This is a genomic window from Stenotrophomonas sp. GD03819, assembly GCF_029841665.1.
Taxonomy (GTDB): Bacteria; Pseudomonadota; Gammaproteobacteria; order Xanthomonadales; family Xanthomonadaceae; genus Stenotrophomonas; species Stenotrophomonas geniculata.
The window spans coordinates 1-56,372 of sequence record NZ_JAOCEW010000011.1 but is presented as its reverse complement, the minus strand read 5'-3'; the positions used below and the strand labels follow the sequence as shown (position 1 = coordinate 56,372).

At 67.6% G+C, this 56,372-nt stretch carries 53 protein-coding genes (1 of these 53 running past the window's edge); 20 read left to right on the top strand and 33 right to left on the bottom strand.

The annotated features are described in order from the left end of the window. Both yedA and rarD read left to right on the top strand, forming a co-directional pair. Positions 1–425 carry the 3' end of a drug/metabolite exporter YedA gene (gene yedA, locus N5D45_RS08530; protein WP_228355035.1) on the top strand. The gene continues 481 nt to the left of window position 1, outside the view, so 425 of the gene's 906 nt are visible here — the last part of the coding sequence; its start codon lies off the left edge, out of view; it ends in the stop codon at positions 423–425. Further along, positions 422–1,315, top strand: a complete 894-nt coding sequence (gene rarD, locus N5D45_RS08525; protein ID WP_019338652.1) for an EamA family transporter RarD — start codon at positions 422–424, stop codon at positions 1,313–1,315. The genes yedA and rarD overlap by 4 nt, the downstream gene beginning before the upstream one ends. 118 nt (positions 1,316–1,433) lie before the next feature. Here the strand turns inward: rarD and N5D45_RS08520 are convergent, their stop codons facing one another. From N5D45_RS08520 to N5D45_RS08500, 5 genes are all read right to left on the bottom strand, one after another. Next, complete coding sequence (locus tag N5D45_RS08520) at positions 1,434–4,292, bottom strand: TonB-dependent receptor (RefSeq protein ID WP_010486961.1); 2,859 nt, start codon at positions 4,290–4,292, stop codon at positions 1,434–1,436. Between the two features lie 359 nt (positions 4,293–4,651). Further along, entirely contained in the window at positions 4,652–5,968 is a 1,317-nt protein-coding gene (locus tag N5D45_RS08515; protein WP_057503843.1) for an ABC transporter permease, read from the bottom strand. A 12-nt stretch (positions 5,969–5,980) separates the two neighbouring features. Continuing rightward, on the bottom strand, positions 5,981–7,138 hold the full coding sequence (locus tag N5D45_RS08510) for an ABC transporter permease (RefSeq protein ID WP_010486959.1): 1,158 nt from the start codon (positions 7,136–7,138) through the stop codon (positions 5,981–5,983). A 14-nt stretch (positions 7,139–7,152) separates the two neighbouring features. Next, positions 7,153–7,842, bottom strand: a complete 690-nt coding sequence (locus tag N5D45_RS08505) for an ABC transporter ATP-binding protein (RefSeq protein ID WP_010486958.1) — start codon at positions 7,840–7,842, stop codon at positions 7,153–7,155. Between the two features lie 102 nt (positions 7,843–7,944). Further along, a complete protein-coding gene (locus tag N5D45_RS08500; protein ID WP_019338656.1) occupies positions 7,945–9,198 on the bottom strand; it encodes an efflux RND transporter periplasmic adaptor subunit in 1,254 nt (417 codons plus the stop codon). Between the two features lie 202 nt (positions 9,199–9,400). Here N5D45_RS08500 and N5D45_RS08495 point away from each other — a divergent pair, with 202 nt between their 5' ends. Genes N5D45_RS08495 through N5D45_RS08480 form a run of 4 tightly spaced genes read left to right on the top strand, consistent with a single transcriptional unit; the run spans position 9,401 to position 12,896 of the window. Continuing rightward, positions 9,401–10,297: an ABC transporter ATP-binding protein gene (locus N5D45_RS08495; RefSeq protein ID WP_057503845.1), complete on the top strand. Its 897-nt coding sequence runs from the start codon at positions 9,401–9,403 to the stop codon at positions 10,295–10,297. Beyond that, positions 10,294–11,076: an ABC transporter permease gene (locus tag N5D45_RS08490; protein ID WP_228355036.1), complete on the top strand. Its 783-nt coding sequence runs from the start codon at positions 10,294–10,296 to the stop codon at positions 11,074–11,076. Before N5D45_RS08495 ends, N5D45_RS08490 begins: the two co-directional genes overlap by 4 nt. A 6-nt stretch (positions 11,077–11,082) precedes the next feature. Beyond that, positions 11,083–12,297: a sensor histidine kinase gene (locus tag N5D45_RS08485; protein ID WP_228355037.1), complete on the top strand. Its 1,215-nt coding sequence runs from the start codon at positions 11,083–11,085 to the stop codon at positions 12,295–12,297. Next, on the top strand, positions 12,294–12,896 hold the full coding sequence (locus N5D45_RS08480) for a response regulator transcription factor (protein ID WP_049480028.1): 603 nt from the start codon (positions 12,294–12,296) through the stop codon (positions 12,894–12,896). Before N5D45_RS08485 ends, N5D45_RS08480 begins: the two co-directional genes overlap by 4 nt. Before the next feature lie 545 nt (positions 12,897–13,441). On the opposite strand, the gene N5D45_RS08475 is transcribed toward N5D45_RS08480, so the two are convergent. The 10 genes from N5D45_RS08475 to N5D45_RS08430 form a co-directional block, all read right to left on the bottom strand. Further along, entirely contained in the window at positions 13,442–13,978 is a 537-nt protein-coding gene (locus N5D45_RS08475; RefSeq protein ID WP_228355038.1) for a cytochrome b, read from the bottom strand. Beyond that, positions 13,975–15,078 (bottom strand): catalase family peroxidase, encoded by a 1,104-nt coding sequence (locus tag N5D45_RS08470; RefSeq protein ID WP_279938736.1) that lies wholly within the window; start codon positions 15,076–15,078, stop codon positions 13,975–13,977. Before N5D45_RS08470 ends, N5D45_RS08475 begins: the two co-directional genes overlap by 4 nt. Positions 15,079–15,212: 134 nt before the next feature. Beyond that, on the bottom strand, positions 15,213–16,580 hold the full coding sequence (locus tag N5D45_RS08465) for a M17 family metallopeptidase (protein WP_053442392.1): 1,368 nt from the start codon (positions 16,578–16,580) through the stop codon (positions 15,213–15,215). 3 nt (positions 16,581–16,583) lie between these two features. Continuing rightward, complete coding sequence (locus tag N5D45_RS08460; RefSeq protein ID WP_228355039.1) at positions 16,584–17,303, bottom strand: HAD-IA family hydrolase; 720 nt, start codon at positions 17,301–17,303, stop codon at positions 16,584–16,586. A 73-nt stretch (positions 17,304–17,376) separates the two neighbouring features. Next, positions 17,377–17,844 (bottom strand): hypothetical protein, encoded by a 468-nt coding sequence (locus N5D45_RS08455; RefSeq protein ID WP_057503850.1) that lies wholly within the window; start codon positions 17,842–17,844, stop codon positions 17,377–17,379. A gap of 93 nt (positions 17,845–17,937) precedes the next feature. Continuing rightward, positions 17,938–19,047 carry an AI-2E family transporter gene (locus tag N5D45_RS08450; RefSeq protein ID WP_010486939.1) on the bottom strand — a complete coding sequence of 370 codons (1,110 nt, stop codon included), beginning with the start codon at positions 19,045–19,047 and terminating at the stop codon, positions 17,938–17,940. A 67-nt stretch (positions 19,048–19,114) separates the two neighbouring features. Continuing rightward, positions 19,115–19,582 carry a hypothetical protein gene (locus tag N5D45_RS08445; RefSeq protein WP_019337636.1) on the bottom strand — a complete coding sequence of 156 codons (468 nt, stop codon included), beginning with the start codon at positions 19,580–19,582 and terminating at the stop codon, positions 19,115–19,117. Beyond that, on the bottom strand, positions 19,579–20,049 hold the full coding sequence (locus tag N5D45_RS08440) for a phage holin family protein (RefSeq protein WP_010486934.1): 471 nt from the start codon (positions 20,047–20,049) through the stop codon (positions 19,579–19,581). The genes N5D45_RS08445 and N5D45_RS08440 overlap by 4 nt, the downstream gene beginning before the upstream one ends. An 8-nt stretch (positions 20,050–20,057) precedes the next feature. Next, positions 20,058–20,423: a hypothetical protein gene (locus tag N5D45_RS08435; RefSeq protein WP_010486932.1), complete on the bottom strand. Its 366-nt coding sequence runs from the start codon at positions 20,421–20,423 to the stop codon at positions 20,058–20,060. A gap of 101 nt (positions 20,424–20,524) precedes the next feature. Next, positions 20,525–21,958 (bottom strand): Do family serine endopeptidase, encoded by a 1,434-nt coding sequence (locus N5D45_RS08430; RefSeq protein WP_049455509.1) that lies wholly within the window; start codon positions 21,956–21,958, stop codon positions 20,525–20,527. 490 nt (positions 21,959–22,448) lie between these two features. On the opposite strand from N5D45_RS08430, the gene N5D45_RS08425 reads away from it, so the two are divergent. Next, positions 22,449–23,342, top strand: a complete 894-nt coding sequence (locus tag N5D45_RS08425) for a hypothetical protein (protein WP_049435203.1) — start codon at positions 22,449–22,451, stop codon at positions 23,340–23,342. Between the two features lie 107 nt (positions 23,343–23,449). Further along, entirely contained in the window at positions 23,450–24,142 is a 693-nt protein-coding gene (locus N5D45_RS08420; RefSeq protein ID WP_010486925.1) for a hypothetical protein, read from the top strand. Between the two features lie 15 nt (positions 24,143–24,157). Here N5D45_RS08420 and N5D45_RS08415 read toward each other — a convergent pair whose 3' ends face one another. After that, positions 24,158–24,517, bottom strand: a complete 360-nt coding sequence (locus N5D45_RS08415) for a DUF1428 domain-containing protein (RefSeq protein WP_279938735.1) — start codon at positions 24,515–24,517, stop codon at positions 24,158–24,160. 282 nt (positions 24,518–24,799) lie between these two features. On the opposite strand from N5D45_RS08415, the gene N5D45_RS08410 reads away from it, so the two are divergent. Beyond that, positions 24,800–25,372 (top strand): Ax21 family protein, encoded by a 573-nt coding sequence (locus N5D45_RS08410; RefSeq protein ID WP_010486919.1) that lies wholly within the window; start codon positions 24,800–24,802, stop codon positions 25,370–25,372. Between the two features lie 190 nt (positions 25,373–25,562). Then, the gene (locus N5D45_RS08405) at positions 25,563–26,240 is read left to right on the top strand and encodes a response regulator transcription factor (RefSeq protein WP_049403468.1); all 678 of its coding nucleotides are present in this window, start codon (positions 25,563–25,565) and stop codon (positions 26,238–26,240) included. A 6-nt stretch (positions 26,241–26,246) separates the two neighbouring features. Here the strand turns inward: N5D45_RS08405 and N5D45_RS08400 are convergent, their stop codons facing one another. Continuing rightward, positions 26,247–26,636, bottom strand: coding sequence for a DUF6165 family protein (locus tag N5D45_RS08400; RefSeq protein ID WP_010486915.1), 390 nt, complete (start codon positions 26,634–26,636; stop codon positions 26,247–26,249). 178 nt (positions 26,637–26,814) lie between these two features. On the opposite strand from N5D45_RS08400, the gene N5D45_RS08395 reads away from it, so the two are divergent. Beyond that, positions 26,815–27,513, top strand: coding sequence for a TorF family putative porin (locus N5D45_RS08395; RefSeq protein WP_053443780.1), 699 nt, complete (start codon positions 26,815–26,817; stop codon positions 27,511–27,513). Here the strand turns inward: N5D45_RS08395 and N5D45_RS08390 are convergent. Beyond that, complete coding sequence (locus N5D45_RS08390) at positions 27,510–28,658, bottom strand: MFS transporter (RefSeq protein ID WP_345782124.1); 1,149 nt, start codon at positions 28,656–28,658, stop codon at positions 27,510–27,512. The genes N5D45_RS08395 and N5D45_RS08390 overlap by 4 nt on opposite strands. Before the next feature lie 144 nt (positions 28,659–28,802). Between N5D45_RS08390 and N5D45_RS08385 the strand changes: the two genes are divergently transcribed. Then, positions 28,803–29,690 (top strand): LysR family transcriptional regulator, encoded by an 888-nt coding sequence (locus N5D45_RS08385; RefSeq protein WP_279938734.1) that lies wholly within the window; start codon positions 28,803–28,805, stop codon positions 29,688–29,690. On the opposite strand, the gene N5D45_RS08380 is transcribed toward N5D45_RS08385, so the two are convergent. Further along, positions 29,659–30,126 (bottom strand): DUF1456 family protein, encoded by a 468-nt coding sequence (locus N5D45_RS08380; RefSeq protein WP_279938733.1) that lies wholly within the window; start codon positions 30,124–30,126, stop codon positions 29,659–29,661. The two genes, N5D45_RS08385 and N5D45_RS08380, sit on opposite strands and share 32 nt — an antisense overlap. A 116-nt stretch (positions 30,127–30,242) precedes the next feature. Between N5D45_RS08380 and N5D45_RS08375 the strand changes: the two genes are divergently transcribed. After that, positions 30,243–30,995, top strand: coding sequence for an SDR family NAD(P)-dependent oxidoreductase (locus N5D45_RS08375; RefSeq protein WP_019337645.1), 753 nt, complete (start codon positions 30,243–30,245; stop codon positions 30,993–30,995). An 89-nt stretch (positions 30,996–31,084) separates the two neighbouring features. Here N5D45_RS08375 and N5D45_RS08370 read toward each other — a convergent pair whose 3' ends face one another. The 4 genes from N5D45_RS08370 to N5D45_RS08355 all read right to left on the bottom strand — a co-directional run bounded on the left by N5D45_RS08370 (position 31,085) and on the right by N5D45_RS08355 (position 35,213). After that, positions 31,085–31,987 carry an SPOR domain-containing protein gene (locus N5D45_RS08370; RefSeq protein ID WP_057503854.1) on the bottom strand — a complete coding sequence of 301 codons (903 nt, stop codon included), beginning with the start codon at positions 31,985–31,987 and terminating at the stop codon, positions 31,085–31,087. Positions 31,988–32,008: 21 nt separating this feature from the next. Then, positions 32,009–33,697: an arginine--tRNA ligase gene (argS, locus tag N5D45_RS08365; RefSeq protein WP_164193139.1), complete on the bottom strand. Its 1,689-nt coding sequence runs from the start codon at positions 33,695–33,697 to the stop codon at positions 32,009–32,011. Positions 33,698–33,811: 114 nt separating this feature from the next. Further along, positions 33,812–34,516 (bottom strand): DNA repair protein RadC, encoded by a 705-nt coding sequence (gene radC, locus N5D45_RS08360; protein WP_029550913.1) that lies wholly within the window; start codon positions 34,514–34,516, stop codon positions 33,812–33,814. Positions 34,517–34,586: 70 nt separating this feature from the next. After that, positions 34,587–35,213, bottom strand: coding sequence for a response regulator transcription factor (locus tag N5D45_RS08355; RefSeq protein ID WP_164193136.1), 627 nt, complete (start codon positions 35,211–35,213; stop codon positions 34,587–34,589). A gap of 228 nt (positions 35,214–35,441) precedes the next feature. Between N5D45_RS08355 and coaBC the strand changes: the two genes are divergently transcribed. Genes coaBC through N5D45_RS08340 form a run of 3 tightly spaced genes read left to right on the top strand, consistent with a single transcriptional unit; the run spans position 35,442 to position 39,532 of the window. After that, the gene (coaBC, locus tag N5D45_RS08350) at positions 35,442–36,704 is read left to right on the top strand and encodes a bifunctional phosphopantothenoylcysteine decarboxylase/phosphopantothenate--cysteine ligase CoaBC (RefSeq protein WP_010486895.1); all 1,263 of its coding nucleotides are present in this window, start codon (positions 35,442–35,444) and stop codon (positions 36,702–36,704) included. After that, a complete protein-coding gene (dut, locus tag N5D45_RS08345; RefSeq protein WP_005411999.1) occupies positions 36,701–37,174 on the top strand; it encodes a dUTP diphosphatase in 474 nt (157 codons plus the stop codon). The genes coaBC and dut overlap by 4 nt, the downstream gene beginning before the upstream one ends. A 12-nt stretch (positions 37,175–37,186) precedes the next feature. Beyond that, complete coding sequence (locus tag N5D45_RS08340) at positions 37,187–39,532, top strand: phosphomannomutase/phosphoglucomutase (protein ID WP_164193133.1); 2,346 nt, start codon at positions 37,187–37,189, stop codon at positions 39,530–39,532. 291 nt (positions 39,533–39,823) lie between these two features. On the opposite strand, the gene N5D45_RS08335 is transcribed toward N5D45_RS08340, so the two are convergent. The 8 genes from N5D45_RS08335 to pyrE all read right to left on the bottom strand — a co-directional run bounded on the left by N5D45_RS08335 (position 39,824) and on the right by pyrE (position 49,321). Next, positions 39,824–40,537, bottom strand: a complete 714-nt coding sequence (locus N5D45_RS08335; protein WP_019338804.1) for a response regulator transcription factor — start codon at positions 40,535–40,537, stop codon at positions 39,824–39,826. Further along, positions 40,518–43,178, bottom strand: a complete 2,661-nt coding sequence (locus N5D45_RS08330) for a sensor histidine kinase KdpD (protein ID WP_010486887.1) — start codon at positions 43,176–43,178, stop codon at positions 40,518–40,520. The genes N5D45_RS08335 and N5D45_RS08330 overlap by 20 nt, the downstream gene beginning before the upstream one ends. A 51-nt stretch (positions 43,179–43,229) precedes the next feature. Further along, a complete protein-coding gene (gene kdpC / locus N5D45_RS08325) occupies positions 43,230–43,880 on the bottom strand; it encodes a potassium-transporting ATPase subunit KdpC (RefSeq protein ID WP_143994446.1) in 651 nt (216 codons plus the stop codon). After that, positions 43,877–45,934: a potassium-transporting ATPase subunit KdpB gene (kdpB, locus tag N5D45_RS08320; protein ID WP_057503979.1), complete on the bottom strand. Its 2,058-nt coding sequence runs from the start codon at positions 45,932–45,934 to the stop codon at positions 43,877–43,879. The genes kdpC and kdpB overlap by 4 nt, the downstream gene beginning before the upstream one ends. Positions 45,935–45,944: 10 nt before the next feature. Next, positions 45,945–47,654: a potassium-transporting ATPase subunit KdpA gene (kdpA, locus tag N5D45_RS08315; protein ID WP_010486881.1), complete on the bottom strand. Its 1,710-nt coding sequence runs from the start codon at positions 47,652–47,654 to the stop codon at positions 45,945–45,947. Positions 47,655–47,666: 12 nt separating this feature from the next. Beyond that, positions 47,667–47,759, bottom strand: a complete 93-nt coding sequence (locus N5D45_RS08310) for a potassium-transporting ATPase subunit F (protein WP_005407770.1) — start codon at positions 47,757–47,759, stop codon at positions 47,667–47,669. A gap of 221 nt (positions 47,760–47,980) precedes the next feature. Further along, a complete protein-coding gene (locus N5D45_RS08305; protein ID WP_279938732.1) occupies positions 47,981–48,643 on the bottom strand; it encodes a hypothetical protein in 663 nt (220 codons plus the stop codon). Between the two features lie 18 nt (positions 48,644–48,661). Next, complete coding sequence (gene pyrE, locus N5D45_RS08300; protein WP_010486876.1) at positions 48,662–49,321, bottom strand: orotate phosphoribosyltransferase; 660 nt, start codon at positions 49,319–49,321, stop codon at positions 48,662–48,664. Between the two features lie 162 nt (positions 49,322–49,483). Between pyrE and N5D45_RS08295 the strand changes: the two genes are divergently transcribed. The 3 genes from N5D45_RS08295 to N5D45_RS08285 all read left to right on the top strand — a co-directional run bounded on the left by N5D45_RS08295 (position 49,484) and on the right by N5D45_RS08285 (position 51,962). After that, entirely contained in the window at positions 49,484–50,284 is an 801-nt protein-coding gene (locus N5D45_RS08295) for an exodeoxyribonuclease III (protein WP_005420469.1), read from the top strand. Then, positions 50,281–51,654 carry a muropeptide MFS transporter gene (locus N5D45_RS08290; RefSeq protein WP_049455489.1) on the top strand — a complete coding sequence of 458 codons (1,374 nt, stop codon included), beginning with the start codon at positions 50,281–50,283 and terminating at the stop codon, positions 51,652–51,654. The genes N5D45_RS08295 and N5D45_RS08290 overlap by 4 nt, the downstream gene beginning before the upstream one ends. Positions 51,655–51,731: 77 nt before the next feature. After that, positions 51,732–51,962 (top strand): hypothetical protein, encoded by a 231-nt coding sequence (locus N5D45_RS08285; RefSeq protein ID WP_005407775.1) that lies wholly within the window; start codon positions 51,732–51,734, stop codon positions 51,960–51,962. A 79-nt stretch (positions 51,963–52,041) separates the two neighbouring features. Here the strand turns inward: N5D45_RS08285 and N5D45_RS08280 are convergent, their stop codons facing one another. Next, positions 52,042–53,169 (bottom strand): anhydro-N-acetylmuramic acid kinase, encoded by a 1,128-nt coding sequence (locus tag N5D45_RS08280; protein WP_279938731.1) that lies wholly within the window; start codon positions 53,167–53,169, stop codon positions 52,042–52,044. Positions 53,170–53,234: 65 nt separating this feature from the next. Next, on the bottom strand, positions 53,235–54,707 hold the full coding sequence (locus N5D45_RS08275; RefSeq protein WP_010486866.1) for a peptidoglycan DD-metalloendopeptidase family protein: 1,473 nt from the start codon (positions 54,705–54,707) through the stop codon (positions 53,235–53,237). A gap of 167 nt (positions 54,708–54,874) precedes the next feature. Here N5D45_RS08275 and tyrS point away from each other — a divergent pair, with 167 nt between their 5' ends. Further along, positions 54,875–56,086, top strand: a complete 1,212-nt coding sequence (gene tyrS / locus N5D45_RS08270) for a tyrosine--tRNA ligase (RefSeq protein WP_049480350.1) — start codon at positions 54,875–54,877, stop codon at positions 56,084–56,086. Positions 56,087–56,372 lie beyond the last annotated feature (286 nt).

Genomic DNA, 56,372 nt, shown 5'->3' with positions numbered 1-56,372 from the left:
GGCTGGTGCTGCTGCTGATCGCACCGATTGGCTGGGCGTTCGGTTCGGTGTGGTCACGTGGCCTGGACCTGCCGGGCCCGTTCATGACCGCTGCCGGTCAGATGATCTGCGGCGGCGTGCTTCTGGTGCTGATCGGCCTGGCCGTGGGCGAACGCCCGACCACGCTGCCCGACACCGGCGGCCTGCTGGCGATGGCCTACCTGTGCGTGTTCGGCTCCATCGTCGCCTTCACCGCCTATGTGTGGCTGCTGCGCAACGTGCGCCCGGCGCTGGCGGGCAGCTATGCGTACGTCAATCCGGTGATTGCCGTGCTGCTGGGCGCTGCATTGAATGGTGAACGCTTTGGATGGCGGGACTTCCTCGCCATGGCGGTGATTCTTCTGGGTGTGGTGGTGCTGACAATGGCAAGGACACGAAAGAAATGAGCATGGACGAGAAAGAACAACGCCGGGGCCTGCTGGTCACTGCGTCCACCTTCGTGATCTGGGGGTTGGTGCCGGTGTACTGGCACCTGCTCAACGAGGTCCCCTCGTTCCAGATCATCGCCCACCGCATCATCTGGAGCACCGTGCTGGTGCTGGGCTGGCTGCTGCTCAGTTCGCGCCTGGGCTGGTGGCAGAAGATCGCCGCACAGCCGCGCGCGCTGCCGATCCTGCTGGTGTCGAGCCTGACCATCGCGTTCAACTGGGGCCTGTACATCTGGGCGGTCAACGCCGGCCATGTGATCGAAACCAGCCTGGGTTACTTCATCAACCCGCTGGTGAACGTGCTGCTGGGCGTGCTGGTGCTGAAGGAGCGCCTGCGCCGCCTGCAGTGGGTGGCGGTGGCGATGGCGGCGGTGGGTGTGGCCTGGCTGACCATCGATGCGGGCACGCCGCCGTGGATCGCGTTGGGCCTGGCCTGTTCGTTCGGCCTGTATGGGCTGCTGCGCAAGCTGGTTTCGGTCGATCCGGTGGCCGGGCTGGGCGTGGAGAGCATGTACCTGTTCCTGCCGGCGCTGGCGTTCGCGATCTGGGCCGAGAACGGCCATGGCGGCGCGTTCTTCCATGGCTGGGGCTGGCGCAACGACCTGCTGCTGATCTTCGGCGGTGCGGTGACGGCCGTGCCGTTGATTGGCTTCGCTTACGGCGTCAAGCGCATCCCGCTGTCGCTGGTCGGCATCCTGCAGTACATCGCGCCGAGCCTGCAGTTGCTGCTGGGCGTGTTTTTCTTCCACGAAGCGTTCGATACCGCCAAGGCGATCGGGTTCGCGGCGATCTGGGCCGGCCTGGTGCTGTTCGTCGGCGACAACATCCGCACGATGCGCAAGCGGTAGCGGCGCCGGGATCCGGCCCCGTCTTCCGCAAAAAAGAACGGCGCCCCGAGGGGCGCCGTTCTGCTTCCATCCACCGCCAGGAGAGAGAGATGGCGGTGGCGGGAACGCGGTTGCAGGCTTAGAAGCGCTGCTGGTACTTCATGTACATGAAACGACCGATATCGAAGCCACCGTAGTAGGTGAAGCTGCTGTTCGGCTGGCTGTACATGATCGGACCCTGGTGGTCGAAGACGTTGTTCACGCCCAGCGACACGGTGCCGTCCCACGGCAGGCTGTAACGCACCTGCAGGTCGTGGAAGGTGTTGGAGCCCACCTTGCGGCTCGGCTGCGCATCGGTGTACGGCGAGACGAAGCCGGCCATGTTGCAGTCCGGGCCACCGGCCAGGTCATACGAGCAGGCTTCCTTCATGCCCGAGTAATAGCGGGCGGTCCAGCCGATGCCCAGATCGCCGTACTGCCAATCCAGGTTGAAGGTCGAACGCACGCGGAAGTTGCCCTGCCAGCCGGTCTTCTGCTCCACCGGCGTGGTAGCGGCGCTGTCGTTGCGCTGCTCCAGGTAGTCGGTGTAGGTGGTGTTCCAGTTGATGGCGAACTTGCCGTACGCGGTTTCCGGCAGGCGGTAACGCACGCCGATGTCATAGCCGGCGGTTTCGCGATAGCCAGCGTTGACCAGCGAACGATCCAGCGCCGAGACCTGGCCACGGGTGGCCGCAGCGGTGGAACGGGTGAAGCGACCGCAGGCCGAATCCACGCCCTGCACGTAGCACTGGTTGAGGATGTCGGTGGCCGACTCGCCGACGATGGCGTTGTTGATGCGGATCTTCCACCAGTCCAGGCTGACGTCCAGGCCCTGCACGAATTCCGGGCTGTAGACCAGGCCGACGGTCCAGGTCTTGGCGGTTTCCGGCTTCAGTTCCGGGTTGGAACCCGAGTTGAAATCGGAGGTGGCCTGCTGGCCCGGGCGGTTGGCAAGGTTGCCGTCCGCACCGGTCTGCTGACGGAAGTTGGCGGGCACATTCAGCGCCTTGCAGCGTGCTGCCACCGTCGGGCTGCTGGCGGCGATGCCGAACTTCGTATCGCACGGATCGGTGAACGAATCGCGGCTGGACACGGCGCCGCCGTAGAGATCGTCCACGGTGGGTGCACGGAAGCCGGTACCGTAGGTCGCGCGCACCAGCAGGCTGTCGATCGGCTTCCACTTCAGGCCGAACTTGCTGTTGGTGGTCGAACCGAAGGTGTTGTAGTCGGTGTAGCGGCCGGCCAGGTCCAGCGACAGTTCACGCGCGAATGGCATGTCGGCCAGCAGCGGCACCTGCATTTCCAGGTAGACCTCGTTGAGCGAGTAATCGCCACGGGTCGGCTGGCCGGTGGTGCCGGCGATCTGGCCCTTCTGCACCATCAGGTCCGGGGTGTAGCTGGCCTCTTCGCTGCGGTGCTCGAAGCCCATCGCACCCATGATGTCACCGGCCGGCAGAGTGAACAGCGAGCCGGAGATGTTGGCGCTGGCCACCTTGGTGGTGCTCTTCATCTTGTCCACGAAGCGGGTGAACAGGTAGTCCTGCACGTCCTGGTTGCCCAGCGAGCCCGGGCCCGCATAGCCCATCGGCGCGGCCGGGTTCCACGGCACGCAGCCGGCGATCACCGCACCCGGAGTGCCGCAGCGTGCCACGGTGCCATCCATGAAAGACGGGCCGACCGCCAGGTCGACGTGCGGCTGGTACATGCTGCCGGTACCGATGCGCTCGCCTTCATTACGGTTGTACATGTAGCTGACGTTCCAGTCCCAGTAACGCGAACCGGTTTCGAAGCTGCCTTCCAGGCCGATGCTGGCGCGCTTGGTGTCCAGGTTGTTCTCGGTGCCGCGCGGCAGTTCTTCAGTGCGGTGCGAGAACAGGACGTCCTGGCCCCACTTGTTGAAGGTGCTGTCCTTGGACAGGGCAGCACGGGTGCCATTGCGGGCCTGTGCGGCCGATACCGAGTACGGGTAGCCGGCCAGGTGCTTGGTCGACTCGCGCTTGCTGTACAGCGCGTCGGCCACGATGCGCAGGTTGTCGGTGATCGAGAAACCACCGTTGGCGAACACCGAGGTGCGCTCCAGACCGCTCAGCAGGCTCATGTTGGTCTTGGCGTTGGCACCATCAGCCGGGTCCGGGGTGTGGAAGTTGCCAGCCTGGCTCGGATTACCGCCCGGGCCCACGGTCAGCGGCTTGCCGCCGACGGTGACGGTACCCCACTGGGTGGTCGGGCTCAGCGCGTCGACGTCATCGGCGTGGCGCGGGCCACCCGGGTAACGGCTGAACTCGCGCTCGCTGCCGAGGATCTCGTCTTCCTTGGTGCGCTCGGCGCCGACGCTGAACCAGCCGCGGTCGAAGGTCTTGCCGAAGGTAGCGCTGTAGGAGCGCTTCTGGCCGTCGCCTTCACCGTACTGGCCGACGTAGACACTGGCTTCGCCGCCGTCGAAGTTCTTGCGGGTGATGATGTTGACCACACCGGCGATGGCGTCCGAGCCGTACAGCGCGGATGCGCCGTCGGTCAGCACTTCCACGCGCTCGACGATGGCGGACGGAATCGAAGCCAGGTCGGAGTAGCCACCGGCGCTGACGCCCATGCGGCGGCCGTCGATCAGCACCAGGCTGCGTTCCGGGCCGAGGTTGCGCAGGCTGACGTACGTGCCGCCGAAGTCGCGCGAAGAACTCAGCGACGACGAGCGGCTCAGGCTCGGAGCACCGGCGGCGGTGACGTCCTGCAGGATGTCGGCGACGTTGATGTAGCCCTTCTTCTCGATCTCGGCGCGGCTGAGCGCGACGACCGGCTGTGCGGTCTCGACGCTGGCCTGGCGGATGCGCGAGCCGGTGATCTCGATGCGGTCGAGGTTGGTCGGGGTATCGCCGGCGCTCTGTGCGAAGGCGGGGGTGGTGCAGCTGGCGGCCAGCGCGATGACGATCGCGTTGCGCAGCGGAGTGGTTTTCAGGGACATCCGTGACATCTCGTGTTTCAGGAAAACAAGCGTCCGTTCTGTGGGCGCGTGGGGTGCTGCAAACCAACGTGGGGGCCGGGATTCTAGAGTGTTTCCATTCGTAACTGTTTGTCGCCATGCCGCTGAATGTGCGCGAAGATGAATCGCAACCAACAATCCACAGATGCGACGTGCGCAGCGTCACGCACGTTGCATGCGCGATGGGCAGAGGCATCGATAGCGGCGGATTTCCGCCGATCTGTAGCAGTGCGTGTGCGCAGGCACCCATCCGCGCCATGCATGGATGATGTGCAAACAAAAAGGGACGGAGCCTTGGCTCCGTCCCTCTGCAGGATGCGCAATCTATCGTTTATAGATGCTCAGGTTTCTCGCAACGCCGTGGTGATCGGCAACCGGGCCGCGCGCAGCGCCGGGAACAGGCCGCCGACCAGGCCGATGCCCAGCGCCCATTTCAAACCCGTCCACAGCAGTTCCGGCGACACATGGAACTTGAACACCACCGCGCTGAAGTTGCTGCCGATGGTGGACACGCTGTAGCCATTGAACAGCAGCCATGCCACCGCACAGCCGAGCAGGCCACCCAGCAGCGCCAGCAGCATCGTCTCCAGCATCACCGCGGTCACCACCGGCAGGCCACGGAAGCCGATCGCGCGCATGGTGGCGATCTCGCGCGCACGCGTGGCCACGGCCGCATACATGGTGTTGAGCGCGCCGAACACCGCACCGACCGCCATGATCGTGCCGATTACCTTGCCGAGGATGTCGATCAGCTTGGTCAGCCCACCGCCCTGCTTGCTGTAGTAGACACGGGTGGTTTCCACGTCCAGCTTCAGGCGTGGATCAGCGGCGACGGCGGCCTTGAACTGCTCGAAGCCGGCCTTGCCATCGGTGCGCACGCTGATCGACTGCCACGCACTGCGCTGGTAGGTGGTGGCCAGCGTATCGGCGTCGGTCCACAGTTCCGAATCATGTGCATCGCCGGTGGCGAAGACGCCCACCACGGTCCAGGTCTGGTTGCCCAGGGTCAGCGTCCTGCCCACATCCAGATCGCGGAACTGGCCCTTGGCGCCCTGGCCGACCACGATCTCGCGCAGGCCAGTGGCGAACGTGCGGCCTTCGACGATCTTGACCTTGTCGTGCACCGCCCACGCCTGCGGGCCGACGCCGCGGAACTGCGCGTTGACGTCGGTGCCATCGGACTTTGACACCAGGTTGACCACCTGCGACAGCTCTGGTGACAGCAGCGGCCGACCTTCGGCATCGCGGGTGATGCCGGGCAGGGTGGACAGCGTGGGAACCTGCTCGCGGGTGATGACCGAGTTGGTCTCGGCCTGCGAGCCACCGCGCAGCACAATGGCGGTGGTGTCATCGCCGGTGTTGTTGAGCGTGGCCTGGAAGCCTTCGCCCATCGCCAGCATCGCCACCAGCACGCCGACCACGCCGGCGATGCCGACCACGATCACCGAGGACGCGCCCCAGCGCTGCGGCAGGCTGGCCACGCCGATGCGGGTGGCGGCCAACGCCAGCCGTCCACCGCGGGTCAGCAGCAGCCACAGGGCCACCAGCACGGCCACGGCCAGCACGCCCATCCACGGCAGGCTGATCCACAGCACCAGGCCGATGACCAGCAGCAGTACGGTCAACGCGTTGCCGGCCCACTTTTTGAACTTGTTCATCTGCAGGTCTCCTCAGCGGCCGGCCAGTGCGTCGACGATCTTCAGGCGCTTGGCACGCAGCGCCGGCAGCAGGCCGACGATGATGCCGATCACAACGATCAGGCCCAGCCCCATCAGCCAGGTGGGCGTGGGTACGTGTGGCGGCAGCAGGCCCATGCTCTTCGGGCCGATCGCCGGCAGGATCAGCGCGGCCAGGCCCATGCCGATCAGGCCGCCCAGGCCGATCAGCAGCACCGACTCCACCATCACCAGGGTCAGCACGGTGCTGTCCTTGAAGCCCAGCGTCTTCAGCGTGGCCAGTTCCGGCACGCGCTCGCGCACCGCCTGTGCCATGGTGTTGCCGGTCAACAGCAGCAGGGTGAAGAACACCGCGCCCATGATCGAAGTGACGATCATGCCGATGTCGGCGAACTGCTTGACGAAGGCTTGCTGGAACGCCGATTCGGTCTGGGTCTTGGTCTCGTGGTCGGAGTTGGCCGAGATCGCATCGATCGCCTGCGCTACCCGCGAGGAGTGGTCAGGGTTGTCCAGCGTCACCGTGTACCAGCTCACCTGGTTCTTGATGTAGTCGTTGGATTCGTCGAAGTACTTCCAGTTCATCATCAGCTGGCGTTCTTCATTGGCGGCCAGCGCGCGGTCCTTGGAGCGGTAGATGCCCTTCAGCTCCAGCGGCCAGTCGTTGCTGCCGCCACGCGGGAAGATCGTGGCCTGCAGCGGGATGGTGTCGCCGATCTTCCAGCCGAACTGCTTGGCCAGGGTTTCGCCGACGATGGCGCCGGTGCGGGTCTGCTTCCAGTCTTCCAGCTGCGCCGGATCGATCTGCAGCTCGCGGTAGACATCGAAGTAGTTGGGCGACACCGAGAAGTTCGGGAAGAAGTTCTTCGGGTCCTGGTAGATGCCACCGAACCACATGCCATAGGCCACGTCGCGCACGCCGGCCACCTGGCGGATCTGGGTTTCCAGGCGGATCGGCAGTGACTGGGTGATCGACAGCCGCGAGGCCACCACCAGGCGGTTGGCGCCTTCCACGCTGCCGCCGGACGAGAACGCCACGCGCACCGAGTCGAGCATGCCGAACAGCAGGAACGCGGCCACCACCGAGAGCAGGGTCAGCAGGGTGCGCGTGCGGCTGCGGAACAGCTGCGCCCACACCAACGAAAAGTATTTCATCGCCGTGGCCTCCGTCAGTGGGCCAGCGGGGCGTCGGCCAGCTCGCCCTTGTCCAGGTGCACCGTGTGCGTGGCGTACTCGGCCGCCTTCGGGTCATGGGTGACCATGATGATGGTCTTGCCATGCTCGCGGTTGAGCTGCTGCAGCAGGCCGAGGATCTCCTCGGCGGACTGGCGGTCGAGGTCGCCGGTCGGTTCGTCGCAGATCAGGAAGGTCGGGTCGGAGACGATCGCCCGCGCGATCGCCACGCGCTGCTGCTGGCCGCCGGACAGTTCATTCGGGCGATGGCTGCGGCGATCGGCCAGGCCCACCAGGGTCAGCGCGATCTCCGCATTGCGGCGGCGCTGCGCCGCATTGAGGTGGGTCAGCAGCAGTGGCAGTTCCACGTTCTTCTGCGCGGTCAGCATCGGCATCAGGTTGTAGAACTGGAACACGAAGCCAACGTGGTGGCTGCGCCAGGTCGACAGCTGGCTACCGCTCATCTGGTCGATGCGCTCGCCTTCGATGCTGATTTCGCCGCCACTGGGGTTGTCCAGCCCACCGATCAGGTTGAGCAGGGTGGTCTTGCCCGAACCGGACGGGCCCATCAGCGCGACGAAGTCGCCGCTGGCGATGTCGAGGTCGATGCCGTGCAGCACCTGCACTTTCTCGGGGCCACGCTGGTAGGTCTTGGTGATGTTGCGCAGTGAAACCAGGGTCGACATGGGTTGTTCTCCACGGAAGGCGGGAAACGGGGAAGCGCACCTGCGGTGGCTGCGGGCGTGCGTCGAGCGGTGTTGCCGGCGGCGCCCATGGGCGCCAGGCCGTTACTGCGCTTGTTTCTGTTGCACCTTGGCGCCATCGCGCAGGGTGTCCGGCGGGTTCACCACCACCGATTCACCTGCACTCACACCCTTGAGGATCTGGCGGTCCTTGCCCATCGCCTGGCCGGCCTCGACCTTGCGCTGCTGTACCCGGTTTTCGTCACCCAGCACGAAGGCCACCGATGCGCCCTCGCGCTGCACCACGGCGCCGCCCGGCACGCGCACACCCTGCGGCTTGGCGGCGGCCTGCGGCTGGGCCTGTTCCAGGAAGCTGACCCGCACGCCCATCTCCGGCACGATGCGTGGGTCCTTCACTTTCAGCGCCACGCGCACCTTCACCGTGGCCTTGCCGCGGTCGGCGGTGGGGATGATGGCGATCACCTCGCCCGGAATCTTCCACTCCGGATAGGCGTTGAGCGTGGCTTCCACCGGCATCTTCGGCTGCACGCGGCCGATGAAGGCCTCGCCCACCTCGACTTCGATCTCCAGCGAGTCCATGTCGACGATGGTGCCGATGCCGGTACGGGTGAAGCCACCGCCTGCCGACAGCGGCGAAACGATTTCGCCGGGCTGCGCGGCCTTGGCGGTGACCACCCCGGAGAACGGCGCGCGCACGATGTTGTTGTCCACGCCCAGATCGGCGATGGCCAGCTGGTCGTTGGCGACCTTGACGTTGCGCTGGGCGGTCTCCAGCTGCGCACGCAGGCTGTCGCGCTGTGCCACGGCCTGGTCGTACTGTGAGCGCGATACCAGCTGCTGGCCGACGAGTGCCTGCAGGCGGCTGGCTTCGGCGGTGGCCTGCTTCTGCTGCGCCTCCAGCCCGGCCACCTGGCTGCGTGCGGCCTGAAGCTGCGAGGCATACAGGCTGCGCTGGGCGTCGGCATCAATCGGGTCCAGCGTGGCCATGATCTGGCCCTGTTCCACGCGCATGCCCTCCTCGATCATCACCTCGCGCACCTTGCCGGTGATCTTGGCCGAGACCGTGGCCATGCGGCGGGCGACCACGTAGCCGCTGGCGTCGAGCACCGAACTGCTGGCATTGCCCTGCTGGATGGCCACGGCGGGCGCGGTTTCCACCTCCACGGCCGGCGCACGGCCGAACAGGAAGGCGACGGCGGCGGCGATCAGCAGCACGGCCACGATGATCGCGATCCACAACCAACGGCGACCACCGCCGTTGCTGCCACCACCGGAGGCCGGCGGGGGCGATTTGCGGTCGATACGGAGTTCCTTCAACAGCTCGGCAGAAGCGTTCATTCGTTCCATCACAGGCGTTCGGGCGGGTGTGGCCGGAAGGGCAGACGGCGGCGGTTCCGGCGGTGGAGCGTGCGGCACAGCATGAAGGCAGGTACGGCGATGACGGCAGTGACAGCTGTCACCCGATGACACTGACGGCGGCAACTGCGAAATGTGACCACGCCGGTACAGGATGGCAACGTCCCCGCTACCGGTACCGCCCATGGATCCGATCGCCCCGTCGCTGGCCCGCCTGCAGCAGGTGCAGGTGCGCTACCGCGACCATACCGCCCTGCATGGCATCGACCTGCAGGTCCGCGCTGGCCAGGTGCTGGCATTGCTGGGCCGCAACGGTGCCGGCAAGAGTACCGCGATCAGCGTGCTGTTGGGCCTGCGTCACGCCGATGCCGGCCAGGTCGAGCTGCTCGGCGGCGACCCGCAGCAGCGGGCCAGTCGATTGGGCCTGGGCGTGATGCTGCAGAGCACGAACCTGCCGCCGATGCTGCAGGTGGACGAGCTGGTGGCCCAGGCCAGTGCCTGTTACCCCGACCCGATGCCGTTGCCGGAGGTACTGCAGCGCGCCGGACTGCAGGCGCTGGCGCGCCGCCGCTACGGCCAGCTGTCCGGCGGCCAGCAGCGCGCGGTGCAGTTCGCCATCGCGCTGTGCGGCCGCCCGCGGGTGCTGTTCCTGGACGAGCCCACCACCGGGCTGGACATCCAGGCGCGGCAGGCGATGTGGCAGGCGGTGCGGCAGTTGGTGGCCGAAGGCTGCGGCGTGCTGCTTACGACACACTATCTGGAAGAGGCCGAGGCGCTGGCGCAGCGCGTCGTGGTGCTGGAAGGCGGCCGGGTACTGGCCGACGCACCCTTGGCCGAGCTGCGCCTGGCCGACCGGCCGCGCCGCATCCGCTGCCGCAGCGCGCTGGCTGTCGAGGACGTGCAGCACTGGGCGGGCGTGCAGCAGGTGCAGCGCGACGGCGAGCATCTGCAGCTGCTGGCGAGCCCGGCCGAGCCGGTGGTGGCACGCCTGTTGGCGGCCGACGCGCAGTTGCGTGAGCTGGAAGTACAGGGCGCGGCGCTGGCCGACGCCTTCCTCGACCTGACCCGGGAGGCCGCATGAACACGATGACCCGTACCGGCACCGCACCGGCGCCGTCGTCTGCCTGGCGCCAGGCCCTGCGTCCCTACTGCGCTGAGCTGGTGGCCGAACTGCGCCGCGCCTGGCGTACACCCGCCTTCGCCGTACCTTCGCTGCTGTTCCCGGTGTTGTTCTACCTGCTGTTTGGCGTGCTGTTGGGCCGTGGCCACGCTCCGCTGTACCTGCTGGCCACCTACTGCGTGTTCGGCGCGATGGCCCCGGCCCTGTTCGGCTTCGGCGTGCAGCTGGCGTTGGACCGAGAAGGCGGGCTGCTCACGCTCAAGCGGGCGCTGCCGATGCCGCCGGCGGCGCCGCTGCTGGCGCGACTTGCGATGGCCGTGATGTTCGCGCTGCTGGTGGCCTCGTTGTTGATCGGCGTGGCATCTGTGCTGGGGGGTGTGCAGCTGCACGCCCTGCAGGTGCTGCAGCTGCTGGCGGTGGCGGGCCTGGCTGCGCTGCCGCTGGGGGCGATTGGCCTACTGATCGGCAGCCATGTCAGTGCCAGCGCAGCGCCGGCGATGGGCAACCTGGTCTACCTGCCGCTGGCGTTGCTGTCGGGCCTGTGGCTACCGCTGTCGGCGCTGCCCAAGATGTTTTCGATGATGGCACCGCTGTGGCCGACCTGGCACCTGGCCCAGCTGGCGCTGCCGGTGGTCGGGTTGCCGTCTGCGGGCAGCGTCGCCGGCCATCTGCTGGTGCTGCTGGCGGTGACCCTCGTGGCGTTGCTGCTGGCACGGCGCCGCCTGCGCCGGATCGGCTGAACTGGCATGATCGGCAGCGATCGTCCCCGCCTGGATCCTCCCGTGCCACCGAGCTGGCTTGCCTCCCTGCTGCGCCCCGCACCGGATTCGGCGGTGGCCGACAACCTGCGCCGCGGCAAGCCGGCCTGGGCCGATGCCATCCACCTGCTGTGGACGGTGTGGGTGTTCATGACGCCGCTGTTTTCAGGGGGGTACACGCTGCGCTGGCTGTGGTTCACCCTGGCCAGCTATCCGTTGTTCCTGCTGTTGTATGCGCGCCTGCTGCTGTCGCCGCGGCACCATGCGCCCCGCTATGCACTGGCGATGACCGCGCTGGCGATCGTGCTGGTGCCCTGGTACCCATCGGGCATCAGCTACTTCATTTTCGGCTGCGTGATGCTGCGGGTCTGCGGTCGCAGCAGCTGGTGGGGTTATCTGTTGCTGCTGACCGTACTCAACGCGGTGTTCTACCTGGTGGCCTACCTTGCGCACTACCCGTGGCAGAGCCTGGTCTGGGTGCCGGCGGTGTCGTTCATCATCGGCATGGTGGTGAACGTGGAGACGGTGAACAAGGAAAAGGATGCCGCATTGCAGCTTTCGCAGGAGGAAGTGCGGCGGCTGGCCACCACCGCCGAGCGCGAGCGCATCGGCCGCGATCTGCATGATCTGCTCGGCCATACCCTGTCTTTGATCACGTTGAAGCTGGAGCTGGCGCGCAAGCTGCACGACCGTGGCGATGCCCGTGCGCGGCAGGAGATCGGCGAAGCCGAGGACATCGCCCGCGAAGCGCTGGCCCAGGTACGCAGTGCGGTCACCGGCATCCGCGCCAGTGACCTGGCCGGCGAACTGGCCTCGGCGCGCCTGCTGCTGGAATGCCAGCAGGTGCACCTGCAGTACGCGCCTCCACCGCCGATGCCGGTGGACGTGGAGCGCGGACTGGCGCTGGTGCTGCGCGAGGCGGCAACCAATATCGTGCGCCACGCGCAGGCGACGCAGGCGCGGGTGGAATTCATGCTGGAAGGACGAATGCTGGCGATGCAGATCCGCGACGATGGCCGTGGCGGCGTACAGGCCGAAGGCAATGGATTGTGCGGCATGCGCGAACGGGCTATGGCGCTGGGTGGACAGTTGTCACTGCAGTCGCCGCGCGGAGAGGGCACGGTAGTGACCGTGCGCGTGCCACTGGTGGCCGCGACCACGCCGCTGTCGCCAGCGTCACTGGCTCAGGATGGTGCTGCATGATCCGCATCCTGCTGGCCGAAGACCAGGCGATGGTGCGTGGCGCGTTGTCGGCACTGCTGAGCCTGGAGCCGGATATCGAGGTGCTGGGCAGCGCCGCCGACGGTGAGGCTGCCTGGCGCATGCTGCAGCAGCTGCAGCCGGACATCCTGGTGACCGACATCGAGATGCCGGGCCTGTCCGGGCTGGAGCTGGCACAGCGCATCGCCCGCCATGAACTGCCGATCAAGGTGGTGATCGTGACCACCTTCGCCCGCGCCGGTTTCCTGCGCCGCGCGCTGGAAGCGGGCGTGCTGGGGTACCTGTTGAAGGACGCACCGGCGGAGAACCTGGCCGATGCACTGCGCAAGGTGAAGCAGGGTATCCGTGCGATCGACCCGCAACTGGCACTCGATGCCTGGTCGCAGGCCGACCCATTGACCGACCGCGAGCGCCGCGTGCTGCGGCTGGCCGGCGAAGGCCGTACCGCCAGCGAGATTGCCGAGCAGCTGGGGCTGTCGCACGGCACGGTGCGCAATTACCTGTCCGAGTGCATCGGCAAGCTGGGTGTGGCCAACCGGATCGAGGCGTACCGGCTGGCGCGGCAGAAGGGGTGGTTGTAGGGAATCATTTCCGCGCCTGCGGAGAGGTGTCACTTTCTTTGCTCGTGCAAAGAAAGTAACCAAAGAAAAACGCCGCCACATCGCGAGCCGGCGCTGCGCGCCGGTGCCCTGCGCTTCTCGGTGAATCAGGGGACGGCGCCGAACTCGCTGCGCTCAAACACCGGCGCCTCTGCGCCCCTGATTCCCCTACGATGCTCGGCTCGCTCAAGGCGGACCCAAGGTCAAGAACCAAAGCTGCACGACGATATTTGGTAGCGCCGGGCCGTGTCCGACGAGTGAAGCGGCCGCTTTCGCCTTTGATCTGAGTCCGCCTTCAAGCGAGCCGAGCACCGCAGGACCGGCGAGGGCGAAGAGGCGCGGGTGTTTGAGCGCAGCGAGTTCCCGCGCCGTCCCTCGGCGGGCCGAGGAGCGCAGGGCACCGGCGTGCGCAGCACGTCGGCTCGCGGCCGGCGGAGCGTTTCTTTGGTTACTTTCTTTGCGCGCAAAGAAAGTGACACCCTCCGAAGTCGCGGAAACGATCCGCCGGGAACGCCCGGCGAACCCGATCAATCCTTCCCGCGCGCCATCGCCTGGAACACGCCATCGCGCCGCACCCACAGGTGGAACAGCGCCGCACCCACGTGCATCAGCACCGTGGCGAACAACACATACGCCAGCAGGCTGTGCGCATTGCGCAACGCGGCATACAGCGCCGGAGTGTGCGGCACGATCGGCGGCAGGTGCAGGCCACCCCACAGCATGATCGGGTAGCCGCCAGCCGACAGCATCGCCCAGCCGATCAGCGGCATCGCCAGCATCAGCGCGTACAACATCCAGTGCGAGGCCTTTGCTGCCAGCACCTGCCAGGCGGGCAGGTCGGAAGGCAGCGGCGGCGGGCGGTGGCGCAGGCGGTTGTACAGGCGCAGCAGCACCAGTACGCCGATGGTGATACCCAGTGGGCGGTGCAGATCGATCAGCATCGGCCGCAGATGCAACGAGGCGACCATGGTCACGCCGACGAACAGCATGGCGATGATCATCAGCGCCATGGACCAGTGCAGCACCCGCGCCAGCAGGTTGAAGTGGCCGTTGCCGGTGTTCATCGTGCGGCCTCCTTCGGTTGCTCGACATTGCCGCTGGCGCGCTCGCGTTCGCGACGGTTGAAGGACTGCGAATACACCGCCGAGCGGGCGGCCAGGATCGGATCATCACTGCCGCGCACGCCACTGGGCAGGATCAGCGGATCGAAGTTGATCTGGCCGCACGCACCTTGTTCCTGCGACTGCATGCGGTCCAGGCTGAGTACGCCGGCCACCACCTGATCGCGCGACTCGGGCCACGGCACCGACGGATCATCAATGGCATCACCGGGCTCGGCGGTGGTCACGACCAGGTTCCAGCGTACCGGGCCGCTGGCCAGGCGCTGCTGCAGTTCCTGGCTGAGGAAATCGACACTGGCCTGCTTGCGCGTTTCCGCATCCATCTCCACCACCGGCGCCTGTGGCTGCCAGCGCCAGCGCACGGCACGCTTCTGGCCCTGCGCGTTGGTGAACCAGAAGCTGTTGACGCTGTTGAAGGTGGTGTCGGCCCAGCTGCTGGTCCACGGTGCCGTCTTGGCCCACTGCTGGAACGCCTGTGCACTGGGGTACTTCGCCAGCACTGCAGCCATCTTCTGCGGGTCGGGCTTGCCGGTGGCGGGGTCCGGAATGGAGGCGCGTGTCTGCGCGTAGAACGCCTCGGCATCGGGCACGGCGAAGAACGGGAAGCTGTTCATCGCCATCCGCCATTCCTGGCCGTCATCGCTGACCATCTGCACCGCCAGGCTGCGCACGCGTGCGGTGTTGTCGGCGCCGTAGGGGGCGCCGCCGCCGATCGACAGGCGGCCCATCACCGGTACGCGGCGCTGCGAGAACACGCGGGCGCTGGACAGGGTGGGCGCCTGCGCGCTGGGTTCGAACCAGCCGCTCACGCAGATGCCCTTGCTGTGCGCGCGTCGGAAGCCCGGATGGGCCGGGCCGGTGGCCTCGATGGTGTCGGTGAAGCGCTGCGCGGTCAGGCGGTTGCCGATCCAGCCGGCCAGCCAGGCGAAGGCCAGCGCGACCGCACCCAGAATGAGTGCGATCAGTGCGATCCAGGGCAGCGGCGAATGTTTGCGTGGTGCGCCCGGCGTCTGGCCAGCGCGGGTGTAGCGGAAGAGCGACATGGTCGGAGTCCTGCCTTCACGGAACGTGTGGGTGGTCGACCCACACATCCTCGCAGAACCCTTCCAGGCCCGGTATTCAAATTTTCGTCAAGATTGCCGGGACGGCGTGCCGACCAAGGTCGGCACCCACCCGATCAGCTGTAACGCGCCTTCAGCATCGCCCACGCCGAGCGCAGCGCCAGCGCTTCGCCACCGGCCGGACGGCCCGGGCGCTCACCGTCGTTCCAGGCATACACATCCAGATGCGCCCAGCGCTGGCCGTCTTCCAGGAAGCGCTCCAGGTACAGCGCGGCGGTGACCGAGCCGGCCATGCGCGAGCCGGCGTTGGCCAGATCGGCGATGCCGCTGGTCAGGTAACGCAGGTAGGGGCGCCACAGCGGCATGCGCCAGACCGGGTCGCGGGTCGCATCACCGGCCTGCAGCCACTGCTGCGCCACGTTGTCGTCATTGCTGAAGAGCGCCGGCAGATCCGGGCCCAGCGCGATGCGCGCGGCGCCGGTGAGGGTGGCAAAGTCCAGCACCAGGTCGGGCTTCTGTTCGCTGGCGAAGGTCAGTGCATCGCACAGGATCACGCGGCCTTCGGCGTCGGTGTTGTCGATCTCCACGCTCAGGCCCTTGCGGGTGGCGATCACTTCGCCCGGGCGGAATGCATCCGGGCCGATCGCGTTTTCCACCGCCGGCACCAGCAGGGTCAGGCGTACCGGCAGCCCGCGTGCCATCACCAGGCCGGCCAGGGCCAGTGCGTGCGCGGCGCCGCCCATGTCCTTCTTCATGTTGCGCATGCCGTCGGCCGGCTTGATGTCCAGGCCGCCGGTATCGAAGCACACGCCCTTGCCGACCAGCACCAGTGCCGGATCGGTGTCCTTGCCCCAGCGCAGCACGACCAGGCGCGGTGAGCGGTGCGAGGCGCGGCCCACCGCGTGGATGGCCGGGAAGTTCTGCTTCAGCAGTTCGTCGCCGGTAATCGCCTCGACCTGCGCGCCGTGCGCATCGGCCAGCGCGCGCGCGGCGTCTTCCAGCTGCTGCGGACCCATGTCTTCGGTCGGGGTGTTGACCCAGTCACGCACGCGCAGGCTGGCGGCGATCAGGTCGGCCACTTCGCCGGTCGGCTCGGCCACCAGGCGCGCCGGCGCACGGTGGCGCTTGCGATAGCGGTCGAAGCGGTAGCTGCCCAGGCCCCAGCCCAGCTGCAGCAGCGCCAGTTCGGCGGCCGGCAGTTCGCTGGCCAGCTGCCACACGCTGCCTTCCGGCAGGGCATGCGGGGCATGCGAATAGCTGTAGGCATCGGCGCGATCACCGACACCGATCACCGCTCCGGCCAGGCCATCGGCGCCGGGCAGCAACGCCGTGGTGAAGGCACCGGCGGTGAAGCCCTGCGACGCCAGCCATGCCTGGGTGGCAGCCGACTGGCCGTCCTTCCAGGCCGCGAACTGCTCGCGGTCCAGCACGTACAGCGGCAGTGCTGCGGCGGTGTCGGCAGTGAAACCAGTGATCTCGCTCATGCGTCAGGTACTCCGGGATGCGGCAGCGTCGAGGTTGGCGACCAACCAGTCGGCCAGGCCGGTAAGGGTGTCGAACTGCAGGTCCGGCTGCAGCTGCGGATGGGTCCAGGTGGCTGCGTCGCGGTTGATCCAGCAGCCGCGCAGGCCGGCGGCGATCGCCCCGGCCACGTCCATGTCGGCGTGGTCGCCGACGTGCAGTACCTGTGCCGGTGCCACACCCAGTCGGGTGCAGGCGGCGTGGAAGATGCTCGCCTCCGGCTTGGCCGCGCCGTGCTCGCGCGCGCCCAGCTGGAAGGCGAAATGATGGGCCAGGCCGATCCGCTCCAGATCGGCATTGCCGTTGCTCAGCGCTGCGACCGGTACCCGCGCGGCAATCCGCGCCAGCGCGTCGATCGCATCGGGGTAGCACTCGACCTGATTGCGCGCGGCGAAGAACACTTCATACGCCGGCTCCAGCAGATCCAGGCTGGCGCCACTGGTGTGCAGCGCTTCGTGCAGGGTCAGCCGGCGCAGTGCGCTCAGGTCGTGATGGAGGTGCGGATGGGCGTGGTACAGGCGCTCGCGCAGTTCGCGCATTGCCGCCACCGGATACATCTCGGCCGTGGCGGGGCTGTTTTCACGCATCCACTCGTGCAGGACCAGGTCGATGCGGGCGCCGATCGGAGCGAACGGCCACAGCGTGTCGTCAAGGTCGAGGGTGATGGCTTGGACGGGGAAATTCACCCCGCCATTCTACCCCTGCCCGCGCGGGCTTTCATGCGGCGCGGCGGGCGGGGGGCGCTGGGGCTGGGCCGGGTCAGCGCAGGTTGTACGAGCAGGCGATGGTGGTCTGGCCGTCGAACTGCTGCACGTCCAGGTTGTGCCGGCCCACTTCCTTCGTATAGGTGCCCGCCACCGGGTCGGACATCTTCGCCAGTGCCGCGATCTGTTCGACGCTCGCTGAGCTGAAGTACGCAGTGAAACTGTCGATGCCGTCCTCGCCGCTGTCGCCGTCATACGACTGCAGACGGTTCACGGGCTGGCCCAGCACCATCAGCGGCGTGGTCAACCGGAACTCGCCGCTGGATTCGCCGTTCTGCGCCCGCGCCGGGGCCGGTGCCAGCAGCCGGGCCATGGCGTCGAACTGCTTGGGCGTGAGGTGCCGCTTGCAGGTCACCGCGTCGGCAAGCTGGGTGCGTGCCTGCTCGGCAGTCGGGGGCGCAGCGGCGAACGCGGGAGCGGCAAGGCAGGCCAGGGCGAGGCAACGCATAGCGAAAGCGATCATCCGAACGGATCCATCCGAAAAAAGGGGGCCATAGTCTGCCACTTCGTCCCAGTTTCGGGTTCCGCCATCTGCGTCCTTCATTTACTGATGCCGTTATTCCAGCAGCCGTGCCCAGCCCTGCATGCCGTCCAGGCGTGCCAGCACCAGCTTGATGCATACCAGCAGCGGCACCGCCAGCAGCAGCCCGATCATGCCCCAGGCCCAGCCGAACACCATCAGCGCCAGGATCAGTACCAGTGGCGACAGCTTCATGCGACGGCCCAGCACGATCGGGGTCACCATCTGCCCTTCCAAGGTGTGCAGGCCCAGGTAGGCGGCGGCCGGCAGCAGGGCCTGCAGCGGGTCGCGGAACTCGACGAAGCCCATCAGCAGCATCAGCGCCACGCCGATCAGCGGGCCCACGTAGGGGGCGAAATTGAGCAGTGCGGCCACAGTGCCCCACAGCAACGCCTCCTGCAGGCCGATGCCGAGCAGCATCAGCACGCCGGCGAACACCAGGCCCACCAGCGTGTTGATCACGCTGATGGTCAGCACATAGCGCGAAACCTCGCGCTCGATCGAGCGTAGGATGTCACTGGTGAATCGCTGCTGCTGGCGGTTCGGGAACAGGGCGATGGCCGCGCGCTGCAGGCTCTGCCCATAGATCATGAAGAACAGCGTGAGCAGCACCACCGCCAGCACCGAGGCGGCCAGCCGCGGCGCGCGGGTCAGCATGCGATAGGGGTCGTCCATCTGGGTGCGGATCACCTGCACCTTGTGGTTGCTGTCACCACCGGCCACGCGGGCGAAGTTTTCCGCCGCCTGGTTGGCCTGCTGCACCGGTTTGGTCAGGTCCTGCACCTGGCGGGCGACCTTGCGCAGCTGCTGCGGTGCTTCCTGCGCCCATTCCATGGCCGGGCCGATCAGCTGCACCGCCAGCGAACCGGTCACGCCCAGCCCGGCGCCGAGGATCAGCAGTGCGCCGAGTGCGCGTGGAATCCACAGCTTCTGCAGCAGGCGCAGGATCGGATTGCCGACCAGCGCGAAGAACATCGCCAGCAGCACCGGCAGGATGATGTCCTGTGCCGCCCACAGGGTGTAGCCCACCGCCAGAGTGGCCAGCACCACCAGCGACATCGGTCCGCGCGGGCGCGATGCGGGCGGCAGCGGAACGTCGGGCTGTTCGGGGCCGGCCGGTGACGGGGACAGGAGGGACTCGCTCATCGACGCACCAACCGGGAAGGGGAGCGCATTATCCGCCGGCCGCGATCGGCGCGGCGGATTCCATGGTTCAACGTTCGGACAGCTCGGTGGCCGCTTCGGCCGGACGCGGTCCGCGCAGGTCCGGTTCCGGTCCTGGCTCCGGCACGGAGCGTGGTGCCGGTGCCGGCCGTGCTTCGGCAGCGGAGGCCGCCGCCTGTGCCTGTTCGCTGGCCTCGTCGGCTTCTTCGGCCGCGTCGTCGGCGGTGGCTGCGGCCTGCGCCGCCATCGCCGTGGCGAACGCCGCCTGTGCACTGGCGAACAGGTTCGAGACCGAGCCCACCATCTGCAGCCAGCGGGCACCGTTGACCTTGCCCGGCACTTCCAGCTTGCCGGCGATGAAGCCACCGGCCAGGCCGACCACCACGATGCGCAGCGGCGACCAGCCTTTTCGCCAGACGTCGCTGAGCGTGGACCAGTGGTCCTGGGTCTCGCCCAGACGCACGGTCACCACCTGTTCGCAGCGTTTCACCCGCCGTTGCAGCGCGCCGAACTTCATGGCTTGCCCTCGGGCAGCTGCACCTCGGCATCGGGATCGTCTTCGCTGGGTTCGTCGAACAGGCCCAGGCGTGACAGCTGGCGCCGGGTAGCGTGCATGCCGGTGTGGTGGAAGAAGTAGGACACCCGCCAGATCGCATAACCGGTGACGGCCAGGCTCAGCAGCGAGGTGATCAGCAGGGCCTGCAGCCAGCTCAGGCCCCAGCTCTGCAGCAGGGCGATGAGGGTGGCGGCCATCAGCAGCCAGGCCGAGGCACCGAACACGATCGCCACGCCGGCCCAGGCCAGTGCACGACCGAACGCACTGCGTGCCATCGCGAAGTCGGCCGAGGCCAACCGGCGCAGCGAGCGCAGCGTGTGCTTGGCCGAATCGGCAGCGGCACGACCGGCCGCACCGACCTGGCGGATGCTCTCATCCAGCGGCGGGGTGGCCGCTGGATCAGGGGCTTGCGCGTTGTCTTCGCTCACGCCGCGGCTTACTTGTCGCTGCTGCCGCGGGCCAGCTTGGCGATGATCCAGCCGGCAGCGAAGGCAACACCGAACGAGGCCAGCGGACGTTCACGGATCAGCTCCGCGGCGCTGTCGATCAGGTCCTTGCCCTTGTCCATCAGCGCATCCACCTGCTCCTTGGCGGCGGCACCACCGAACTCGGCGGCGGCCAGGCCGGACAGTGCGCTGTCGGACAGTTCAGCCTTGACGTTGGCTTTGCCGATGCGAAGCTCGTCGGTCGCTGCGCCGGTTGCACCCTTGATTGCACCGCCGGCGGCCGACGCGGCCTGCTTCAGGTGGGAACCGGCTTCACCCAAGTGTTCCTTCAGGTTCTCGGTATTGGTGGGGCTCATCGAATCACTCCTGTTGCGATGGGGGAACGGGTGTCGGCGGTGCCGACCTGGACTGACAGCAATAGCATTGCCGGGGTATAGGGGGTGTTACGGCAGGGCGATCAGCGCATCACGAGCTGGCCCTGCTGCTGGCCATTGTTGCGCAGCACGCGTATCACCAGGGTCGGCGGGCGCTGCTGGAAGTTGGCGCGCCAGCTGGCCAGGTCGGCGAATTCGCCCACCGTGGCATCGGTGATGATGTCGCCCTGCTGCAGGCCGTTGCTGGCCGCGCGGCTGCCGCGCTTGACCTCGCTGACCAGCACGCCGCCGACACCGGACTGGCGCAATGACTCGGGCAGGTCGACGAAGGTGGCCCCGGTCAGGCGCGGGTCCAGGCTCTCGCCGGTGACCGCGCGCGCCTGTTCCTTCAACGTTGCCTTGATCTGCAGCGGCTTGCCCTCGCGGCGCACGTCCAGCGTCAATGCGCTGCCGACCGCGGCCAGGCCTTCCACGTTGTGCAGGGCTTCGGCGCTGTCTACACGTTGGCCGTTGGCCGAGACCACCACGTCGCCCGGCTTCAAGCCGGCGGCGGCGGCGGCCGAACCGGCCAGCACGCGCGTGATCAGCGCACCACGGGTTTCGCCCAGGCCCAGGCCCTGCGCGATCTGCGCGGTCAGGTTCTGGCTTTCCACGCCCAGCGTGCCGCGCACCACCACGCCGTGCTTGACCAGCTGGTCGACCACGCTGCGTGCCAGGTTGGAGGGAATCGCCAGGCCCAGGCCGATGTTGCCGGCCATGCTGCCCTGCGGGTTGAAGCTGGCGGTATTGATGCCGATCAGCTGGCCCTGCAGATCGACCAGTGCGCCACCCGAGTTGCCCGGGTTGATCGACGCATCGGTCTGGATGAAGTTCTGGTAGCCCAGCCCGCGGATACCGCTGCGGCCCACCGCCGAGACAATGCCCGAGGTGACCGTCTGGCTGAAGCCGAACGGGTTGCCGATGGCCACCACGAAGTCGCCTACCCGCAGCTGGTCGCTGTTGCCGAGCTTTATGTCGGTCAGGTTCTGCGCCGGGATGCGGATCAGCGCGATGTCGGTGTCGCGGTCCGAACCGAGGAATTCGGCCTTGACCGTGCGCCCGTCGGCCAGTGTCACCTGTACGTCATCGGCGTTGTCGATGACATGGTGGTTGGTCAGTACCAGGCCCTCCTTGGCGTCGATGATCACGCCCGAGCCCAGCGATTCGTTGATGCGTTCCTGCGGGATGTCCGGGAACAGGCGGCGGAAGAACGGGTCGTTGAAGAAGGGGTTGCGCACGCGCACCACCTGCTTGGTGTTGACGCTGACCACTGCCGGCATGGCCTTCTCCAGCATCGGTGCCAGCGACGGCACCGCCTGTCCGGCTACCGAGGCGGGCAATGCCGCCGTGGTCGGCAGCACCGCTGGCAGCGGCGCGGCATCGGCACGGTTGTCCAGGTGGGCATTGATGCCGGTGGCAACGAAGCCACCGAAGGCGGCGGCGATTGCGAGCGTGAGCAGGGTGGGAAGCGGTCGCATGGGAGTCGGTTCGCTGGCGTGGGTGGGGGCGGTTCGGCCCTACGGTAAAACAAGCTGAATGAGTGTGTCGCGATCTGGATAAATGCGCCATGAAAACCGGCGCCCGGAACGTGGGTCGGCATCGCCATCTGTGGGGCGGTACCGACAGCATAGGGCGTGCTTCTCAACGTGCCGACGTCTGCCGAAGCGCATGTGGATACAGGCCGATACTTGCGCAGTTCTGCGCATCCTGGTGCCGCGATGCGCCATATCGCACGCCTTTCGCTGTATTCGGACTTGTGCACGCAGGCAGCACCTGCCGCTACCCGGATCGTGCGGCGCAGCACTGAAAAAAAGGGGTTTCCTGTCAACCCACTGTGCTCGCGAGGGCGCCCGGCTACACCATTGCCGTCGCATCAGATGCGATTGCTCGCGCGCGCCCCGTTCCACGATCGTCAATGTCGGTATAGCATCGCCCCGTTTTGATACTTAAGGCCCCCAGGAGGGCAACATGAGCAACGGTAATGGTGTGTCGGTCGTGACCGACGCCGTCGAGAACGTCAAAGAAACCGCCACCAACGTTGGCGAGACCATCGCCCACGCTGCCGAAGACGCAGTGAAGTCGGTCAAGAAGACCGTCAAGCGCGCCACCAAGGCTGCCGGTACCCGCGTTGCCAAGGCCAAGAAGGCCGTGGCCAAGGTCGAGAAGACCGTTGCCAAGAAGGCCGAGAAGGCTGCCAAGTCGGTCGGCAAGACTGTTGCCAACGCCAAGAAGAAGCTGGAAGCCGCCAAGAAGAACGCCAAGGCCGAAGCCGCTGCCCTGAAGAAGGAAGTGGCCAAGAAGAAGGCAGCTGCAGGCAAGGCTGTGACCAAGAAGGCCGCCGCTGCCAAGAAGACCACCAAGGCCGCCACCAAGGCTGCCGGCAAGAAGGTCGCTACCGTGAAGAAGGCCGCCACCAAGAAGGCTGCCGTCGCGAAGAAGACCGTTGCCAAGAAGACCGCGGCCGCCAAGAAGGTTGTCGGCAAGAAGGTCGCTACCGCCAAGAAGGCCGTGGCCAAGAAGACCGTCGCCGCCAAGAAGGTCGCTGGCAAGAAGGCCGTGGCTGCGAAGAAGGTTGTCGGCAAGAAGGTTGCCGCCACCAAGAAGGTCGCCACCAGGAAGACCGCGGCCGCCAAGAAGGTTGTGGGCAAGAAGGCTGCTGTCGCCAAGAAGGCCGTCGGCAAGAAGACCGCCGCTGCCAAGAAGGTTGTCGGCAAGAAGACCGCCGTTGCCAAGAAGGCAGTTGGCAAGAAGGTTGCCGCCACCCGCAAGACGGTCGCCAAGAAGGCTGCGCCGCTGAAGAAGGTCGCCGCCAAGAAGGCTCCGGCCAAGAAGGCCGTGCGCAAGGTCGCCAAGCGCAAGTAATCGCGCCGTGACCGAAGGCCCTGCCACCCCCCGGGTGGTGGGGCCTTTCGCGTTTCTGGGACGCGGTCTGGGGCAAGATGCAGGTTGTTCCCGCCGGAGCCCCGGGCATGCGTGGTATCGACTTCAGTTCCTGGCAGGGCGTGCTGTCCACCTTGGCCGGCCTGGTCCTGATCACCCTGCTGGGCGTGGGCATCCGCCTGCTGGTGATGCAGACCCTGCAACAGCGCCGCGAGCGCGAGAACCGGCAGATCAACGAACGGCTGCGCACGCTGATGGCGGCCTACAAGACCCTGGGCGGTTCGTTCACCGGCGAACTGGGTGTGGATCCCAGCCATCGCCGTGACCTGCGCCAGCGCGAGGATGCCGAGGGCATCGCCGAGCCCCGTTCGGATCGCGCGCGCCGCATCCGTGATGCCGTTGAAGCGGCGTTGTCGGACATCCTGCTGCTGGGCACCGACGAACAGGTGCGGCTGGCCGCGCGTGCCGCCAATGAACTGGCACAGGGGCGGCCGGTACATACCCACGAACTGGTGGTCTCGCTGCGCGACTTCGTGCGCGAAGCGCTGGATCTGGCGCCGATTCCGGCCGACCTGCAGATACCGCCGCAGGGGCCGACCCGGCCGGGTGGCGCCAGTGGCGGCGGCAAGGGCCGCAACGAGGGCGATGCCAAGGGCGGTCGCGCGGGTGGAGGAGGTGGCGGTGGCGGAATGGGCGCTGGCATGGGGGGTGTCGGCCTCGGCGCCGGCGCCGCTCTGGGCGCCGGCCATGCGTCTGCCAGCGATGAAACGGACGCGCGCTGAGCACGTCCGCCCGGTTCAGCGCGTCAGCTCGTAGAGCGGCACGAAGCCGCCGTAGATCATCCGCGCGCCGTCGAACGGCATCGGATTCTTCGCAGGATCAAACCGCGGGTCATCCATCATCTTCTTCATGCCGGCGTCGCGGGTCGGCTTGTCCGGCCATTCGATCCAGGAAAACACCACCGTCTCGTCCGGCGTGGCTTTCACTGCGCCGAAGAAGTCGGTGGTCTTGCCGTGCGGCACGTCATCGCCCCAGCACTCGACCACGCGCAGCGCGCCGTATTCGATGAAAACGGGATCCCCTGTGCGTGCGTGGGCGAGGAACTTCTCCTTGTTGGCGGTGGGCACCGCCAGGACGAAACCATCGATGTAGCTCATTGCCTGCCTCCGGATGGACCGTGCCGCATGCACGGCCTTCAAGTACCCGACGAACCAGGGCGTCGTGGATCGACATCCTGCAACCGACAGTCGTTGTGCCGATGAAATGCACGCGCGCCGCGCGCGTATGCCAGAGACAGCCTGAATCAAGCCAAAAAATTCAGCAATGCGAAGAACGCTGTTTTCAGGGAGCGTTGTGGCGAATAACGGAGAATTTACATTCCCGATGCGATGGCGCCCTGGCGCTGCTGCACACCATAAGAAAGTAAAAGGTGTACCCCCATGAAGAATTCGCTGATTGCTCTGGCCCTGGCCGCTGCCCTGCCGTTCACCGCCTCGGCTGCTGAGAACCTGTCGTACAACTACGCCGAAGCCGACTACGCCAAGACCGATATCGACGCGTTCAAGGCCGACGGCTGGGGCGTGAAGGGTTCGTACGGCTTCCTGCCGAACTTCCACGCTTTCGGTGAGTACAGCCGCCAGGAAATCGACCACACCAACATCAAGCTGGACCAGTGGAAGATCGGCGCCGGCTACAACGTTGAAATCGCCCCGACCACCGACTTCGTTGCCCGCGTTGCTTACCAGAAGCGCGACCAGAAGCACGGCCTGGACTTCAACGGCTACAGCGCTGAAGCGGGTATCCGCACCGCCTTCGGTGCCCACGCCGAAGTCTACGGCATGGTCGGTTACGAAGATTTCTCGAAGAAGCACGGCATCAATCCGGAAGGCCAGTGGTACGGTCGCCTGGGTGGCCAGGTCAAGCTGAACCAGAACTGGGGCATCAATGGCGAGCTGAAGATGAACCGCGACGGCGACAAGGAATACACCGTCGGCCCGCGTTTCAGCTGGTAATAGCTTCCTCGGCGCGCCTGCGCGCTGAAGATGCCTCGACAGGCCCGGCGCATGCCGGGCCTGTTGCGTTGTGACGACCCGAAACCGCAGCTGAGCATGTTCCGGGGCCGCTGCTGCGTTGCAATAAATTGGATTCCGCTGCTCCCGGCGCGGGCCTACGGTGGGCACTTCGTACCGTCGGATCCATGTGATGCCGCCTGCCGTTCCCGCTCTGCCCCTCGATCGGCCCCGCCGCCTGGCAATGCTGGCGCCGCATCCCGTGCTGCGCCTGGGGGTGGAGGTGGTGCTTTGCCAGCACGGTGGCGTGCAGGTCTGTGGCAGCTTCACCCGCGAAGGTGATCTGCTCGATCTGCTGCAGCGCCAGCCGGATGGCATCGACCTGTTGCTGATCGACCTGCTGGCGCCGTGCGGACCCGAACAGGGCCTGGCCCTGTTGCGGCTGTTGTCGCGGCGCTGGCCGCTGCTGCCGGTGCTGGTGCTGTCTGCGCACTGCAATGCCAGCACGGTGACCATGGCGATGCAGGCCGGCGCGCGCGGCTTTCTGTCAAAGGGAACCACGCCGGAGATGCTGCGGCGCGCAGTTGACGTACTGGCGCGTGGCGGCCGCTTCGTGCCCCCGGAGTTGCGCACGCAGTTGAGCCGATCGCGCATGCGGCGCACACCGGCGCCGGTGCTCACGCCCTTGAGCCGACGCGAGCGCGAGGTGCTCCGGCTGGTCCTGCAGGGCTGCACCACCGGGGAGGTGGCGCGGCGCTTCGGGCGCACGGCCAGTACGGTCAGCACGCAGAAGCGGACCGCCTACGAGAAGCTGGGCATCCACAGCGATGGTGAGCTGTTCCGCATCCGGCACCTGCTCGAATGCGGATGAGCGGGCTTACTCGCCCTGGTACTGTTTCTCTTCCACCAGCGCCGAACCGGCCACGCGGTTGATCTCGTTCTTCACCTGCACGCGCTCACCATTGGTGCCATAGACACCGCGTGCCAGCTGGATGAAGGCATCGTCGAATACCTGGGCCGCTTCCTTGTCGCGCAGCTGGTCCTGGATGTCCCACATGCGCTCGTTGATCGCCTTCAGCTGCTGCTGCAGCGCGGCCAGGGCCGGCTGTGCCTGCAGCTGCTGCTGCAACAAGGGCAGCAGGCCGTCCAGTTCGGTGCGCACGTTGGCCAGTTTGGCCGCATCGTCGATGCGCTCGGCCTTGATCTGGAGAATGGTGATCTTGTCGATCAGCTCGCCGATCGATACCGGGGTCAGGATGGCGTCCACGCGGTTGGTTCCTGGAAACAGGGCGCCATGATACCGCGCTGCTGGCATGTGGCCCCGATCCGCGGGATTTACGCCGAATTTGCGCCACGGGCCCGGCAGCACCCTCGATCCGTTACGGCCACCGCCTCGACACTGCGTTCCCGGCGGCGTGACCGCCTTCGACGAGGAACACAGTGCAGTGAACAGCAAGGGGATGATGGCGGCGGTGGTGGCCGCCCTGGCAGGGCTGCTCGGAATCGGCAGCGCGCAGGCACAGGTACAGGTCAGTGGCAGTGCGGCGTTGACCAGTGACTACGTGTGGCGTGGCAGCTCGCAGAGCGACGGCGACCCGGCGGTGCAGGCGGGCGCGAAGGTTTCGATCCCATCGGGTTGGTACGCCAGCGTGTGGGGCTCCAACGTTTCGTTCAAGCCGGACAACGGCGCGCGCAGCGAGTTCGACCTGGTGGCGGGCTGGTCCGGTGCGCTGGCCCCGGACTGGACACTGGATGCCAACCTGACCCGCTACATGTACCCGGGCACCGGCCGCGCGCTGGACTGGACCGAACTCAATACCACCGTGACCTGGAAGCAGCGCGCCTGGTTGCAGGTCGCCCATTCCAGCGATGCATTGGCCGGCGGCCATCGCGGCACCTATGCCCAGTTGGGCGTGCGGGTACCGCTGCACGAGCGGTTCCGCCTGGAGGCGGCGGTGGGCCAGTATTGGCTGGCCACCGCGCAGGGTCCGGATTACCTGCATGGCCAGCTCAGTGCCATCGCCTCGCTGACCCAGGCATGGGAGCTGCGTGCCACCGTGCATGACACTGACAGCGCGGCCAAGCGCCTGTTCCCGGGCAATGCCGGGGGGCGTTGGGAGCTGGCGCTGCAGGGCAGCTTCTAGTTCGACGACACCGCCTGGCGCGCACGCAGCGCGCCGGGCAGCCACAGCAGCAGGGCCAGCACGGCCACCGTGGCACCGGCCACGCAGACGCCGGTCCAGCCGAAGCGCTGGTAGACCTGCGCCGACAACAGCGAACCCAGCGAACCGCCGATGAAGTAGCCGGTCATGTAGCCTGCATTGAGGCGGTTGCGTGCGGCCGGTTGCAGTGCATAGATCAGGTTCTGGTTACTGACGTGCAGCAGCTGCGCGGCCAGGTCCAGCACCACCACGCCGACCAGCAGCGCCAGCAGCGAGTGTGCCGACAGCCCCAGCGGCAGCCACGAGAGCAGCAACAGCAACAGCGCGATGGCGGTGGCGCGGCCGGTCTGCCCGCGGTCGGACATGCGGCCGGCCAGGCCAGCCGCCAGCGTGCCTGCGGCGCCGACCAGTCCGAACAGGCCGATGGTGGCGTCGCTGTAGGCGTAGGGCGGTTGTGCCAGCAGGAACGCCAGTGGCGTCCAGAAGATCGCGAACATGGCGAAGCTGCAGGCGCCAAGCAGCGTGCGCTGGCGCAGCACCGGTTCCTGTACGAACAGCACACCGATCGAGCGCAGCAACGCGAAGTAGCCAAGGCCGGCGCTGTGGTGGAAGCGCGGCAGGCCGCGCTGCAGTGCCAGCGCGGTCAGCACCAGGGTGCCGGCGGCGATCGCGTACACCAGGCGCCAGTCGCCCAGGCTGGAAAGCAGGCCGGCCACGGTACGTGCCAGCAGGATGCCCAGCAGCAGGCCGCTCATCAACGTGCCGACCACGCGACCGCGATGTTCCGGCGCGGCCAGCGTAGCGGCAAACGGCACCAGCACCTGCGCCACCACCGAGAACAGGCCGGTGATCGCGGTGCCTACCAGCAACCAGGCCAGCGACGGCGCGCAGGCACTGATCACCAGCCCGCCGGCGGACAACAGGCTCATCACCACGATCAGGCGGCGGCGTTCGAACAGGTCTCCCAGCGGCACCAGCAGGATCAGTCCGGCGGCATAGCTCAGCTGTGCGGCAGTAACCACCATGCCAACCTGGCCGAACGGCACACCGAAGGCATCGGCAATGGTGTGCAGCAGCGGCTGCGCATAGTAGTTGCTGGCCACGGCCACGCCGGTAGCCACCGACATCAGCAGCACCTGCCATCGGTGCAGAGGGGGGAGGGACGGACTCACGCGGTGTTCCAGAGAAGCGGGGTGCACAGTGTCCGCCTGCTGCAGCGATGATGGAAATGAATCATCATCATCCCTGTCATCTGGAAACGAGATAGCAGGGTGAACCTCAAGCAGCTCGAGTTTGCCGTCGCCCTGGCCGAGGAAGGCAACTTCACCCGCGCCGCCGAACGCTGCCATGTGGTGCAGTCCGCACTCAGCCACCAGATCGCCGCACTGGAGCAGGAACTGGGCACGCCGCTGTTTGAACGCCTGCCGCGCCAGGTGCGGGCCACCGCCGCCGGTGAGGCCATGCTGGTGCATGCGCGGCAGGCCTTGGCCAGCCTGCGCCATCTGCGTGCCGACGTGGCGGCGGTGAGTGGCGAGGTGCGCGGGCTGCTGGCGATCGGGCAGATTTCCTCGCTGACTGGCATCGACGTGGTGGCGATGCTGGCCGCCTTCCAGCAGGTGCACCCGCAGGTGGAATTCCAATTGCGGGTCGACAAGAGCGAGGACCTGATCGCGCAGGTGCAGTCGCGCGACCTGGATGTGGCGCTGGTCGGGTTGGCACCCTCGGTCGGCCTGGACGGGGTCTGCCACCAGATGCTGCAGGAAGAAGACCTGGTGGCGGTGCTGGCGCCGTCGCACCGCCTGGCCCGGCGCAAGGGGCTGCCATTGACCGAATTGCAGGACGAGGCGCTGGTCGACTTCCCGCGCGGCACTGGTGCGCGGCGGCAGACCGACGATGCCTTCGCCGCCGCTGGCCTGCCGCATGCGGTGCGCTTCGAGGTCAATCTGATGGAACTGATCGAGCGCTTCGTCCGCCATGGGCTGGCGGTCGGCATCGTGCCGGCGTTGATCGCCGAAGGCTTTGAAGGCGTGGTGCGGATTCCGCTGCAGCCAACCCCGACCCGCCGCGTGCACCTGGTCTGGCAGCGGCTGCCGACACCGGCGGCGCGGGCGTTCGTCGAGGCCGTGCTTAGCCGCGCAGGCGCAGGCTCAGGCCCTTGAGGAAATTGCGCAGCATCTGGTCCAGGCAACGCCGGTAGTTGGTGTGGCCGGGCTGGCGGAACAGCGCGCCCACTTCCGACTTGGACACGTTGAAACCGGCGCTGGCGAAGATCTCCATCAGATCGACGTCGCGCAGCTGGAACGCCACGCGCAGCTTCTTCAGCACCAGGTTGTTGTCGATGCGGGTTTCCACCGCACGCTGCGGCTGGCTCTCGTCGCGACCGCGCAGGTGCACGATCAGGCCATCGAGGAAGTGCGCCAGCGCGCTGTCGTTCATCGCCTCGAAACCGGCTTCGTCCTCGCGGCGCAGCCAGGCCTTCACCTGCTCGGGATCCACGGCGAAGGCCGGGTCGGCCATCTGGCACAGGGTCACCACGTGGTGGTCGCCCAGATCCAGGGAGTAGCGCACGCTGCGCAGGACATCGTTGTTGATCATGGCCCAATTGTACCGGTCACCCCGGCAGGAGGGGCCGGATCTGGCCGATCAGGCAACGCAACCCCCCGCCGACGGTGCCAGAATGGGGGTCTGGTTTTTCCCCCTGGAGTTGCCTGATGACCCGCACTGTCCTGATTACCGGCGCCACGTCCGGCTTCGGCGCCGCCGCCGTCCACCGCTTCGCCCAGGCGGGCTGGAAGGTGATCGCCACCGGCCGCCGCGGTGAACGCCTGCAGCCGCTGGTCGAGCGCTACGGCAAGGACGTGGTGCACGCGGCTGCCTTCGACATCCGCGATCCGGTGGCGATGGAAGCCGCGTTGCTGGCACTGCCGCCGGCCTTCGGCGAGATCGATCTGCTGGTCAACAATGCCGGCCTGGCGCAGGGCACCGCGCCGGCACAGAGTGCCAAGCTGTCGGACTGGACCACGATGATCGACACCAACATCACCGCGCTGGTGACCCTGACCCATCGCCTGCTGCCGCAGCTGGTGGAGCGCAAGGGCGCGATCATCAACATTTCCTCGGTGGCCGGCGTCTACCCGTATCCGGGCGGCAACGCCTACGGTGGCACCAAGGCCTTCGTCAGCCAGTTCTCGCTGGGCCTGCGTTCGGACCTGCATGGCACCGGCGTGCGCGTGACCACGATCGAGCCGGGCATGGCCGAAACCGAGTTCACGGTGGTGCGTACCCATGGCGACCAGGCGGCGTCGGACAAGCTCTATACCGGCGCCAACCCGATGACCGCCGAAGACATCGCCGAACAGATCTTCTGGGTAGCCAGCCTGCCGCCGCACCTGAACATCAATCGCCTTGAACTGATGCCGGTCAGCCAGTCCTTCGCCGGTTTCCAGGTCGCCCGCGAAGGCTGACGGTCGTTTGTAGAGTCGAGCCATGCTCGACTCCACAGAAACAAAAAAAAGCCGGGCAATGCCCGGCTTTTTCGTTCACAGCGGCAGGCTTACTGCGCCTTGATCGCCATCGCCTGCAGGCCGGTGCCGTCCAGCTTCTGCTTGGCTTCGGACAACTCGCCGGCACTGCCATACGGCCCCATGCGCACGCGGTACACGGTCTTGCCGTTGATCTGCGCCGATTCCACGCGTGCCGCCAGGCCCATCATCGCCAGCTTGGCCTTGGTCGCTTCGGCATCGCCGGAGGCACCGAACGCACCCGCCTGCAGGATGTAGCGGGCGTTGTCGGCGGCGGCCGGTGCAGCAGCGGCCGGGGTACTGGCCGCGGTCGGCGGGGTTTCCGCGCGCGCTGCCGGAGTGGCGGCGGCGCTGCTGGTCGACGCCGTCGGCGTGCTGGCCGGAGGCGTTGCCGCTGCCGGGCGTTCGCTCAGCGGTGCCGGCAGCGGACGGCTGGTGGCGGTTACCGGTGCGGTGCTGGCCACGCTGGCGGTTGCTGTCGGTGCCGGTGCAGCGGCTGCGGCCGGAACCGGCTTGCCTTCCAAAGCCGCCTGCGCGCGCTGCGCTTCGGCCTTGGCCCGGCGCTGGTCTTCGGCACGCGCGCTGGCGGCCAGTTCGGCGTCGGACATTTCAACTTCCTTGCCCGGCAGCAGGGTGTAGAAGTCGTACTGGGTGGCGGCCGGCTTCTCCGGTTCGGCCGGCTTCGGCGTGGCCGGCTGCGCGGCCGGCTGCGCGCCAACATCGCTGTCGGCATCCGCGACCGGGGCCGGCTGCGCGTTCGGGTTCGGCTGCGGACCGGCGCGAAGGAAGCCATCGCCTTCGCCCTTGAACAGGTTCGGCGCCGCCAGGAACACCACGGCTGCAATCGCCACGCCAGCGACCAGCCACACCCATCCGGGTGTTCCCTGGCTGCTGCTGTTGCGTCGTGCCTGGTTTTTGCCGCGTCGTGCTGCCATGTGTACTGCGTCTCCTGATGCTTACATTTTTTCCGGGGCGCTGACGCCCAGGAGTTCGAGGCCGTTGGCCAGCACCTGGCGCGCGGCGCAGGCCAGGGTCAGCTTGGCGTTGCGGTCGGCGGCGTCATCCACCAGCACCGGCGTCCCGTGATACCACGTGTGGAACGCGTGCGCCAATTCACGCAGGTACTGCGCCACCAGATGCGGTTCCAGCGCCACGCCGGCCGCCTCCACCACTTCCGGGTACCGCGAGATCTCGTTCATCAGCAGCAGCGAAGCGTCGTCGGCCAGGCGGCCGAGGTTGGCCAGGCCGTTGCCCTGTTCGTACATCAGGCCCTTCTCCTGCGCCTGGCGCAGCAGGCTGCAGACGCGCGCATGCGCGTACTGCACGTAGAACACCGGGTTGTCGTTGCTCTGCTGGCGGGCCAGGTCGATGTCGAAGGTCAGCTGCGAATCGGGCTTGCGCGCGATCAGGAACCAACGGGTGGCATCGCGGCCGGCTTCCTCGATCAGGTCGCGCAGGGTGAAGTAGCTGCCGGCACGCTTGGACAGCTTCACTTCCTCGCCGCCACGCATGACGGTGACCATCTGGTGCAGCACGTATTCCGGCCAGCCCTGCGGAATGCCCACTTCCATCGCCTGCAGGCCGGCGCGCACGCGCGCCAGCGAGCCGTGGTGGTCGGCACCCAGTTCGGTGATCGCGCGCTCGTAGCCGCGCTGCCACTTGGACAGGTGGTAGGCCACGTCCGGCACGAAGTAGGTGAAGGTGCCGTCGGACTTGCGCATCACGCGGTCCTTGTCGTCACCGAAGTCGGTGCTGCGCAGCCACAGCGCGCCACCTTCTTCATAGGTATGGCCCGACGCCTGCAGCTTGGCCACCGCTTCGGCTACCTTGCCGTCGGCGTACAGCGAGCTTTCCAGGAAATAGATGTCGAAGTCGACGCCGAACGCGGCCAGGTCCAGGTTCTGCTCGTTGCGCAGGTAGGCCACCGCAAACCGGCGGATCGCCTGCATGTCGTCCGGGTCCTTGGCGCCGACCACGGTGCTGCCTTCCAGGTCGACGCTGGCGCCGGCCATGTAGGCGCGGGCGACGTCGGCGATGTATTCGCCGCGGTAGCCACCTTCCGGCCAGCCGTCCTGGTCCGGCGCGATGCCCTTGATCCGCGCCTGGGTGGACAGCGCCAGGTTCTCGATCTGCACGCCGGCGTCGTTGTAGTAGAACTCACGCTTGGCGTTCCAGCCGTTGGCGTCGAGCACGCGCGCCACGCAGTCGCCGATCGCCGCCGCGCGGCCATGGCCGACATGCAGCGGGCCGGTCGGGTTGGCTGACACGTACTCCACGCCCACCGTGCGGCCATTGCCGGACAGATTGCGGCCGTAGTCGTGGGCTTCCTTGATGACCGAGGCGGCTTCGCGCTGGTACGCGGCCGGGGCCAGGTGGAAGTTGATGAAGCCGGGGCCGGCGATCTCGACCTTGCTGACGTCCTCGCTGCGCGGCAGCGCCTCGACCAATGCCTGTGCCAGTGCGCGCGGATTGCTGCGCGCGGCCTTGGCCAGCAGCATCGCGGCGTTGGTGGCGAAGTCGCCGTGGTCGCGGGTCTTCGGGCGCTCGACCACGAAGTCCGGCGGCAGGGAGTCGGCGGGCAGGGTGCCATTGGCGCGCAAGGCTTCGATGCCTTGGCTGATCAGGGCGCGGAGGAGATTTTTCACGAGGCCTGCTGTGAGAATGAGCGGCGGAATCGCCCATTTTAGCGCAGATACCCGCGCCCACGCTGACCAGAACATGCCTGTGGGGGCGGCCGATGGCGCCTGAAGGGGCCGTGCTCAGCCGAACAGGCGCGGCTGGGGCGCGGACAGAAGTCCCCGTTCAGCAAATGAAACGGGACGGCCCTCGCCCACCACGAAGTGGTCCAGCAGGCGCACGTCCACCATCGCCAGCGCCTGCTGCAGTTCGTCGGTGATGCGGGTATCGGCGCTGGAGGGTTCCGGGTCGCCGGAAGGGTGGTTGTGGCTGAGGATCACCGCCGCTGCGTTGTGCAGCAGGGCGCGCCGCACCACTTCGCGGGGGTAGACCGGTGCGGCGTTGATGGTGCCGTGGAACAGTTCCTCGCAGGCGATCAGGCGGTGGCGATTGTCCAGGAACAGGGCCATGAAGATCTCCCGTGCCTGCCCCCGCAGGCGGTGCTGCAGATAGCGTCCGACCGCGGCCGGGTTGTTGCCGACCGCTTCGCCGTGTTCTAGCTCGGCGGCCAGGTAGCGGTGGGCCAGTTCCAGCCCAGCAACCAGGGTACAGCTGCGCGCCGGACCCAGCCCGGGCAGGCGCGCCAGCTCCCGCGCGGGGCGATCGAGCAGCACCCGTAACGGGCCATGCGCCTGCAGCAGGTCGCGCGCGGTCTGCACGGCATCGCGGCCACCGAACCCGGAGCCGAGAAACAGGGCCAGCAGCTCGGCGTCGGAAAGTGACGTGGGCCCGCGCGCGATCAGCTTCTCGCGGGGGCGTTCCTGTTCGGGCCAGTCGTGGATGGGCATGCCTGCATCATCGCCAGCTTCGGCGGCATCTCCCATCGGGGCTTGCCGCGGGCCCGGGTCGGTCGATGCCTCAGTCGCGCCGGGTCTGCAGGTAGTCGAACAGTTCCTGGTTGTTCTGCAGGCCCAGCTTGCGCTTGGCTTCGGCCTTCTGCCGGCTGATGGTCTTCGGGCTGCGCCCACAGCGCTCGGCGACCTGGTTTACATTGAGACCGGCCGCCAGCAGTTCCAGCACTTCCTGTTCGCGTGCCGACAGCGGCGCCGGCTCGCGCGGAAACAGCAGGTCGCGTGCCTGCAGGTGGTGGCGCAGCTGCTGGGAGACGAATACCTGCCCCGCCATCGCGGCGTTCAGCGCCTGGGGCAGTTCGGCGAAATCGGCGCACTTGTCGACCAGGCCACTGATGCCCTCCCGCAGCAGTCCGTCCAGCAGGCCGGGATGACGGGCGCCGGTCAGCACCACCACCGGCAGGCCAGGGCAGCGCATGCGCAGCGCGTCGATCAGCTCCGGACCGTCCGGGCCGGCACCCGGCATCGAGAGGTCGGTCAGCACCGCATCGCAGTCGTGCTGGTCCACCAGCTCCAGCAGCTGGGCGCCGTCACGCGCACTGCCGACGATGTCCATCAGGTGGGTCTGCAGCACGACACGGATGCCATGCAGGACCACGGGATGGTCGTCGGCGATGATGATGCGTGGATGCACGAGGCTCCTCGAAGGTCGAACAGGCCACGGCGGGCGGCAGCCAATGCCTGATTCTGCAAAAGCACAGAGACGTAGGGGTATAGGAAAGGTCCGAAACTGTTACCGGGTGAATCCCGGGTCAACGCAGGCGGATTCCATCTGCTGATAGCCGCCCGCTATGTGCGCCCTGTACCGGGACATTACCGGCCATCGGGTAAGCTAGCGCCCTCGTTTGCACAGGAATTCCAGGTGGCTGACTCCCCCAACGCTTCCCCCGCGCCGGCGCGCGCGCTGGAAGGTCAGAAACTGCTGTTGTGTGTCGGAGGCGGGATCGCGGCGTACAAGGCGCTGGAACTGGTGCGGCGCCTGCGCGACGCCGGTGCCCAGGTGCAGGTGGCGATGACCGCCGGTGCCCAGCAGTTCGTCACTCCGCTCAGTTTCCAGGCCCTGTCCGGGCAGCCGACCCGCACCACGCTGTGGGACAGCGCCGCCGAACAGGCCATGGGCCACATCGAGCTGGCCCGCTGGGCCGACCGCATCGTGGTCGCCCCGGGGACCGCCGATCTGCTGGCCCGGCTGGCGCAGGGCCATGCCGATGACCTGGTCAGCACGTTGTGCCTGGCCAGCACCGCGCCGTTGACGATCTGCCCGGCGATGAACCACCGCATGTGGCTGCATCCGGCCACCCAGGCCAACATCGCCCTGCTGCGCCAGCGCGGCGCGCAGGTGATCGGCCCGGTCGACGGTCCGCTGGCCGAGGGCGAATCCGGTCCCGGCCGTCTGGCCGAGCCCGGCGACATCGTCGCCGCGCTGGCCGCCAATGGCAGTACCACGGCGGCGGCTGCCGCACCGGAAACCCGCGCGCTGCAGGGCCTGCGCCTGCTGATCAGCGCTGGCCCGACCTATGAAGACATCGATCCGGTGCGCTACGTCGGCAACCGCAGCAGCGGCAAGATGGGCTTTGCCCTGGCCGCGGCCGCCGCGACGATGGGCGCCCAGGTGGTGCTGGTCAGCGGCCCGGTGCAGCTGCCGACGCCGCCCGGCGTGCAGCGCGTGGACGTGCGCTCGGCCGCGCAGATGCGCGATGCCGTGCTGAAGTCGCTGCCGGCCGACATCTATATCGGTGCCGCCGCGGTGTCCGACTACACACCGCGCCAGGTGGCTGCGCAGAAGCTGAAGAAGACCGCCGACAGCCAGTCGCTGGTGATCGAGCTGGTGCGCACGCCGGACATCCTGGCCGAAGTCGCCGCGCAGACGCAGTCGCTGAAGCTGGTGGTCGGCTTTGCCGCCGAAACCCACGACGTGGAGAAGTACGCACGCGGCAAGCTGGTCGACAAGCGCCTGGACCTGGTGATCGCCAATCAGGTCGGCATCAGCGGCGGCGGTTTCGAGAGCGACAACAACGCCGCCACTGCCTTCTGGCAGGACGGTGAACAGGTATTCCCGGCCACCTCCAAGCGCGAGCTGGCCGAACAACTGCTGGCGCTGATCGCGCGGAGACTCCAGGCATGACCCAGGCTTTCACTTCCCAACCGCTGCAGGTCAAGCTGCTCGATCCGCGCTTCGGCGACAGCTGGCCGCTGCCGGCCTACGCCACCGAAGCCAGCGCCGGCATGGACCTGCGCGCGGCGCTGGATACCGCGCTGACCCTGCAGCCGGGCGACACCGCGCTGGTGCCCAGCGGCCTGGCCATCCATATCGCCGATCCGCACCTGTGCGCGGTGATCCTGCCGCGTTCCGGGCTGGGTCACCGCCACGGCATCGTGCTCGGCAACGGCACCGGCCTGATCGACGCCGATTACCAGGGCCCGCTGCTGATCAGCGTCTGGAACCGTGGCCGCGAGGCCTTCACCATCGAGCCGGGCGATCGCATCGCGCAGCTGGTGGTCGTGCCGATTGCCCGCGTCAGCCTGCAGGTGGTGGATACTTTCACCGACAGCGTGCGGGGAACGGGTGGATTCGGCCATACCGGGGTGCGTTGACAGGGGACATCGATGAGCGGCATCGGGGAAGGACAGCGGGGACGGTCGTTGGGACGCAGTGCGCCACTACTGGGGGTGCTGCTGGTCCTGCTGGCTGGCTGGTTCGGATGGAGCGCGGTGCAGCAATGGCGCCAGGAGGCCAACGGCCAGGCGCTGGAAGCTGCGCGTGACCAGGCTGTGCAAGGCCTGCAGGAGGCCGCTGCCGGCCAGCTGAAGCAGCTGCAGCAGCAGCTGAAGAACGAGCGCGTGCAGCAGGCGCTGCAGGCCGGCGATGCCGCTGCGGCGGCACTCGCGGTCCGCGAGAGCTGGACCGGCGTCGAGCACGCCGAAGTACTGACCGCCGATCTGGCCAACGCCTACGCCGACCCGGCGACCTTCGGCTATGCCCGGTTGGCGCTGCTGGAAGCCGCATTGGCCGAGACCGGCCCCAGCCTGCGCGTGGTCCGCGATGGGGGTGGCAATCGTCTTGGCCTGGCGGCACCGGTGCCGCTGGGCAGCCTGGGCCCGGCAGTGCTCTACGTGCGCCAGCCATTGCTGCGACTGACCTCGCCGCTGGACCAGGTGAGTGCGCCATCGGCCGGTTTCCTTGGCCTGCGCCAGGGCGCGCATGACCTCGTCGCCCAGGGCGATGCCAGCCTGGCTGAAAGTGCCGAAGCATTGGCGCGGCCGATTCCGGGTACGCCGTTGCGGCTGGTGGCCGCGGTACCCAATGTCGAACCCGGTCCGCTGGGCCTGGGTTCGCTGGCCAGCGCCATCGTTGCGCTGCTGCTGGCGTTCATCGCCGTGCTGCTGGTGGTGGGTCGCGGCCGCCTGCCGAAGACGCTGCCGCTGCCGCGCCGTGCGGCCGTGGCGGAAGCGGATCATGGCCCGACCCTGAGCGAGAGCCTGCAGATGGCGCCGCCGCCGGTGGCCGAGGCCAGCACAACTGAAAGTGCACCGCCGCCCCCGCCGCCGGTTCCGGCCGAGGAACTGGCGGCCGGTATCTTCCGCGCCTACGACATCCGCGGCGTGGTGGGCAGCCAACTGACGCCGAAGACGGCGGCGCTGATCGGCCAGTCCATCGGTACCGTGGCACTGGAGCAGGGCCTGCGCGAGGTGGTGATCGGCCGCGACGGCCGCCTGTCCGGCCCGGAACTGGCCGCAGGGTTGGCCGAGGGCCTGAGGCGCGCCGGTTGCGCGGTGATCGACATCGGCCTGGCACCGACCCCGGTCGTGTACTACGCCGCCTTCCATCTGCGCACCGGCACCTGCGTGGCGGTCACCGGCAGTCATAACCCGCCCGAGTACAACGGCTTCAAGGTGGTCATCGGCGGCGAGACGCTGTCCGGCGATGCCATCACCGATCTCTACCAGCGCATCATCGAAGGCCGCCTGGTACAGGCCGCCGAGCCGGGCGATTACCAGCAGCGCGATGTCAGTGCCGACTACATCCAGCGCATCGCCGACGACGTGCAGCTGGACCGCCCGTTGAAGGTCGTGGCCGATGCCGGCAACGGCGTCGCCGGTGCGCTCGCACCGCAGCTGCTGGAAGCGATCGGTGCTGAAGTCATTCCGCTGTACTGCGATGTCGACGGTACCTTCCCCAACCATCATCCCGACCCGAGCGAACCGGCCAACCTGGAAGACCTGGTGCAGACGGTCAAGCGCTTCGGCGCCGACCTCGGTGTCGCCTTCGATGGCGATGGCGACCGGCTGGGCGTGGTCACCGGCGAAGGCAGGATCATCTATGCCGACCGCCTGCTGATGCTGTTTGCCGCCGATGTGCTGATGCGCAACCCCGGCGCGATGGTGATCTACGACGTGAAGTGCACCGGCAAGCTGTCCGACCACGTGCTGCGCAATGGTGGCAGCCCGCTGATGTGGAAGACCGGGCATTCGCTGATGAAGGCGAAGATGCGCGAGACCGATGCAGAGCTGGCCGGCGAGATGAGCGGCCACTTCTTCTTCAAGGAGCGCTGGTTCGGTTTCGACGATGGCCTGTATGCGGCGGCGCGCCTGCTGGAGATCCTGGCCCAGCGCGAGGAGACCCCGGATGAGGTACTGGCAGAGCTGCCGGAGATGGTGGCCACGCCGGAGCTGAAGGTGCCGGTGGCCGACGGTACGTCACATGCGCTGGTGGCGATGCTGGTGGCGGCGGCGCAGTCACCGGACAACCCGTATGTGGGCGGCCGCCTGTCGACCATCGACGGCCTGCGTGTGGACTTCCCCGATGGCTGGGGCCTGGTGCGTGCCTCCAATACGACGCCGGTGCTGGTGCTGCGCTTCGAGGGCAACGACGAGGCGGCACTGGAACGCATCCAGGCGCTGTTCCGCAGCCAGCTGCAACCGGTGCTGGGCGAGACCCCACTGGGGTTCTGAGGTGGGGCCGGGCTGCGCCCGGCACCCGCCGAATCAACGTCAACGTCAAAGGCCGGCTATCCGTGGGATGGCGGGGCGGTGTCGGAGTGCGGGGACGCAGCAAGTACGTCCCTGTAAGCTTGGCAGCCGCATCCATGCGGCTGACACCCCGCACTCCGACACCGCCCCACCCCTGACAATGTCCTGGAGCTGTTGGTAGGTGTCGACCTTGGTCGACACAGTAGATCCACGCCATGCGTGGATGTTCTTCCGAATTCGCTTTGGTGGGTGTCGACCTTGGTCGACACACCCTCACCCCTTGAACCGCAATCCCACGCCCGGTTCGGTGAACAGGTAGCGCGAATCCAGCGCCGAATCACCCAGCTTGTGCCGCAGCTTGCCGACAAGGATGCGCAGGTAATGGGTGTCGTGCTGGTGGGTCGGCCCCCAGATCTCCTGCAGGATCTGCGGCTGGGTCACCACGCGCCCGGCATTGCGCAGCAGCAGCGACAGCAGCGCGTATTCCTTGCGCGTCAGTGCCACCGGCTCGCCATCGAGTGCCACTTCACGGCGCACCAGGTCCACATGCAGATGGCCATCGTCGAACACCGGCGGGGTGCCGTCGCTGGGCACGCTGCGCGTGCGCAGCAGCGCCCGTACCCGCGCCATCAGCTCCTGGGTACCGAAGGGTTTGGTCACGTAGTCGTTGGCGCCGTTGTCCAGCGCCCGCACCTTCTCGGTTTCGCCGGCGCGAACGGTCAGCATGATCACCGGCACCTGGCTCCATTGCCGCAGCTGCTCCAGCACCTCGTGGCCTTCCATGTCCGGCAGGCCGATGTCCAGGATCACCAGGTCCATGTCTTCGCTGGCGGCCATCTCCAGGCCTTCCTGGCCGGTCGCGGCCTGCCGTACCTGGTAGCCCTGCGCGCGCAGGCTGATATCCAGGAACCGGCGGATCTGGGTTTCATCATCGATCACCAGCACGCGCGCGGCCGGCACGCTGGCATCAATCGGGGTCGGGCTCATCGTGGGAGGCTGGCTTGAGCAGGGGCAGGGTGATGCGGATCAGGGTACCGCGACCGTCGCGTCCGGGCAGCGCCTGCACGCTGCCGCCATGCGCGCCGATCATGCCCTGGCAGATGGTCAGGCCCAGACCGGTGCCGTGGCGGCCGCGGTCGCCGCGCTCGACGCTGTAGAACATGTCGAAGATGCGCGCACGCTCGTCATCGGGAATGCCGGGGCCGGCATCGATCACGTCGATGCGCAGCTGGCCGTCCAGCTCGCGCGCCTGCACCTGCACGGCGGCATCGGGCGGCGAGAACTTGGCCGCGTTTTCCATCACATTGAACACGGCCTGCTCGACCAGCGCCGGGTGCACCCAGATCGGCGCCAGCGTGGAGGGAATATCCAGCTCCAGCCGTACCTTGGGCTGGTAGCGCTGCAGGCGCCGCGCCGCCGAGCCGATCAGTTCGTCCACGCCGATCCAGTCGCGGTTGATCTTCAATCCTTCGTGGCCGAGGCGGGTCATGTCCAGCAGGTTCTGGATGTAGCGGTCCAGCCGTTCGCCCTCGACCAGGATGGTGTCCAGCAGGGCACGGCGATCGGCTGTATCCATCGCCGTACCGTAGCTGGCCAGGCTGTCGGCCGAACCGATCATCGCCGCCAGCGGCGAGCGCAGATCGTGCGATACCGAAGAGAGCAGGGCCGAGCGCAATCGCTCGGTCTCGTTGCTGACGTGGGCCTGTTCCAGTTCGGCCACCAGCCGCGTGCGCAGCGCGGCCTGCGCGATGTCATCCACCATCGCTTCGGCCAGCTGCCGCTGCTCGGGCAGCAGGCGCGCCTGCGCGCCGGGCAGATACAGGCCGGCCACGCCGATCGCGCGGTCTTCGCCATCCAGCAGCGGCAGGAACCACCATTGCGCGCCGGCCAGAGTGTCGGTGAAGCGGCCGCTGGGCTGGCCGTGGCGCAGCGCCCAGTCGGCGGCGGCCAGATCGGTATCGCCAGGCTGGCTGCGGCCACCAGTTGCGGTATCGGCGCCGATCCGCAGCCACGCCGGCACGTCCATGGCCTGTTCCAGTGCATGCCGACCCGCCTGTGCCACCTCTCCGTTGCCGGCGGCACTGGCCAGCTGGCGGCCCAACTGCTGACGCGCACGCGCATGGCGGTTGGCGGCACGCAGCGCGATCACCTGCATGCGCAGGCGCGAGGCCAGGCGTCCGGCCACCAGCGCGGCGGCCAGGAACAGGAACACGGTGATCACGCCCTGGCGCGCGCCGATGGCGAAGGTGAAGCGTGGCGCGATGAACAGGAAGTTGTAGGCCAGGAAGCACAGGATCGCCGCCATCACCGCCACGCTGGCGCGGGTGCGCGCCGCCACCAGCACCACCGCGACGATGAACACCATCGACAGGTCGGCCATGCCCACCCAGTGTTCGGCCAGCCACGCCACCGCACAGGCCAGCGCGGTAGCGATCAGGGCTTGTGCCGGTTCATGACTGATACCGCGCATTGGCGGCAGCAGGCTCTCGCGGCGCGAGCGTGCGCGTGCCTGCGGTGTGCTGATGATGGTGATCTCGTAATGCGCGCCACGCTGGATCAGCTGCTGGGTCAGGGTGCGGTTGAACATCCGTGCCAGTGGACGTTCGCGGGTCCGGCCCAGCACCAGGGTCGACACGCCGTTGTGTGCGGCATGGTCGAGCAGGGCATCGGCGATGCTCGATCCATGCAGCAGTTCGGCGTCGCCGCCCAGCCGCCTTGCCAGCGCAAAGGCCGCATCGATCTCGCGCCGGGTCGCCTCGTCCTGGCGCCGGCCCTGCACGGTCACTACCGTCCACGGCGCGTCACGGCGCTCTGCGATGCGCCGCGCCACGCGCACCAGGTATTCGCTCTGGCCGCCGCCATCAATGGCCACCAGAACGCCGCGACGCAGGGGCAGATTGCCTTCGCCACGCGCGGCGCGGGTTTCGCGCAGGCTGCTGTCGACGCGGTCGGCGGCCTCCTGCATCGCCAGTTCGCGCAGCGCGGTCAGGTTGGCCGGTGAGAAGAACGCCTGCAGTGCCTGTGCGGCCTGTTCGGGCACATAGACCTTGCCCTGCTGCAGGCGCGCGATCAGTTCGCGCGGCGGCAGGTCCACCAGCACGATGTCGTGCAGTCGGTCGAGCACACCGTCCGGCACGGTCTCGCTGACGCGTACGCCGGTGATGCGCATCACCACATCGTTGAGGCTTTCCAGATGCTGGATGTTGACCGTGGTCCAGACGTCGATGCCGGCGTCCAGCAGCTCCATCACATCCTGCCAGCGCCGCTCATGGCGGCTGCCCGGCGCGTTGCGATGGGCCAGTTCATCCACCAGTACCAGCGCTGGGTGCCGCGCGAGCACGGCATCCAGGTCCATCTCCTGCAGGGTGTGGCCGTGGTAGGCCACCGCTTTCAGCGACAGCTGCGGCAGGCCCTCCAGCAGCGCCTGGGTATCGGCGCGGCCGTGGGTTTCCACCAGCCCGACCACCAGGTCAACGCCGCGGCGCAGCTGTTCCTGCGCGCGGGTCAGCATGGTGTAGGTCTTGCCCACGCCCGGCGCCGCGCCGAGGAACACGGTCAGCTTGCCGCCGGCTTCGCGTTGCAGGCCTTCGACCAGGGCATCGGCCTGGCGGGTACGCGCATCAGTCATGGGTGCCGCTGTCATGCCCGCCATTGTGCGCGCAGCCGGTGCAGGTCGGCATCACGGCGCCTTGGCCGCGTGGTCCAGCGCGAAGTTCAGCGTCACCACGTTCACCCGCGGCTGGCCGAACAGGCCCCACTGGCGGCCTTCGGTATGCGCCTGCACCAGCGCTTGTACGCGCGCCACCGGCAGGCCACGGGCACGCGCTACGCGTGCCACCTGCAGCTGAGCCGCCGCCGGCGACAGCTGCGGATCCAGGCCGCCTGCGGACTGGGTGACCAGATCCGCAGGCACCTGCGCCGGCGCGACACCTTCGCGTGCGGCTACCGCAGCCGTGCTGGCAGCCACGCGCTCGGCCAGTGCCGGGTTGCTGCGCGCCATGTTGGAACCGGCCGCGGCCATCGGGTCGTAGTTGGCGGCCGACGGGCGCGCCTGGAAGTAGCCGTCACCGGTGAACGGCTGCGACAGCCATGCCGAGCCGCGTACCTGGCCGTTGCCATCGCGCAGCAGGCTGCCCTCGGCCTGGGTCGGGTAGGCCAGGCCGGCGAAACCGGTGGCGATACCGGCGTAGACCGCGCCGGCCAGCAGCAGCGTGGCCAGGCCCAGGCCGATCGCCGGGCGCCAGCTTGCGCCCTCCTGCAGGCTGGCCACGCGGGCCTCGGCTTTCTGTTCGCGGGGAAGGGAAGACGAAGTGGAAACAGTACGGTTCATGCGCCGAATACCAGGACAAGAAGGAGGTCGATCGCCTTGATTGCCGCGAACGGCAGCAGCACGCCGCCGAGGCCGTACACCAGCATGTTCCGGCGCAGCAGCGCCGTTGCGGTGGCCGGGCGGAAGCGCACGCCACGCAGGGCGAGCGGAATCAGGGCGGGAATCACCAGGGCGTTGAAGATCAGCGCCGCCAGCACGGCGTTGCGCGGGCTCGACAGCTGCATCACGTTCAGTGCGGCCATGGTCGGAACGGCAGCGGCGAACAGCGCCGGCAGGATCGCGAAGTACTTGGAGACGTCGTTGGCCAGCGAGAAGGTGGTCAGCGCGCCGCGGGTGATCAGCTGCTGCTTGCCCACTTCCACCACCGCCAGCAGCTTGGCCGGGTCCGAATCCAGGTCGACCATGTTGCCGGCCTCTTTCGCCGCCTGCGTGCCGGAGTTCATCGCCAGGCCGATGTCGGCCTGGGCCAGCGCCGGGGCGTCGTTGGTACCGTCGCCGACCATCGCCACCAGGCGGCCACCGGCCTGCTCCTGGCGGATGCGCGCCAGCTTGTCTTCCGGCCGCGCTTCGGCGATGTAGTCGTCCACACCGGCCTCGGCAGCGATGGCGGCGGCGGTCAGCGGGTTGTCACCGGTGATCATCACCGTGCGGATGCCCATCGCCCGCAGCTGCGCGAACTTCTCGCGCATGCCGTGCTTGACCACGTCCGACAGCTCGATCACGCCCAGCACGTGGCGGCCCTCGGCCACCACCAGCGGGGTGGCGCCGTTGCGCGCCACCTGCTCGACGCGACCTGCAAGTTCCGCAGGCACGTTGCCACCCAGCGCCTGCACGTGAGCACGGATCGCATCGGCGGCACCCTTGCGGATCTGCCGCCCATGTTCCAGGTCCACGCCGGACATGCGGGTCTGGGCAGTGAAGGCCAGGTAGTCGGCATGGTTCGGTTCGGCGGTGGCGCAGCCCTGTTCGCGCGCAAGGCGCACGATCGACTTGCCTTCCGGGGTCGGGTCGGCCAGCGAAGACAGCAGCGCCGCTTCACGCAGCTGGCTGGCATCGATACCGGCCAACGGATGGAAGTGGCTGGCCTGGCGGTCGCCGTAGGTGATGGTGCCGGTCTTGTCCAGCAGCAGCACGTCGACGTCGCCGGCCACCTCCACCGCCTTGCCCGACTTGGCCAGCACATTGGCGGCCAGCGCACGGTTCATGCCGGCGATGCCGATGGCCGGCAGCAGCCCGCCGATGGTGGTCGGGATCAGGCACACCAGCAGCGCGATCAGCAACAGCGGGTCGACCTTGACGCCCACGGAGGCGCCGATCGCAGGCAGCGTCGCCACCACCACCAGGAAGGTCAGCGTCATCGCCGCCAGCAGCAGGGTCAGCGCGATCTCGTTCGGGGTCTTCTGGCGGTTGGCACCCTCCACCAGGGCAATCATCCGGTCCAGGAAGCTGTGGCCCGGCTCGGCGGTCACCCGCACGATGATCTGGTCGGACAGCACCTTGGTGCCGCCGATCACACCGGAACGGTCGGTGCCAGCCTCGCGCAGCACCGGTGCCGATTCGCCGGTCACCGCCGCTTCGTTGATGGTGGCCAGGCCCTGCACGATCTCGCCGTCGGCCGGCACCAGCTCACCGGCACTGACGATCACATGGTCGCCCGGGCGCAGTTCGGCGGCGGGTACCTGGGTTTCGGCCGCGCCCGGCTGCGGCGCAGCCAGCCGGCGCGCCACCAGATCCTGGCGGGCACGGCGCAGCGAGGCGGCCTGGCCACGGCCGCGGGCTTCGGCCACCGCCTCGGCGAAGTTGCCGAACAGCACGGTCACCAGCAGGATCGCGGTCACCGCCAGGCCGAAGCCCAGCGGCGCATTGCCGGTCAGGGTGACGATCGCTGCCACGATCGTGCCGGCCATCACCACCGCCATCACCGGGCTGCGCACCAGATGCATCGGCGACAGCTTGCGCACCGCCTCGATCAGCGCACGGCGCAGGCCGGCGGCATCGAGCAGGGCAGGGCGCGGCGCATGGGAACTACGGGTTGAACTTGCATGACTACTCATGGGGGTGTCCTCAGTGCAGTCCCAGGCTCAGGTGGTCGGCAATCGGGCCGAGTACCAGCGCCGGCATGAACTGCAGCACGGTCAGGATGACGATCACCGAGACCAGGGTCAGGGCGAAGGTCGGCGTTTCGATCTGCAGGCTGCCGGCAGACTCCGGCGCCTGGCGCTTGGCGGCCAGCTGTGCGGCCACCACCAGCGGGATGATCAGCAGTGGGAAGCGGCCCAGCAGCAGCACCAGCGAGCAGCTCAGGTTCCACCACAGCGTGGCGTCACCCAGCCCTTCGAAGCCCGAACCGTTGTTGGCATAGGCCGAGACGTATTCGTAGAAGACCTGGCTGATGCCATGGAAACCGGGGTTGGACGTGCCCGCCAGGCCGGGTACGGCCAGGGTGATCGCGGTGAACACCAGCAGGGTGATCGGCTGCAGCAGCACCAGCAGGGCCAACAGGCGGACCTGTGGCGTCTCCAGCTTGCGGCCGAACAGTTCCGGCGTGCGCCCGGTCATCAACCCGGCCAGGAACACGCCCAGCAGCAGGTACACGATGAACTGCTGCAGGCCACAGCCAATGCCGCCCCAGATCGCGCTGACCAGCATGTTGACCATCGCGATGCCGCCACTGAGCGGCGCCAGCGAATCGTGCATGCCGTTGACCGAGCCGTTCGAGACCTGGGTGGTCACCGCCGCCCACAGCGCAGTGCCGTCGGCACCGAAGCGCACCTCTTTGCCTTCCATCAGCAACGGCGTGGCGGCGCTGGCGCTATGCCCTTCGCTCCACATCATCGCGCCGGTGGACAGCAGCGACATGCCCAGCATGCAACTGAACACCAGGGCGCCGAAGCGGCGCCGGCCGGTGAACGCGCCGATCATGAAGATCACCGCCATCGGCACCAGAAGGATGCCGACGATCTCCAGCGCGTTCGACAGCGGGGTCGGGTTCTCCAGCGGGAAGCTGCTGTTCGGGCCGTACCAGCCGCCACCGTTGGCACCCAGCTGCTTGGCCGCGACCATTGCCGCCACCGGACCCAACGGCAGCTTCTGTCCGGCCATGCCGGCGCTGGCATCGATCGGCGTGGCCTGTGGCCCACCGGCCATCGTCGACGGCACGCCCTGGCTGGTCAGCACCAGTGTCCACACCAGGCACAGCGGCAGCAGGAAGCGCACGCACAGGCGCACCACGTCCACGTAGTAGTTGCCCACCGCCACCTGGCGGTCATCGCCGCTGCCGGTGGCGGCCGCAGCCTGCGGCGCACGCGAGAACAGCGCGCGCAGTGTCGCTACCGCCAGCGCCAGGCCCATCATCGGCGTCACCACCTGCAGGCCGGTGATGCCGGTCATCTGCGAGAGGTAGGACAGCTGCGCCTGGCCCGAATAGTGCTGCTGGTTGGTGTTGGTCAGGAACGAGATCATCGTGTGCAGCGCGGTGTCCCAGCGCATGTTCGGGATCTGATCCGGATTCAGCGGCAGCCAGGCCTGGGTCATGAACACCGCCTGGGTCAGCACCGCGACCACCACGTTGCTCAGGACGAAGGCCAGCACGTAGCCGCGCCAGGACATCGAACGTGCCGGATCAACACCGAACATCCGGTACAGCGGCTTCTCGATCCAGTGGAACAGCACGTCGACCTTCATCGGCGTGCCACGCATCACGCGGGCCAGGTACAGGCCCAGCGGCCACGCCAGCAGCAGGCTGGCGGCAATAATCACAAGCATCTCAGTCATGGCCGGCTCCGCTCAGAACGACTCGGGCCGCAGCACGACATAGAGAAGATAGGCGGCGGCGACCAGCACCAGCACGCCACACAACAACGACAGCCAGGGGGACATTGCAATAGCGTCCTGGTGGAACCCCTCCACCTCAGGTCGTCATCGTCGTCCTGCCGCCCATAAACGCACTACGCGCCGGACCGGGCCGACGCGTAAAGAGTGCATAAATTTCGTGGGCCAGGCCGTAACCAGGCGCCGCCTACTGTAGAGCCGAGCCCATGCTCGGCTGCTCTTTCCCAAGGTCACGCGGAGCCGAGCATGGGCTCGGCTCTACAAGCGAATCACGGGGCCTGGCTCGCCGGTGCCACGCCCTTCAGCTCGCGGTAGCGCTGCAGCGTGCTGTCGATCTCGGCCTTCAGCGCCTGCTGCTGCTGCAGGAACCCGGCCTGCAGGCGCTGCTGCGCCTGCAGCTGCACGTGCCGCTGGCGGATCGCCCCGGCCTGCTTGTCGGCCACCTTGCCACCGGCCAGTTCACGGTCGCCGGCGGCCGACAACAGGGCCACCAGCGACTCGCGCAGGCTGGTGACGTTGTACTCGGCCGTCTTCAGGTTGTTGTCCAGCACTTCCTGGCGCTCGGCGAACACCCGGCGCAGATCGTCCTCGCTGCCATAGGTGGTCAGCATCGCCTGCTCGGTGCGCTGGCGGGTCTGCTCGGCCATCAGGTCCAGCTGCTGCTGCGCGGCCACCGTGCTGGCGGCGGCACGCTCTTCGTCGGTCAACGCGCGCTGGACCTGCGCATTGCGCAGGCCACTTTTCGCGTTGAATTCCTCGCGGGCATGGTTGACCGCATCGGCCGGCAGCGAATCACTGCAGATCCGCTCCTTGCCCTCGTTCCAGCAGTACAGCTTCTTCTCCACCTTGTCGCCACCCCGCGACTGCGCCGGCAGCGTGAACGGCACGGCCAGCAGCAGGCCGGCAAAGAGAACAGCAGGAACTCGGGACATGACCTTTCCCCTGGTCGGTCAGCGGATCGAACGGACGCCGTACTGGGCCCGGTAGGCTTCCAGCGGCTGCCGGTAGCCCACAAGTTCCGGGTTGCCGGAGGCGAAATCAAGCAGATCGGCCAGCGATGCCACGGCGATCACCGGAATGCCGGCCTCCTCTGCCACCGACTGTGCCGCCGAACGGCGATCGGTTTCCGAAGCGATCTCCTGGCGGTCAAGCGCCACCACGATGCCGGCCGGGGTGCCACCGGCAGCGCGAATGATGCCCAGCGCTTCGCGGATCGCGGTACCGGCGGTGATCACGTCGTCGACGATCAGCACGCGCTTGCCATTCATGTCGGCGCCGATCAGCTGGCCGCCTTCGCCATGGTCCTTGGCTTCCTTGCGGTTGAACGACAGCGGCAGGTCGCGGCCACGCTGGGCCAGCTCACAGGCCATCGCGGTGGCCAGCGGGATGCCCTTGTAGGCCGGGCCGAACACCACGTCGTACTTGATTCCGGTGGCATCGATGGCATCGGCGTAGCAGGCGCCAAGCTGCGACAGCAGCGAACCGGAGTCGAAACGACCGGCGTTGAAGAAATAGGGGCTCAGCCGGCCGGACTTGAGGGTGAACTGGCCGAAGCGCAGGGCGTCGGCGGTCAGGGCCAGCTGCAGGAAACGGTGGCGGTGGTCGCTCATCAAAACTCGATTCATCTTCATTTGGAGCATAAATCCTAATCCAGCTGGGCGTTTCGCGCTCGTCCGGACCCGTGTGAAGGGCGTCGCGGCCTGGCCGGGCAGACTGCGCAGCCCCGCGGGCAACCGGTATGCTTGCCCGGTTTCCTGTCGTAGGTCCCTTGCATGCGCATCATCAGTTTCAACGCCAATGGCATCCGTTCCGCCGCGACCAAGGGCTTCCTCGACTGGTTCCGTGCCCAGGACGCCGACGTCCTGTGCATCCAGGAGACCAAGGCCCAGGAAGACCAGCTGACCGACCCGATGTTCCGTCCAGACGGGCACCACTGCTTCTATCGCGACGCCATCACCAAGAAGGGCTACAGCGGCGTGGCGATCTACAGCAAGCGCGAGCCGGACCAGGTCATCACCTCGCTGGGCTGGGCGCCGTTCGACGACGAAGGCCGCTACATCGAGGCGCGCTACGGCAACCTCAGCGTGGTCTCCTTCTACATCCCGTCCGGCAGCTCGGGCGACCTGCGCCAGGGCTTCAAGTTCGAAGTGATGGAATGGCTGCGGCCGATCCTGGAGGAGTGGGCGCGCAGCGGCCGCGACTACGTGCTGTGCGGCGACTGGAACATCGTGCGTTCGGCGCTGGACATCAAGAACTGGAAGTCCAACCAGAAGAATTCCGGCTGCCTGCCGGAGGAGCGCGACTGGCTCAACGCCCTGTGCGCCGACCACGGCCAGGCCACGGATGTCGCCGCCGGCCGTGGCTGGGCCGATGCCTACCGCCTGCTCAACCCCACCGGCGAGGACTATACCTGGTGGAGCAACCGCGGCGCCGCCCGTGCGAACAACGTCGGCTGGCGTATCGACTACCAGTTCATCACTCCGGGCCTGCGCGACAAACTGCGTAGCTGTTCGATCTACCGCGACGAGCGCTTCTCCGACCACGCCCCGTTCACCGTGGACTACGACCTGTGACCGAGGCCGCCAAGCCGCGCCGACCGTGGCAGCAGGTGTTGTCCAACCTGAGCCAGCGCAAGGTGCTGGCGATGCTGCTGCTCGGTTTCAGTTCGGGCCTGCCCATCTATCTGGTGGGCAACACGCTCGGCTTCTGGATGCGCAAGGAAGGCATCGAGCTGAGCACGATCGGTTTCCTGTCATGGGTCGGGCTGGCCTACACCATGAAGTTCCTGTGGGCGCCGATCGTCGACAAGACCGACGTGCCTCTGTTCGGTCGTTTCGGCCGCCGCCGCGGCTGGATGCTGCTGTCGCAGCTGGTCGTAGTGGTGGGCCTTGTCGGCATGGCGCTGGTCCAGCCCAAGGGCGGCCAGATCCAGTTCCTGGGCATCGCCTGGCAGCACATCGTCGTGTTCGGCGTAATGGCCGTGATCGTGGCGTTTGCTTCGGCCACCCAGGACATCGTCATCGATGCCTGGCGCATTGAAAGTGCTGACAACAGCGAGCAGCTTGGCCTGCTGACCTCATCCTCGGCATTGGGCTACCGCACTGCCTTGCTGGTCACCGATGCGCTGATCCTGATCATCGCGGCCCGTGTTGGCTGGCAGGTCTCCTACGAGATCATGGCCGTGCTGATGGCGCTTGGCGTGGTAGCCGTGGTCATGGCCCGTGAACCCGCGCGGGAAGTGGCTGCCGTGCAGGCACAGGCGACCTCCCTGTGGACGCCGCGCGGCCTGTTCGACGCCGTGGCGGGGCCGTTCATCGCCTTCGTCCGCGAGCATCGCAGCGGCGCGATCCTGATCCTGGTGGCCATCAGCGTCTATCGCATGGCCGACTTCGTCATGGGGCCGATGGCCAACCCCTTCTATGTCGATCTCGGCCTGGACGAGGACACCGTGGGCGCCGTGCGTGGCTCGGTGGGCCTGGTCGCGACCTTCGTCGGCATTGCTGCGGCGGGCCTGGTCTCGGTTCGCTGGGGGGTGCTGGCGGCGCTGATGGTGGGTGCCGTGCTGGGGCCGGCCTCCAACCTCGCATTTGCCTGGCTGGCCTATTCGGGCCCAGACACGACCCATTTTGCTGTGGCCATGGCCATCGACAACTTCGCCAGCGGTTTCGCCGGTACGGCGCTGATCGCCTATATGTCCAGCCTGACCAGCATCGGATACACCGCAACCCAGTACGCGCTGCTGAGTTCGTTCTACGCGATGCCCGGCAAGGCGCTCAAGGGGCTCTCGGGGTGGTCGGTACAGACGCTCGCACAGGGCCGGACGCTGCTGGAAGGCTACGCGCTGTTCTTCGTCGGTACCGCGCTGGTGGCGATCCCGGTGGTGATCCTCTGCGCCCTGCTGATCCTGCAGCAGCGCCGTCGCCAGGCCTCCAGCTCGACCTGATTGCCTGCCCGTCCGGTCTGCGGGATCATCGCCCCGACGCGCCGAGGGGGCGGTGCCTTGCGAACGGGGAAGCGAGCATGGCCGACGTTGTGCTGCGGGACCTGGACCCGCTGCTGCTGGAACGCATCAAACGCGTCGCGGTCGCCCGCGGCTGGACCCACGAACAGACCTGCGCCGCTTTGCTGGAGCAGGGCCTGTTCAGCAGTGAACTGGAGGTCCGCTCCGGCTTCGGTGATCCCGAAGTGGACGCGCTCTCCGACGCCATCGCCGCCCTGCAGGCCTTGCCCGCAGGGCAGGGCTTCGATTAGCGGCCGCGCCGCAATGCTGTAGAGCCGAGCCCACGCTCGGCTGCCCGGTAGATCCACGCCATGCGTGGATGACGCCACCTCACGCCAGGTGGATCGCCCCGAGGATCCGCGGCCCCTTGGCCCCGGTCACGCTCGGCAGGTTGCCGGCCAGCCCGTCCATCGTCCGCTGCGCCAGCCACGCAAAGCCCATGGCCTCCACGTACTCCGGGTCCAGCCGGTGCACCGCGCTGGATTCCACCTGCACCCCCGGCAGCCGCGCCGCCAGCCGTTTCATCAGCTGCCGGTTGCGTACGCCGCCACCACAGACCAGCAGGCGCCGGGTCTGTGGCTGCTGCGCCAGCAGCGCATCGGCCACGGTTGCCACGGTCAGCTCCAGCAGGGTGGCCTGCACATCGGCGGCAGCGTATTGGCCTTCGCCCATGTGCCCCTCGGCCCAGGCCAGGTGGAACTGCTCACGGCCGGTGCTCTTCGGCGGTGGCAGCGCGAACCACGGGTCCGAGCGCCAGCCGGCCAGCAGGCCCTCGTCTACCGCGCCACTGGCAGCGTACGCACCATCGGCATCGAAGGTGCGGCCGGTATGGCGCTGGCACCAGGCATCCATCAGCGCGTTGGCCGGGCCGGTATCGAAGCCGCGCACTGCGCCTTCGCGCGGGATCAGGGTCAGGTTGGCGATGCCGCCCAGGTTCAGCACCGCACGGTCCTCATCGGCGGCGCCCAGCATGCCCAGGTGGAAGGCCGGCATCAGCGGCGCACCATGGCCCCCGGCGGCCACGTCACGGCGGCGGAAGTCGGATACCGTGGTGATCCCGGTCAGCTCGGCGATGCGGTTGCCATCGCCCAGCTGCACGGTGAAGGCGGGGGTGGCCAGCGGGCGATGGCGCACGGTCTGGCCGTGCGAGCCGATCGCGCGGACCTGGCTGCGGTCCACGCCGGCCTCGGCCAGCAGTTGATTGGCGGCTTCGGCGAAGTTGATCGCGATCCGGGCGTCCAGCTCGCCCAGCTCCTCCAGCGAGTCCAGCGGTCCGCCTTCGCCCAGCGCCACCAGCCGCGCACGCAGCACAGGCTCCCAGCGGGCGGTCAGCCCGTGCACGAAGCGGCAGCCTCCGCCAGCGGGGAACTGCACCAGCGCGGCATCGATGCCGTCGGCGCTGGTGCCCGACATCAGGCCAAGGTACAGGGGGGCGTCAGCGTCGGCAGTCGTGTTCATGGCGGGCATAAAAAAAGGACGCGGCAAGCTTGGGCTGCCGCGTCCTTCTTCGTCAACGCAGGGGTTCAGCCGCGCTTGCGGCCGGTCGCCTGCTTGTCCTTGGCGCTGGCCACCTCGGGGGCGGCCTCGTCGCGGCTGGTCGGTGCCGGGCTGGCGTCGGCGTAGATCAGCTTCTCCATGCCCTGGATGCGGGCCATCGCCGGTGCGGTCTGCGCGCGGAAGGCGACCAGCTCGGCGCCCTTCAGCGGCTCCGGCGGCGGCATGGTCACGGTCAGCGGATTGCGGTGCTCGCCGTTGACGCGGAATTCGTAGTGCAGATGCGGGCCGGTGGCCAGGCCGGTCGAGCCGACATAGCCGATCACCGTGCCCTGGGCCACGCGCTGGCCGGTCTTGATGTTCGCAAAGCGCGACATGTGCCCGTACAGGGTGGTGTGGCCGCGGCCGTGGTCGAGGATCACCACGTTGCCGTAGCCGCGCTGCACGCCGGCGAACTGCACGCGGGCATCGCCGGCGGCCATGATCGGGGTGCCGGTGCGCGCAGCGTAGTCCACGCCCTTGTGCATGCGCATCTTGCCCAGCACCGGGTGCTTGCGCGCGCCGAAAGTCGAGCTCAACCGCGCGAACGGGATCGGCATGCGGATGAAGCTTTTCTTCAGCGAACGGCCGTTGATGTCGTAGTACTCGGACTTGCCGTTGCGGTCGAAGCGGAAGCCGGAATAGGTCTTGCCACCGGTGGTGAAGGTCGCCGCCAGGATCTTGCTGGTGTCCACCTTCTCGCCTTCGCGCCAGGTTTCATCCATCACCACGCTGAAGCGGTCGCCCGGCTGCAGGTCCTTCGAGAAGTCGATGTCGTACTTGAAGATGTCGTCGGTCATCGTCGCGATCGCCGACGGCGACAGCCCGGCGCGTCGGGCCGCGGCATACAGTGAACTGGTGATCTCGCCGCTGGTGACCACGGTGCGCGTGGAGGTCTCGCGCTGGGTCACCTTCTCCTTGATGTCGTCGCCGGTCAGGCTCAGTTCCACCCGGTTGTCGGCATCCCGGTCGAAACGGATGCTGCGCAGGTCACCGGACAGCGGCATGTCAAAGGCGATCTCGGCGCCCGGGCGGAGCTTGGTCAGCGCCTCGCGTGCACCGGGGTGGTCCAGCACCCGGTGCAGGGTGGTGGCCGGGATGCCCGCCTTGTCGAACAGATCGCTCAGGGTCTGGCCGCGCTCCACGCGCAGCACCTGCCAGCTATCACCGGGCACCTGCTGCTGGCGGGCCATGGTCAGCGGCGGCAACGGCAGTGCCAGGCTGGTATGGCTGTCGGCAAAGGGGGCGTCGATGGTGTGCGAGAAGCCCGGGACGATCGTTGCCACCAGGGCGCCGATGGTCGCGAACAGGCTGGCATGCATCCAATGGCGGCGGGTCCAGCGCTCATTGAAGGCGGCGGGAAGATGTTGCCTGAGCTTCCGATGCAGGGCGTTGTCGTGCAGGACGTGGAGGCGTTCCTGGAAGCGCTGCTTGCGTGCGCGGCCTTGTTCGGAATTGTGCATCGGCGGTTTTTTCCTGGCAGCCCGGGAGCGCGGGCCTGATCGCCGGTTACCATAGACACCTGAGAAAACCGCGTCAAACCCTTGTGCCCATTGGCTTTTGTGAAGCCAATCGGGTTAACTTTGCTTTAACACCCCACACAAGAATCGGCGTTGCCGGGAGTAGTCACGTGTCCTCGATTGAAGAAGCCCTTGCCCTGATCGGCCGCGGTGCCGACGAGATCCTCAAGCTCGAGGATCTGCGTGCGCGCCTGCAGGAAGGCCGTCCGCTGCGGATCAAGGCCGGCTTCGACCCCACCGCGCCCGACCTGCACCTGGGCCATACGGTGCTGCTGAACAAGATGCGCCAGTTCCAGGACCTCGGCCACCAGGTCGTTTTCCTGATCGGCGACTTCACCGGCATGATCGGCGACCCGTCCGGCAAGAGCCTGACCCGCAAGCCGCTCAGCCGCGAGGATGTGCTGGCCAACGCCCGTACCTATGAGGAGCAGGTGTTCAAGGTGCTGGACCGCAGCCGTACCGAAGTCCGCTTCAACTCGGAGTGGTTCGGCAAGATGGGCGCGGCGGACATGATCCGCCTGGCCGGCCAGCACACAGTGGCGCGCATGCTCGAGCGCGATGACTTCGCCAAGCGCTACGCCGCCCAGCAGTCCATCGCCATCCACGAGTTCCTGTACCCGCTGGTGCAGGGCTACGACTCGGTGGCCCTGGAGGCCGACGTCGAGCTGGGCGGTACCGACCAGAAGTTCAACCTGCTGATGGGCCGTGGCCTGCAGGAACATCACGGCCAGAAGCCGCAGGTGGTGCTGACCATGCCGCTGCTGGAAGGCCTGGACGGCGTCAACAAGATGTCCAAGTCGCTGGGCAACTACATTGGCATCAGCGAGCCGGCCATCGACATCGTCACCAAGACCATGAAGGTGGACGACACCCTGATGTGGCGCTGGATCGAGCTGCTGTCCTTCGACATCAGCCAGGCCGAAGCCGTGCAGCTGCGCGAGCAGGTGGCCACTGGCGGCCTGAACCCGCGTGTGGTCAAGCTGCGCCTGGCGCGTGAACTGGCGACCCGCTTCCACGACGCTGCGGCGGCCGAGCAGGCGATCGCGGGCTGGGAAGCGGCGGTAACCGGGCAGGGTGACATCACCCAGCTGCCGTTGCAGGACGTGGCGATCCCGGCCGAAGGCCTGCGCATCGCCGCACTGCTGACCGCGGCCGGGCTGACCCCGAGTAATTCCGAAGCCAACCGCAAGCTCAAGGAGCGGGCGGTGAAAGTGGACGGCGAAGTGGTGGAAGATGGCCAGCAGGTGCTGCAGCCGGGCTTCGAAGGCCTGCTGCAGGTCGGCAAGCGCACCTTCGCCCGCGTGCGCCTGGTCGCTGGCTGACACCAGGGAAGGGCCGGCGCAGCCGGCCCTTCCTTGATGCTCTTGTAGAGCCAAGCCCGCGCTTGGCTTGCTCTTCGAGCGGTCCTCCCCCAGCGCGACGGCTGAACAGATGCAACATCCGGTGAAAAAAGTCGCCACACCCCCTTCACAAACGATGGGAATAGGGACATACTTCTCCTCCCCCGTCGCAGGGGTCGCCACCAAGGGGCTTCAGCGACAACAGGGCGCCCACCACCGCCGAACGAGATGATCGAACGAAGGTGTTGACGGACTGAAAAAGTCTGGC

Coding starts and splice junctions, on each gene's coding strand:
- dut (WP_005411999.1), top strand. CDS start 36,701: ATGACCCAGGCTTTCACTTCCCAACCGCTGCAGGTCAAGCTGCTCGAT.
- N5D45_RS08505 (WP_010486958.1), bottom strand. CDS start 7,842: ATGTCGACCCTGGTTTCACTGCGCAACATCACCAAGACCTACCAGCGT.
- N5D45_RS08495 (WP_057503845.1), top strand. CDS start 9,401: ATGGATCCGATCGCCCCGTCGCTGGCCCGCCTGCAGCAGGTGCAGGTG.
- N5D45_RS08490 (WP_228355036.1), top strand. CDS start 10,294: ATGAACACGATGACCCGTACCGGCACCGCACCGGCGCCGTCGTCTGCC.
- N5D45_RS08380 (WP_279938733.1), bottom strand. CDS start 30,126: ATGATCAACAACGATGTCCTGCGCAGCGTGCGCTACTCCCTGGATCTG.
- kdpB (WP_057503979.1), bottom strand. CDS start 45,934: ATGAGTAGTCATGCAAGTTCAACCCGTAGTTCCCATGCGCCGCGCCCT.
- N5D45_RS08375 (WP_019337645.1), top strand. CDS start 30,243: ATGACCCGCACTGTCCTGATTACCGGCGCCACGTCCGGCTTCGGCGCC.
- N5D45_RS08470 (WP_279938736.1), bottom strand. CDS start 15,078: ATGTCGCTCTTCCGCTACACCCGCGCTGGCCAGACGCCGGGCGCACCA.
- N5D45_RS08305 (WP_279938732.1), bottom strand. CDS start 48,643: ATGTCCCGAGTTCCTGCTGTTCTCTTTGCCGGCCTGCTGCTGGCCGTG.
- N5D45_RS08335 (WP_019338804.1), bottom strand. CDS start 40,537: ATGAGCCCGACCCCGATTGATGCCAGCGTGCCGGCCGCGCGCGTGCTG.
- kdpA (WP_010486881.1), bottom strand. CDS start 47,654: ATGACTGAGATGCTTGTGATTATTGCCGCCAGCCTGCTGCTGGCGTGG.
- N5D45_RS08485 (WP_228355037.1), top strand. CDS start 11,083: ATGATCGGCAGCGATCGTCCCCGCCTGGATCCTCCCGTGCCACCGAGC.
- N5D45_RS08480 (WP_049480028.1), top strand. CDS start 12,294: ATGATCCGCATCCTGCTGGCCGAAGACCAGGCGATGGTGCGTGGCGCG.
- N5D45_RS08465 (WP_053442392.1), bottom strand. CDS start 16,580: ATGAGCGAGATCACTGGTTTCACTGCCGACACCGCCGCAGCACTGCCG.
- N5D45_RS08280 (WP_279938731.1), bottom strand. CDS start 53,169: ATGAACACGACTGCCGACGCTGACGCCCCCCTGTACCTTGGCCTGATG.
- N5D45_RS08420 (WP_010486925.1), top strand. CDS start 23,450: ATGCGTGGTATCGACTTCAGTTCCTGGCAGGGCGTGCTGTCCACCTTG.
- N5D45_RS08390 (WP_345782124.1), bottom strand. CDS start 28,658: ATGTCGGTGGCTACCGGCGTGGCCGTGGCCAGCAACTACTATGCGCAG.
- N5D45_RS08340 (WP_164193133.1), top strand. CDS start 37,187: ATGAGCGGCATCGGGGAAGGACAGCGGGGACGGTCGTTGGGACGCAGT.
- radC (WP_029550913.1), bottom strand. CDS start 34,516: ATGCCCATCCACGACTGGCCCGAACAGGAACGCCCCCGCGAGAAGCTG.
- N5D45_RS08475 (WP_228355038.1), bottom strand. CDS start 13,978: ATGAACACCGGCAACGGCCACTTCAACCTGCTGGCGCGGGTGCTGCAC.
- N5D45_RS08330 (WP_010486887.1), bottom strand. CDS start 43,178: ATGACTGATGCGCGTACCCGCCAGGCCGATGCCCTGGTCGAAGGCCTG.
- N5D45_RS08430 (WP_049455509.1), bottom strand. CDS start 21,958: ATGCGACCGCTTCCCACCCTGCTCACGCTCGCAATCGCCGCCGCCTTC.
- pyrE (WP_010486876.1), bottom strand. CDS start 49,321: ATGAGCGACCACCGCCACCGTTTCCTGCAGCTGGCCCTGACCGCCGAC.
- N5D45_RS08435 (WP_010486932.1), bottom strand. CDS start 20,423: ATGAGCCCCACCAATACCGAGAACCTGAAGGAACACTTGGGTGAAGCC.
- kdpC (WP_143994446.1), bottom strand. CDS start 43,880: ATGAACCGTACTGTTTCCACTTCGTCTTCCCTTCCCCGCGAACAGAAA.
- N5D45_RS08425 (WP_049435203.1), top strand. CDS start 22,449: ATGAGCAACGGTAATGGTGTGTCGGTCGTGACCGACGCCGTCGAGAAC.
- N5D45_RS08445 (WP_019337636.1), bottom strand. CDS start 19,582: ATGAAGTTCGGCGCGCTGCAACGGCGGGTGAAACGCTGCGAACAGGTG.
- N5D45_RS08500 (WP_019338656.1), bottom strand. CDS start 9,198: ATGAACGCTTCTGCCGAGCTGTTGAAGGAACTCCGTATCGACCGCAAA.
- N5D45_RS08455 (WP_057503850.1), bottom strand. CDS start 17,844: ATGATCGCTTTCGCTATGCGTTGCCTCGCCCTGGCCTGCCTTGCCGCT.
- N5D45_RS08370 (WP_057503854.1), bottom strand. CDS start 31,987: ATGGCAGCACGACGCGGCAAAAACCAGGCACGACGCAACAGCAGCAGC.
- N5D45_RS08285 (WP_005407775.1), top strand. CDS start 51,732: ATGGCCGACGTTGTGCTGCGGGACCTGGACCCGCTGCTGCTGGAACGC.
- N5D45_RS08410 (WP_010486919.1), top strand. CDS start 24,800: ATGAAGAATTCGCTGATTGCTCTGGCCCTGGCCGCTGCCCTGCCGTTC.
- N5D45_RS08450 (WP_010486939.1), bottom strand. CDS start 19,047: ATGAGCGAGTCCCTCCTGTCCCCGTCACCGGCCGGCCCCGAACAGCCC.
- N5D45_RS08415 (WP_279938735.1), bottom strand. CDS start 24,517: ATGAGCTACATCGATGGTTTCGTCCTGGCGGTGCCCACCGCCAACAAG.
- N5D45_RS08515 (WP_057503843.1), bottom strand. CDS start 5,968: ATGAACAAGTTCAAAAAGTGGGCCGGCAACGCGTTGACCGTACTGCTG.
- N5D45_RS08520 (WP_010486961.1), bottom strand. CDS start 4,292: ATGTCCCTGAAAACCACTCCGCTGCGCAACGCGATCGTCATCGCGCTG.
- N5D45_RS08510 (WP_010486959.1), bottom strand. CDS start 7,138: ATGAAATACTTTTCGTTGGTGTGGGCGCAGCTGTTCCGCAGCCGCACG.
- rarD (WP_019338652.1), top strand. CDS start 422: ATGAGCATGGACGAGAAAGAACAACGCCGGGGCCTGCTGGTCACTGCG.
- N5D45_RS08310 (WP_005407770.1), bottom strand. CDS start 47,759: ATGTCCCCCTGGCTGTCGTTGTTGTGTGGCGTGCTGGTGCTGGTCGCC.
- N5D45_RS08275 (WP_010486866.1), bottom strand. CDS start 54,707: ATGCACAATTCCGAACAAGGCCGCGCACGCAAGCAGCGCTTCCAGGAA.
- N5D45_RS08405 (WP_049403468.1), top strand. CDS start 25,563: ATGCCGCCTGCCGTTCCCGCTCTGCCCCTCGATCGGCCCCGCCGCCTG.
- N5D45_RS08295 (WP_005420469.1), top strand. CDS start 49,484: ATGCGCATCATCAGTTTCAACGCCAATGGCATCCGTTCCGCCGCGACC.